Source organism: Collinsella sp. CLA-SR-H006, assembly GCF_040097075.1.
Taxonomy (GTDB): domain Bacteria; phylum Actinomycetota; class Coriobacteriia; order Coriobacteriales; family Coriobacteriaceae; genus Collinsella.
On the sequence record NZ_JBBNPD010000016.1, the window covers coordinates 1 to 55,517 of the forward strand.

Annotated in this window: 46 protein-coding genes; 26 read left to right on the forward strand and 20 right to left on the reverse strand. The window is 60.5% G+C overall.

Going from position 1 to position 55,517, the window contains the following annotated elements; genetic code table 11:
- Window positions 1-272 precede the first annotated feature (272 nt).
- Complete coding sequence (gene pdxT, locus AAA069_RS08795; protein WP_349128137.1) at window positions 273-860, reverse strand: pyridoxal 5'-phosphate synthase glutaminase subunit PdxT; 588 nt, start codon at window positions 858-860, stop codon at window positions 273-275.
- A gap of 20 nt (window positions 861-880) precedes the next feature.
- Window positions 881-1,771, reverse strand: a complete 891-nt coding sequence (gene pdxS / locus AAA069_RS08800; protein ID WP_022094325.1) for a pyridoxal 5'-phosphate synthase lyase subunit PdxS — start codon at window positions 1,769-1,771, stop codon at window positions 881-883.
- A gap of 145 nt (window positions 1,772-1,916) precedes the next feature.
- On the opposite strand from pdxS, the gene AAA069_RS08805 reads away from it, so the two are divergent.
- Both AAA069_RS08805 and AAA069_RS08810 read left to right on the forward strand, forming a co-directional pair.
- Window positions 1,917-3,353 (forward strand): PLP-dependent aminotransferase family protein, encoded by a 1,437-nt coding sequence (locus AAA069_RS08805; protein WP_349128138.1) that lies wholly within the window; start codon window positions 1,917-1,919, stop codon window positions 3,351-3,353.
- A 542-nt stretch (window positions 3,354-3,895) separates the two neighbouring features.
- Complete coding sequence (locus AAA069_RS08810) at window positions 3,896-4,777, forward strand: hypothetical protein (RefSeq protein ID WP_349128139.1); 882 nt, start codon at window positions 3,896-3,898, stop codon at window positions 4,775-4,777.
- A gap of 242 nt (window positions 4,778-5,019) precedes the next feature.
- Here AAA069_RS08810 and AAA069_RS08815 read toward each other — a convergent pair whose 3' ends face one another.
- On the reverse strand, window positions 5,020-5,583 hold the full coding sequence (locus AAA069_RS08815) for a ferritin family protein (protein WP_070097113.1): 564 nt from the start codon (window positions 5,581-5,583) through the stop codon (window positions 5,020-5,022).
- 253 nt (window positions 5,584-5,836) lie between these two features.
- Here AAA069_RS08815 and AAA069_RS08820 point away from each other — a divergent pair, with 253 nt between their 5' ends.
- The 6 genes from AAA069_RS08820 (at window position 5,837) to AAA069_RS08845 (ending at window position 11,603) form a co-directional block, all read left to right on the forward strand.
- A complete protein-coding gene (locus AAA069_RS08820) occupies window positions 5,837-7,057 on the forward strand; it encodes an iron-containing alcohol dehydrogenase (protein WP_349128140.1) in 1,221 nt (406 codons plus the stop codon).
- Window positions 7,058-7,065: 8 nt separating this feature from the next.
- Window positions 7,066-8,445, forward strand: a complete 1,380-nt coding sequence (locus AAA069_RS08825; RefSeq protein WP_349128141.1) for an aldehyde dehydrogenase — start codon at window positions 7,066-7,068, stop codon at window positions 8,443-8,445.
- A gap of 123 nt (window positions 8,446-8,568) precedes the next feature.
- On the forward strand, window positions 8,569-8,895 hold the full coding sequence (locus AAA069_RS08830) for an HIRAN domain-containing protein (RefSeq protein WP_349128142.1): 327 nt from the start codon (window positions 8,569-8,571) through the stop codon (window positions 8,893-8,895).
- A gap of 18 nt (window positions 8,896-8,913) precedes the next feature.
- Window positions 8,914-9,093, forward strand: coding sequence for a hypothetical protein (locus AAA069_RS08835; RefSeq protein ID WP_117769819.1), 180 nt, complete (start codon window positions 8,914-8,916; stop codon window positions 9,091-9,093).
- Window positions 9,094-9,159: 66 nt separating this feature from the next.
- Entirely contained in the window at window positions 9,160-9,705 is a 546-nt protein-coding gene (locus AAA069_RS08840) for a metallophosphoesterase (RefSeq protein WP_349128143.1), read from the forward strand.
- 140 nt (window positions 9,706-9,845) lie between these two features.
- Window positions 9,846-11,603, forward strand: coding sequence for a DUF2130 domain-containing protein (locus AAA069_RS08845; RefSeq protein WP_349128144.1), 1,758 nt, complete (start codon window positions 9,846-9,848; stop codon window positions 11,601-11,603).
- 74 nt (window positions 11,604-11,677) lie between these two features.
- On the opposite strand, the gene AAA069_RS08850 is transcribed toward AAA069_RS08845, so the two are convergent.
- The 3 genes from AAA069_RS08850 to AAA069_RS08860 form a co-directional block, all read right to left on the reverse strand.
- Window positions 11,678-14,359: a DUF3516 domain-containing protein gene (locus AAA069_RS08850; protein ID WP_349128145.1), complete on the reverse strand. Its 2,682-nt coding sequence runs from the start codon at window positions 14,357-14,359 to the stop codon at window positions 11,678-11,680.
- A 309-nt stretch (window positions 14,360-14,668) separates the two neighbouring features.
- Window positions 14,669-15,508, reverse strand: a complete 840-nt coding sequence (locus AAA069_RS08855) for a methyltransferase (RefSeq protein WP_349128146.1) — start codon at window positions 15,506-15,508, stop codon at window positions 14,669-14,671.
- Between the two features lie 117 nt (window positions 15,509-15,625).
- On the reverse strand, window positions 15,626-16,498 hold the full coding sequence (locus AAA069_RS08860; protein WP_022094355.1) for a hypothetical protein: 873 nt from the start codon (window positions 16,496-16,498) through the stop codon (window positions 15,626-15,628).
- 267 nt (window positions 16,499-16,765) lie between these two features.
- Here AAA069_RS08860 and AAA069_RS08865 point away from each other — a divergent pair, with 267 nt between their 5' ends.
- The 4 genes from AAA069_RS08865 to AAA069_RS08880 all read left to right on the forward strand — a co-directional run bounded on the left by AAA069_RS08865 (window position 16,766) and on the right by AAA069_RS08880 (window position 21,268).
- Complete coding sequence (locus AAA069_RS08865) at window positions 16,766-17,488, forward strand: helix-turn-helix transcriptional regulator (protein WP_349128147.1); 723 nt, start codon at window positions 16,766-16,768, stop codon at window positions 17,486-17,488.
- Window positions 17,488-18,387 (forward strand): DUF4097 family beta strand repeat-containing protein, encoded by a 900-nt coding sequence (locus tag AAA069_RS08870; protein WP_349128148.1) that lies wholly within the window; start codon window positions 17,488-17,490, stop codon window positions 18,385-18,387. Before AAA069_RS08865 ends, AAA069_RS08870 begins: the two co-directional genes overlap by 1 nt.
- A gap of 97 nt (window positions 18,388-18,484) precedes the next feature.
- Entirely contained in the window at window positions 18,485-20,389 is a 1,905-nt protein-coding gene (locus tag AAA069_RS08875) for a tRNA uridine(34) 5-carboxymethylaminomethyl modification radical SAM/GNAT enzyme Elp3 (protein ID WP_349128149.1), read from the forward strand.
- On the forward strand, window positions 20,390-21,268 hold the full coding sequence (locus tag AAA069_RS08880) for a fused MFS/spermidine synthase (protein ID WP_346963586.1): 879 nt from the start codon (window positions 20,390-20,392) through the stop codon (window positions 21,266-21,268).
- Window positions 21,269-21,295: 27 nt separating this feature from the next.
- Here AAA069_RS08880 and AAA069_RS08885 read toward each other — a convergent pair whose 3' ends face one another.
- The 9 genes from AAA069_RS08885 to AAA069_RS08925 form a co-directional block, all read right to left on the reverse strand.
- Window positions 21,296-23,740, reverse strand: a complete 2,445-nt coding sequence (locus tag AAA069_RS08885; protein ID WP_349128150.1) for a DEAD/DEAH box helicase — start codon at window positions 23,738-23,740, stop codon at window positions 21,296-21,298.
- A 116-nt stretch (window positions 23,741-23,856) separates the two neighbouring features.
- Entirely contained in the window at window positions 23,857-25,161 is a 1,305-nt protein-coding gene (locus tag AAA069_RS08890; protein WP_349128151.1) for an ATP-binding protein, read from the reverse strand.
- Complete coding sequence (locus AAA069_RS08895) at window positions 25,154-26,914, reverse strand: TerB N-terminal domain-containing protein (RefSeq protein ID WP_349128152.1); 1,761 nt, start codon at window positions 26,912-26,914, stop codon at window positions 25,154-25,156. Before AAA069_RS08895 ends, AAA069_RS08890 begins: the two co-directional genes overlap by 8 nt.
- Window positions 26,915-27,002: 88 nt before the next feature.
- Window positions 27,003-27,719 (reverse strand): DUF554 domain-containing protein, encoded by a 717-nt coding sequence (locus tag AAA069_RS08900; protein WP_349128153.1) that lies wholly within the window; start codon window positions 27,717-27,719, stop codon window positions 27,003-27,005.
- Window positions 27,720-27,837: 118 nt separating this feature from the next.
- Window positions 27,838-29,268: a hypothetical protein gene (locus tag AAA069_RS08905; RefSeq protein ID WP_349128154.1), complete on the reverse strand. Its 1,431-nt coding sequence runs from the start codon at window positions 29,266-29,268 to the stop codon at window positions 27,838-27,840.
- 18 nt (window positions 29,269-29,286) lie between these two features.
- Window positions 29,287-29,502 carry a hypothetical protein gene (locus tag AAA069_RS08910; protein WP_349128155.1) on the reverse strand — a complete coding sequence of 72 codons (216 nt, stop codon included), beginning with the start codon at window positions 29,500-29,502 and terminating at the stop codon, window positions 29,287-29,289.
- 49 nt (window positions 29,503-29,551) lie between these two features.
- On the reverse strand, window positions 29,552-30,151 hold the full coding sequence (locus AAA069_RS08915; protein ID WP_349128156.1) for a hypothetical protein: 600 nt from the start codon (window positions 30,149-30,151) through the stop codon (window positions 29,552-29,554).
- 90 nt (window positions 30,152-30,241) lie between these two features.
- Window positions 30,242-30,751: a hypothetical protein gene (locus AAA069_RS08920; protein ID WP_349128157.1), complete on the reverse strand. Its 510-nt coding sequence runs from the start codon at window positions 30,749-30,751 to the stop codon at window positions 30,242-30,244.
- Window positions 30,748-31,044: a hypothetical protein gene (locus tag AAA069_RS08925; protein WP_035137058.1), complete on the reverse strand. Its 297-nt coding sequence runs from the start codon at window positions 31,042-31,044 to the stop codon at window positions 30,748-30,750. Before AAA069_RS08925 ends, AAA069_RS08920 begins: the two co-directional genes overlap by 4 nt.
- A gap of 345 nt (window positions 31,045-31,389) precedes the next feature.
- Here AAA069_RS08925 and AAA069_RS08930 point away from each other — a divergent pair, with 345 nt between their 5' ends.
- Genes AAA069_RS08930 through AAA069_RS08940 form a run of 3 tightly spaced genes read left to right on the forward strand, consistent with a single transcriptional unit; the run spans window position 31,390 to window position 35,015 of the window.
- Window positions 31,390-32,991: an FAD-binding oxidoreductase gene (locus AAA069_RS08930; RefSeq protein WP_349128158.1), complete on the forward strand. Its 1,602-nt coding sequence runs from the start codon at window positions 31,390-31,392 to the stop codon at window positions 32,989-32,991.
- A gap of 2 nt (window positions 32,992-32,993) precedes the next feature.
- Window positions 32,994-33,809, forward strand: a complete 816-nt coding sequence (locus AAA069_RS08935) for an electron transfer flavoprotein subunit beta/FixA family protein (protein ID WP_117769804.1) — start codon at window positions 32,994-32,996, stop codon at window positions 33,807-33,809.
- Window positions 33,810-35,015 (forward strand): electron transfer flavoprotein subunit alpha, encoded by a 1,206-nt coding sequence (locus AAA069_RS08940; RefSeq protein ID WP_117769803.1) that lies wholly within the window; start codon window positions 33,810-33,812, stop codon window positions 35,013-35,015.
- Here AAA069_RS08940 and AAA069_RS08945 read toward each other — a convergent pair.
- Complete coding sequence (locus tag AAA069_RS08945) at window positions 35,012-35,824, reverse strand: HD domain-containing protein (protein WP_349128159.1); 813 nt, start codon at window positions 35,822-35,824, stop codon at window positions 35,012-35,014. The two genes, AAA069_RS08940 and AAA069_RS08945, sit on opposite strands and share 4 nt — an antisense overlap.
- A 162-nt stretch (window positions 35,825-35,986) precedes the next feature.
- Between AAA069_RS08945 and AAA069_RS08950 the strand changes: the two genes are divergently transcribed.
- The 4 genes from AAA069_RS08950 to AAA069_RS08965 all read left to right on the forward strand — a co-directional run bounded on the left by AAA069_RS08950 (window position 35,987) and on the right by AAA069_RS08965 (window position 39,460).
- On the forward strand, window positions 35,987-36,643 hold the full coding sequence (locus AAA069_RS08950; RefSeq protein ID WP_267473397.1) for an AzlC family ABC transporter permease: 657 nt from the start codon (window positions 35,987-35,989) through the stop codon (window positions 36,641-36,643).
- Window positions 36,633-36,956 (forward strand): AzlD domain-containing protein, encoded by a 324-nt coding sequence (locus tag AAA069_RS08955; RefSeq protein WP_006234452.1) that lies wholly within the window; start codon window positions 36,633-36,635, stop codon window positions 36,954-36,956. The genes AAA069_RS08950 and AAA069_RS08955 overlap by 11 nt, the downstream gene beginning before the upstream one ends.
- A gap of 149 nt (window positions 36,957-37,105) precedes the next feature.
- Window positions 37,106-38,128 carry a 2-keto-3-deoxygluconate permease gene (locus AAA069_RS08960; protein ID WP_195521014.1) on the forward strand — a complete coding sequence of 341 codons (1,023 nt, stop codon included), beginning with the start codon at window positions 37,106-37,108 and terminating at the stop codon, window positions 38,126-38,128.
- A 189-nt stretch (window positions 38,129-38,317) separates the two neighbouring features.
- On the forward strand, window positions 38,318-39,460 hold the full coding sequence (locus tag AAA069_RS08965; RefSeq protein WP_349128160.1) for a diguanylate cyclase: 1,143 nt from the start codon (window positions 38,318-38,320) through the stop codon (window positions 39,458-39,460).
- Window positions 39,461-39,569: 109 nt separating this feature from the next.
- Here AAA069_RS08965 and AAA069_RS08970 read toward each other — a convergent pair whose 3' ends face one another.
- Both AAA069_RS08970 and AAA069_RS08975 read right to left on the reverse strand, forming a co-directional pair.
- The gene (locus AAA069_RS08970; RefSeq protein WP_196032224.1) at window positions 39,570-40,505 is read right to left on the reverse strand and encodes a DMT family transporter; all 936 of its coding nucleotides are present in this window, start codon (window positions 40,503-40,505) and stop codon (window positions 39,570-39,572) included.
- A gap of 101 nt (window positions 40,506-40,606) precedes the next feature.
- Complete coding sequence (locus tag AAA069_RS08975; RefSeq protein WP_349128161.1) at window positions 40,607-44,353, reverse strand: phosphoribosylformylglycinamidine synthase; 3,747 nt, start codon at window positions 44,351-44,353, stop codon at window positions 40,607-40,609.
- 184 nt (window positions 44,354-44,537) lie between these two features.
- Here AAA069_RS08975 and AAA069_RS08980 point away from each other — a divergent pair, with 184 nt between their 5' ends.
- Window positions 44,538-46,100 (forward strand): cation:proton antiporter, encoded by a 1,563-nt coding sequence (locus tag AAA069_RS08980; protein WP_349128162.1) that lies wholly within the window; start codon window positions 44,538-44,540, stop codon window positions 46,098-46,100.
- Window positions 46,101-46,445: 345 nt separating this feature from the next.
- Here AAA069_RS08980 and AAA069_RS08985 read toward each other — a convergent pair whose 3' ends face one another.
- Window positions 46,446-47,195: an SDR family NAD(P)-dependent oxidoreductase gene (locus AAA069_RS08985; RefSeq protein ID WP_138340724.1), complete on the reverse strand. Its 750-nt coding sequence runs from the start codon at window positions 47,193-47,195 to the stop codon at window positions 46,446-46,448.
- A 214-nt stretch (window positions 47,196-47,409) separates the two neighbouring features.
- The gene (locus tag AAA069_RS08990) at window positions 47,410-48,753 is read right to left on the reverse strand and encodes a homoserine dehydrogenase (protein WP_117655181.1); all 1,344 of its coding nucleotides are present in this window, start codon (window positions 48,751-48,753) and stop codon (window positions 47,410-47,412) included.
- 252 nt (window positions 48,754-49,005) lie between these two features.
- On the opposite strand from AAA069_RS08990, the gene AAA069_RS08995 reads away from it, so the two are divergent.
- From AAA069_RS08995 to AAA069_RS09020, 6 genes are all read left to right on the forward strand, one after another.
- The gene (locus AAA069_RS08995; RefSeq protein WP_349128163.1) at window positions 49,006-50,172 is read left to right on the forward strand and encodes an ABC transporter substrate-binding protein; all 1,167 of its coding nucleotides are present in this window, start codon (window positions 49,006-49,008) and stop codon (window positions 50,170-50,172) included.
- 270 nt (window positions 50,173-50,442) lie between these two features.
- Window positions 50,443-51,630, forward strand: a complete 1,188-nt coding sequence (locus AAA069_RS09000) for an ABC transporter substrate-binding protein (RefSeq protein WP_271737575.1) — start codon at window positions 50,443-50,445, stop codon at window positions 51,628-51,630.
- 139 nt (window positions 51,631-51,769) lie between these two features.
- Window positions 51,770-52,651: a branched-chain amino acid ABC transporter permease gene (locus tag AAA069_RS09005; protein ID WP_022095035.1), complete on the forward strand. Its 882-nt coding sequence runs from the start codon at window positions 51,770-51,772 to the stop codon at window positions 52,649-52,651.
- A gap of 9 nt (window positions 52,652-52,660) precedes the next feature.
- Entirely contained in the window at window positions 52,661-53,740 is a 1,080-nt protein-coding gene (locus AAA069_RS09010) for a branched-chain amino acid ABC transporter permease (protein ID WP_271737690.1), read from the forward strand.
- On the forward strand, window positions 53,730-54,590 hold the full coding sequence (locus AAA069_RS09015; RefSeq protein WP_089573307.1) for an ABC transporter ATP-binding protein: 861 nt from the start codon (window positions 53,730-53,732) through the stop codon (window positions 54,588-54,590). Before AAA069_RS09010 ends, AAA069_RS09015 begins: the two co-directional genes overlap by 11 nt.
- 12 nt (window positions 54,591-54,602) lie before the next feature.
- The gene (locus AAA069_RS09020) at window positions 54,603-55,304 is read left to right on the forward strand and encodes an ABC transporter ATP-binding protein (protein ID WP_334199544.1); all 702 of its coding nucleotides are present in this window, start codon (window positions 54,603-54,605) and stop codon (window positions 55,302-55,304) included.
- The last annotated feature ends 213 nt before the right edge of the window (window positions 55,305-55,517 follow it).

Here is a 55,517-nt window from a genome sequence, read left to right on the forward strand (position 1 = left end):
TCGCAGCCCCGACCCGCGGCCACGAGCGGGGGCTCCTATCTTTTTAGTGCCCTCGGATTGGGTCATAGTGTCTGTCGGTGCCAAAACATCGACATTGCCATGATCCAGACCTGCTAAAAGATAGTCGTTGGGGACGTTCTTGTTTGACTGGTCATTTAAGAACGTCCCCAACGACTACGTAGCATGAGAGTGGATAATCTCCCGGTATGAGCCCATATTCATGCTCAAGGTGGGAGATTATCCACTCTCGTTTCGTTTGTTGATTTCGATGCCTACATTTGTAGGAACAGTTCGTGGAGGCGGGTGTCTTCGTCGAGTTCGGGGTGGAAGGCTACGCCGAGCTGGTTGCCCTGACGGGCGGCGACGATACGGCCGTCGACTTTCGCTAAGGCCTTGGCGTCGCCGTGGACCTCGACGATGCGGGGTGCACGGATAAATGTTAATGGCACTTCACCGTCGATGCCGGACACCTGGCCCTTGGTGCGAAAACTGCCGAGCTGCCTGCCGTAGGCATTGCGCTCGACGAGCACATCCATGGTTGCCAGGCGCGGCGTCCCCTTATCGTCGTGGGCGGCAAGGTCGCGCGCCAGCAGAATCAAGCCGGCGCAGGTGCCCAGGACGGGCATGCCTTCAGCGATACGGGCACGAAGCTCCTCGAGCATGCCGAGCTCGGCAAGCAGCTTCCCTTGAACGGTGGACTCGCCGCCGGGAAGTACCAGACGGTCAAAGTCCTGCTTCAAATCAGCCGCCTGTCTCAGCTCAATACAACGTGCGCCAAGCTCGGATAGTCTTGCCTCGTGCTCGGCAAAAGCACCTTGGACCGCCAGCACGGCGACCGTCTGGTCTGCGTAATCGCTCATGTGCGATCCTTTCTGCTGGACTAGCGCCCGCGCTCCTCCATGATGATCTCGATCTCGTCGGCGTTGATGCCCACCATGGCCTCGCCCAGGTCCTCCGAAAGCTCAGCGATGAGCTTGGCATCGGTGAAGTTTGCCACGGCCTTGACGATGGCGGCGGCGCGCTTGGCGGGGTCGCCGCTCTTAAAGATGCCCGAGCCGACAAAGACGCCCTCGGCACCCAGCTGCATCATCAGCGCGGCGTCGGCGGGGGTCGCTACGCCGCCGGCGGCAAAGTTCACGACGGGAAGCTTACCCGTGGCATGGACCTCGCGCACCAGCTCGACCGGAACCTGCAGTTGCTTGGCTGCCTCAAAGAGCTCGTCATCGCGAAGGGCAACAACGTCGCGGATCTGCTTTTGGATCTTGCGCATGTGGCGTACAGCCTGGACGACGTCGCCCGTGCCCGGCTCGCCCTTGGTGCGAATCATCGTGGCGCCCTCGGCAACACGGCGCAGCGCCTCGCCCAGATCGCGAGCGCCGCAGACAAACGGCACGTCAAACTGGGTCTTGTCGATATGATAGACGTCGTCGGCAGGGGAGAGAACCTCGGACTCGTCGATGTAATCGATCTCGATGGCCTGCAGGACCTGCGCCTCGACAATGTGGCCGATGCGGCACTTGGCCATAACAGGGATGGAGACGGCCTCCTGGATGCCCTTGATCATCTTGGGGTCGCTCATGCGCGAGACGCCGCCCGCGGCACGGATATCGGCCGGAATGCGCTCGAGTGCCATGACGGCGCAGGCGCCTGCCTCCTCGGCGATGCGCGCCTGCTCGGGTGTGGTGACGTCCATGATGACGCCGCCCTTGAGCATCTGCGCGAGTTCGCGATTGAGTTTGACGCGATCGGCCTTGCTGGTCTGTTCTGCCATGGTTGCTCCCTTGGTTGGCATGTGCATTGCTTGACGGAACATCCTATCGGGGAGCTGGGTATGGCAAAATACTCAGTTTTCGAGATAATAATAAGGCCAGCTTAATACCAGATTGAACAGCTCGATAAGGTCAGGTGATAAACTCATGCTTGACTACAATTTGGAAAAACGCGGCGAAGCATCACTCTATGAGTATGTTTACCAGCAAATTCGAGATGATATTGTTGCTGGCCGTATTGCGGCGGGAGAGCATCTGCCGTCTAAGCGTGCCTTTGCCAGTCATCTGGGAATCAGTGTCATTACTATCGAGAATGCATATAGCCAGCTACTTGCCGAGGGCTATATTTGCTCAAAGCCGCGGCGTGGCTACTACGCTTGCAAGCTTCCGGATGCACCGGTTTTGCCTTTGGCTTCGGAGGGCATCGACCGAGATGCCGTCTCTGTGGACCCCAGCGCGCATGATGTCCGCGGGCGGGTCGAGCAATTCGACGCACTTTCTCCTTCCGCTTTGGAGGCGGCGCGGCTTTGGCAAAGCGCGCTACGGGCGACGCTAGCATCAGAGGACGAACGCGAAATCTTTTCGACCGCACCGGCACAGGGCACCGCTCGGCTACGACGCGCAATTGCTCATCATCTGCGTGGGACAAGGGGTATGAATGTCGATCCCAATAACATTGTTATCGGCGCGGGCGCCCAGCTGCTCGATACCATGTTGGTTCAGTTGCTTGGCGCTGACAAGGTGTATGCCGTTGAGGACCCGGGCTATTTACGTCTGACGCGCATCTATCAGGCTATGGGCTGCAAAGTTCGACATATCCCGTTGGATGATGAGGGCGTGGACTTGAGCGCTCTGCAGAAAACCGGGACCGATGTACTTCATCTGATGCCGTCCCATCAGTATCCGACCGGCCTTGTGACGAGCATTGCGCGGCGCTATGCGCTTCTGAGCTGGGCCGCCGAGCGACCAGGTCGGTATCTCATCGAAGATGACTTTGATTGTGAGTTTCGCCTTGCCGGGAAGCCGATTCCCGCGCTCGCGTCGATCGATGCCGCCCAGTCGGTTATCTACACCAACACGTTTTCGAAGAGCCTTTCATCGGCGTTGCGTTTGGCGTACATGGTGTTGCCCGATGAGTTAATGGAGCGGTTTAGGCGCAACCTTGGTTTCTACGCCTCGTCGGTGAGCTCTGTTGATCAGGTCGCTTTGGCGCGTTTGCTGGAATCGGGTGATTACGAGCGACATGTGAACCGCGTGCGCGTTCGTGCTCGCGAGGCGCGTGATGGCCTGATGGCGCTTGTGCGGAAGGTATTTCCGGCAGGAGAGGTCTCGATCGAGCATGCAGACGCGGGCCTTTACTGTATCGTGGTTGCGGAGCGTGGAGCGGGCGGAAGCTCTTTTGTGCGGGCCCTCACGTGCTCGAGTATCCCTTTTGTCGATATCAGTGACTGTTTTTGGTGTGCCGATGGCGCATCTGTCCCTGAAAACTCAACTCAAATTCTTGTTCAGTATGACGATCTGAGTCCAAAAGTACTAACAACCTTGGAATTGCAGCTAATGGGGGGCACTCTGCAACCTAAGTGAGTAGACTTTTAGCACTTTGGCGACCAGGCCGTTATGAAACAAGCTATCTACCTGTGGTTTTGAGAAGCAGGATGACTGGCCTGCTCGGGATGTTCAAAGAAGTCTACTCACTTGCCGCGCAAAGCTTCTACATGAGAAAAAAATGGGGTTTTCAACAGGGTTTCGTCCAGCTCTCGGCAAGCTTTTGGCCAGTTGGGGAGGGCTGTTGAAAACTTGGCAGTCCGTTCGGCGCCATTTTTGGTGCGTTCGCGCCAATGCGTGACTGACTGGGTTGAAATTCGTGTTCTCCCGTGCCTATGAAGGATCTACTTTGTGACATATCGGCTTTTAGGTACTGGCGTTTGCCTCCTCAAGTCCGCGCTTTGTGTCCGCCGCTTCCACGACCGGAAGAAGACCGGCAGCGATATGATCTCGCCCGCAACCCGACGGCTGCGGTCGCGCTCGGTTTTCCGTTGTATACATTGGTTCGGACGAGAAACAAACGGACTTGTCCTGCCAGCATTAGGCAGCGGCTGTTTCTTGGTGAGCTCCCCAGGGAATCCGTGCTGGAAACGGAGCATGGGTTTTTGATTACGTCTCCTCTACTGACGACATTCATCATGTCGCGGCATCTGACGGATCTTCAGCTTCTTTTGGTATTGGCGGAGATGTGTGGCTTGTTTGCGGTGTGTGCCCTGCCGGCGGCACTTGAGGCGGAGCTTTCGCGTGCAATTGATTCGGGCGCGATTTCGACAACGTTCGGTTGGGTGCGCTGCCCGTCCGAGGACGGCACCGCCTCAAATTTATGGCGTCGAGACGCTTTGGTTTTGGGCGGAGACCTTGACCGTTTTTGTTCAGATGTTTGCGGGATGCGTTGCGGCAATAGATTTATGGCGGTATCGCAACTCGTTCCATTGGGTGCCGCGTCGCCTTTTGAGGTCGAGGCGTATTTGTTGCTTGGACTGCCGCGAGCCCTGGGAGGCGAAGGTTTTTGCGGCATAGAGCTTAATGTTGAAGTGATGCTAAACACAAGTGCTCGAGCGATTGTGGGAAAGTCCCGTGTATATATCGACCTACTTCTTTCTTCACCGGACGGTAGGCGACAGGTGGCCATTGAATGTCAGGGAAAGGCCTCGCACGGACGCGCAGGGGATGGCTTGCGTGACGCTGACCGCATGACGGCCCTTCAGGCCATGGGCTACGATGTGCTTCTCCTGACACACAGACAGATATCGGATGAGGATAGATTTCGCGCGATCGTTAAGGCCATATGCAGGATGCTCGATGCTGAATATCGTGATAAAAGCTCGGATGAGCAAAGGGCTGAGATATTACTCCGGTCTGAACTATTCATTGACTGGACAAAATTGGGAGTAATCGACGGAAAGATGCCCGTTAGACACAAAATGGCTCGATCGTGGACGGCTGCGAATCTAAGTGAGTAGACTTTTGGCACTTTGGCGACTAGGTCGTTTTGCAACAAGGCATTTACCTGCGGCTTTATAAAGTGATATGGATGGTCTGCTCGGCAAGTTCCAAAAAGTCTACTCACTTAGTTTTTGACGAGAAGCCGATGCCGAAGACGGTCCTATTTCAGGGCGTTAACAAGTTCGTGAGGCACGAAAAAGGCCCGGACCAATACGGTCCGGGCCTCATCGAGCTAGAGGTTATGTCTCAAGCGGTTGGCTTAGCCAAAGTAGCGCTTAAGCAGGCCGGCAAAAGCTTTGCCGTGGCGGGCCTCGTCACGAGCCATCTCGTGCACGGTGTCGTGGATGGCATCGAGGCCAGCGGCCTTGGCGCGCTTAGCAAGATCGGTCTTGCCGGCGGTGGCGCCGTTCTCAGCCTCAACGCGCATCTCGAGGTTCTTCTTGGTGGAGTCGGTCACGACCTCGCCCAGGAGCTCAGCGAACTTGGCGGCATGCTCGGCCTCCTCGTGGGCAGCCTTCTCCCAGTACAGGCCGATCTCGGGATAGCCCTCGCGATGAGCGACGCGAGCCATGGCCAGGTACATACCGACCTCGGAGCACTCGCCCTCAAAGTTGGCGCGCAGGTCGGCAACGATGTCCTCGGAGACGCCCTCCATCTTGGCGACGCCCACGACGTGCTCGGCAGCCCACTCGAGCTGACCCTCCTCCTGCTTCAGGAAGCGAGAACCGGGAACGCCGCACTGGGGGCACTTGAAGTCCTCGGGCAGCTGGTCGCCGTCGAACTCTTCCACATAACCGCAAACGGGGCAAACAAACTTCATGATTCGATCCTTTCGATCGATGGCGATTGCGCGCTCGTCCGGTCCCGTAAGGGCCCTCTCCGGACGTGCGTCTTGACGAGTTCTATTATCCATAAATGCAACCAAATGTGAAGCCTATTAGGAATGATTTTTAATAAAACAATTTTGAGATATGAAGATGTTGATTGATTAACGATTGGCAGGCCGTCTTTGACCGCCGCTGAGTACAATCGGGCGAGCAAATGTTGACCTATCAACAAATGAAGGAGTTTCCTTTATGCATCTAGCCCGTCGTGCCTGGTGCCGAACATATCAGACGGTTTTTCGCATTGCATTGCCGATCCTGCCCTATACCGAGCCGCGCATTTTAGAGCATGCCGAGGATGTGCCCGCGGTGCTTCAAAAGCGCTCGATCCAGAAGGTCCTTATCGTGACGGATCCCGGCATTGCCCGTCTGGGGCTCACGGCACCGCTCGAGACGGCGCTCGCATGCAGGGGGATTGGCGTTACGGTCTATGCCGAAACGCGTGCAAACCCCACGGTTTCAAACGTGGAAGAAGCGGCGTCCCTGTATCGAGAGAGCGCCTGCCAGGCCATTATCGGCTTTGGCGGTGGCTCGGCCATGGACTGTGCCAAGGGCGTGGGCGCACGCATTGCGCAGCCAAACAAGCCCATCAACAAGATGCGCGGCCTGCTGCGGATTCATCGTCGCCTGCCGCTGCTCATCGCCGTTCCCACTACCGCCGGTACGGGAAGCGAAGTCACGCTTGCGGCGGTAATTACCGATGACGGGACGCACTACAAATACCCCATTAACGACTTTGTGCTCATCCCGCGTTTTGCAGTCCACGACCCCGAGTTTACGTGCGGCTTGCCCGCTTCCATTACGGGGCAGACGGGCATGGACGCCCTGACGCATGCCGTTGAGGCCTTTATCGGGCGAAGCACCACGCCCTATACGCGCAAGATGGCGCGACAGGCGGTGCAGCTTATCCACGACAATTTGCTCGAGGCCTATGAGCATGGTGACGACATGCGCGCTCGTCGCAATATGCTTTCGGCGGCGTATAAGGCGGGCGTTGCGTTTACCCGCTCCTATGTCGGATATGTGCATGCCATCGCGCACAGTCTGGGCGGCCGATACGGAATTCCGCACGGTTTGGCCAACGCGATCATCCTGCCGCACATGCTTCGCGCTTATGGTGACGCCGCCGCCCCCAAGCTTGCCGATCTTGCTCGCATGGCGGGCATTGCGCCGGCTACCGCGCAGGATAGTCTTGCGGCCGAGGCCTTTATCGATTGGGTCGACCGCATGAACGAGATCCTGGGAATCCCCAAATATGTCTCGGGCATTCGCCGCTCCGACATTCCCGAGATGGCGGCGCATGCCGATGCCGAGGCCAATCCGCTGTACCCCGTTCCGCTTTTGATGGACCGCTTGGAGCTCGAGCATATGTATGAAGTCGTTGCAGGTGGTATGTTTGAGGGCGAGAACTAGGAGGGCACATGAACACCGAGGAAATTGCGCGCATCGTCGGCGATCAGCGCGCCTACTTTAAGACGCGCGCCACGTTTGATGTCGATGCTCGACGTCGCGCGCTCGTGAGTTTATGCGATGCGGTGCGGGCCCACGAGGCTGATATCGCCCATGCGCTCAAGACCGATTTGGGGAAGTCGCATGACGAGGCCTATATGTGCGAGATCGGCACGTCGCTTTCCGAGATTCGACATCAGATCGCTCACGTGGCTCGGTGGAGTCGTCCGCGCCTGCGTCCGTGCGATCTCGCTAACGCCGTGAGCGCGTGCAAAACGCAAGCCGTGCCCTATGGCGTCACGCTCATCATGGCTCCGTGGAACTACCCGTTTTTGCTAACACTCGAGCCGCTCGCCGGCGCCCTTGCCGCGGGCAATACCGTGGTCATCAAGCCGAGTGCCTATGCTCCGGCATCGAGCGCGGTGCTCAAGCAAATCTGTGAAGAGGCATTTGATCCGCGCCTGGTGACGGTTGTCGAGGGCGGGCGCGCCGAGAACGAAGCGTTGCTCGATGAGTGCTGGGACAAGATCTTCTTTACCGGTAGCGTTCAGGTCGGCAAGCTCGTCATGGAGCGCGCAAGTAAAAACCTCACGCCCGTGACGCTTGAGCTGGGCGGCAAGAGCCCCTGCATCGTGGATGCGACGGCAAACTTGAAGGTCGCGGCACGGCGTATCGCCTTTGGCAAATGGCTCAACGTGGGGCAGACCTGCGTGGCGCCCGACTACCTACTGGTCGATGCGCGCGTGCACGACGAGCTGCTGGACCTTATCAAGGAGGAGGCCCGCCGTATGTTTGGCGAGCATCCGCTCGATAACGAGGATTACGGGCATATCGTCAACGCCAAGCATTTTGCGCGCGTGTGCGGGCTGATCGATTCCGATAAGGTCGTGCTTGGAGGTGCCGCGCGCGAGACATCGCTTAAGATCGAGCCGACGATTTTGGACGGCGTGACCCCCGATGACGCCGTGATGCAGGAGGAGATCTTCGGCCCCATCTTACCGGTGCTGACGTTTGAGAGCCTAGACGAGGCCGAGACGTATATTACAGATCGTCCGACGCCGCTGGCTCTGTATATCTTTAGCCAGGATCGCGCAGTTCAGCAGCGCTTTGTGCGTTACGTGCCCTTTGGCGGCGGCTGTGTCAACGACACGATCATGCACTTGGCTACGAGCCATATGGGCTTTGGCGGCATGGGCGCGAGCGGTATGGGGCAGTACCATGGACGCGAGAGCTTCGATACGTTTAGCCACAAGAAGAGCATCGTGAACAAGGCAACGTGGTTGGACGTGCCATTCCGCTATGCTCCTTACGCAAGCTGGAAGCACAAGTTCGTGCGCATGTTTGTGCATTAGAATCAGATGGTGTAGCGACAAACGGTCGAAAAGGCGCGGGTGGGGCGAATCTGTGTCCGCACGGGCCCGTAAGCTTCTCAGTAAGGTCAACCGCCGGTTTATCCGGCCGTTAGAGGAGCTGCTATGTACGAGCCTTCGCGTGTTCTTCTGTCGTTTCATATCGCAGGATTTCAATATGCCGACGGCGCTTTGGTCCTAGGCGATCTTAAAGCGGGCGATAAACTGACACTGTGTGCCGAGCGCGATAATCCCCATGATCCCGAGGCAGTTGCGATCTACTATGGCAAGACCAAACTTGGCTACGTTCCGGGAAACGAGGTCGGTCCACTGTCCTTGATGATGCATTACGGCCACGAGGACGTGTTTGAGGCCCGCGTGCAACAGGTTGCCCCCGAGCGCAGCCCGTGGCACCAGGTGCGCGTTGGCCTCTATGTGGTGGATGCCCGCTAATCGGTAAGGGAGGCTGCCATGCTTGACGACGATGACCTGTTCGATTTGACGGATGATCCGTTTGAGTGGGATATGCTACTCGATGACGATGAGCTGGAGCAGGATCGCAAAAAGCAAAAGGATAAGAACGCCCAGGGCAAAGGTTCGAATAAAAAGGACGAGTGCCGCCGCGGACTGTTCGGCGGGCTCTTTGGCTAACCGCCGCATCGCTGTGTCTGTATACTTAGCACGAGTTGGATGCATTGCGAAATGAGGGCATAGACGATGATGTGGTTTACCGCCGACCTGCACCTGGGCGATACGAATATCTTGCACGACATGGATCGACCGTTTGATTCGGTCGAGGAGATGAACCGCAAGGTCATCGATGCCATCAATGAGTGCGTGGCTGCGGACGACCGCCTCTATATCCTGGGAGACTTTACGTATCGCTTGCCCATGGCGGAGGCGGTGCGCCTGCGCGAGCGTATCGAATGCAAGAATGCGACGCTCATCCGCGGTAACCATGACGGCGACTGGGAAGATCCCGACGCCCCGCAAATTTGGGAAGACGTGCGCGATTACCTGGAGATTGCTCCCGGCTATGCCAAGGGTCATCGTCTGGTGATGAGCCACTACCCCATGCTCAGCTGGAACGGCAAGGCACGTGGCGCCATTATGCTGCATGGGCATATCCACAGCAGGGGTGACCGCACCAACGTGCGCAATCGCGACCGCGAACGTCCTATCTTTCGCTACGATGTCGGCCTCGACGCCAACGAGTACAAGCCCGTAAGCCGCGACCAGATTCTTAGCTTCTTTGGGCTATAGGGCGCCAGAACCACCACAATAGGGATAGGCACCTTTGCGGTGGTTCCGGCGCCGTTGCCATTATGGCGGCGGCGCCTTTTTTGTCCGTGCAGCGCGGTAGAGTGTAGGCGGTTGAAATTTGCGTTCATCGAGGAGCTGCTATGAATGAGATCAAGTGCCCGCATTGTGGCGAAGTCTTTAAGGTCGATGCGTCTGGCTATGCGGATATTGTCAAGCAAGTGCGCGATGCCGAGTTTTCGCGCGACCTGGATGAGCGTGTGAAGGCAGTCCAGCGCGAGGGCGAGCAGGCGCTGGAGCTTGAGCGCTCGCGTTTGACGGCTGCCTTGCAAAAGGCAGAGTCTCAGCGCAACGCTCAGCTTATCGAGCAGAAGAACGCTGCAGCTCAACAGCTGGCACAAGAGGTTGCCAAGCGCGATGCTGAGCTTGCCGAGCTGCGCGCCAAGCTCGAGGGCGCTGCCGCAGAGCGCGAGAGTGCAAGCCAGCGCGCGGCGGTTGAGGCCCGTGCCGACGCTCAAAAGGAAAACGCCGAGCTTCAGCGAGAAATCGACAATTTGCGTGCGCAGCTGGAGCGCAAAGATGACGAAGCTAAGCTCGTCGAGTCGGCGGCGCGCAACGCTGCTCAAAACGATTTAGCTGCACGTGATGCTCAGATTGCCGAGCTGCAGGCCAGGCTTGCCGCGGCGGACAAGGCCCAGGAGATGGCGCTTGCCGCCGCTGCGGCTGAGTCGCAGCGCGAGCTCGATGCCGCTCGCAGCGAGGCCGAGCGCGCGCTTACTGACTATCGCGCGAAGGTGCAAGAGAAGTTTTCCGCCGCAAAGGCTCAGTCCGAGCAAGAGGCTGAGGGTCTGCGCGCCCAGCTGCGCGAGCAGGAGCTGATGGCAAAAATGAACCTGTCGGAGGCGGTCGCCGCGGCGGAGCGAGAGCGCGATGAGGCGCGTGCCAAACTGACGAGCGAGCTGGCGGTGCGCGATTCTCGCGAGGAACAGGCCAAGGCGGCACACGAGCTCGAGCTTGCGCAGGCCAAGCGCGCGAGCGATGACCTGATTCGCTACAAGGACGAAGAGATCGAGCGCCTTAAGGACATGAAGGTCCGCCTGTCCACCAAGATGGTGGGCGAGTCGCTCGAGCAGCACTGCGAGACCGAGTTTAACCGCCTGCGCATGACGGCGTTTCCCAACGCGTACTTCGAGAAGGACAACGATGCGTCCGAGGGCACCAAGGGCGACTTCATTTTCCGTGAGTGCGACGCGAGCGGCAACGAGGTCATTTCGATTATGTTCGAGATGAAAAACGAGAACGACGAGACTGCGACCAAGCATAAAAACGAGGACTTCTTTAAGAAACTCGATCACGATCGTCGCCAGAAAGGCTGTGAGTACGCGGTGCTCTGCACGTTGCTCGAACCCGAGAGCGAGCTTTACAACGCCGGCATCGTGGACGTGAGCTATCGCTACGAGAAGATGTACGTGATTCGCCCACAGTTCTTTATTCCCATGATCACGCTTCTTCGCAACGCCGCCATGGGTTCGCTGCGCTATAAGCAGGAGCTGGCGGAGTACAAGCAGCAGAACATCGACGTCACGAACTTCGAGGCCAAGATGGAGAAGTTCAAGGACGGCTTCTCGCGCAACTACAACTTGGCGAGCAAGCAGTTCGAGTCGGCGATCAAGGAGATTGATGCTGCCATTAAGCAGCTCGAGAAGACCAAGGATGATCTGCGTCGCAGTACCGAGAATCTGCGTCTGGCCCACAACAAGGCCGACGATCTTACCATTCGCAAGCTCACGTGGGGCAACAAGACCATGAAAGCAGCGTTTGACGAGGCGCGCGGGGCTGCGACAGGGGCAAACGATGAGCCCGCCGAGGCGGATTCGTATGAGGTCGAGGATGCCGAGTAGGGGATAGCGTATAGTGCAAAAACGGGGCCGCTGGCGATATTGCCAACGGCCCCGCTTCGTTCCAGTATGTACGGCTAGTCCTCGAGCAGGTCCTCGATAAAGCCGACGCGGTAGTTTTTGAAGATGACCTCGCCGCCGTCTTGCGTGGCGTCCAGATCGACATCGCCCATGATGCCAAAATCGTGGTCGCCATCTTCGTCGGCAAAGATCTGGTGCACGTGCCACACGTGATCGGTCTTCTCGTCGGATTCATCGATGGAAAACATCGCGGCACTGCGGGCATCTCCGTCGGTGAGGATTTCCTCGTGTTGCTCGTGATAGGCGTCGAGCGCCCTTTGCCAGCGGACCTCGCTCATACCCCAGTCCTCATCGAGCTCGCCCAAGTCGCGAACGTGCTCGCGGGCGGCAAGGGTCACGCGGCGGAAGAGTGCGTTGCGCACCAACAGCGTGCAGCCGCGACGGTCCGCAACGACCTCGTCGATGCCCTGCGGCGGTGCGGCGTCGAGTGCAGCGGGGTTGCCGGCGTTCTCCCACTCGTCCACCAGGCTCGAGTCGACCGAGCGCACCACAAAGCCGAGCCACGAAATGATGTCACGCAAGCGCTCATCGCGCTTCTCAATGGGAACGGTGCGATCGAGAGAACGGTAGGCCTCGGCTAGGTAACGCAGCAGAATGCCCTCGGAGCGGGCGATGCCAAGCTTTTGGATATAGCCCTTAAAATCGCTCGCGCTCTCCAGCATATCGCGCAGGACACTCTTGGGAGAGAGCTGGTAGTCGTTTGCCCAGGGTACTTCCTGGCAGTACTTGTCGAAGGCGGCATCGAGCAGGTCCTCGAGCGGCTTTTCGTAGGTGACATCCTGGATGCGCTCCAGGCGTTCCTCATATTCGACGCCGTCAGCCTTCATTTCGGCCATCGCGCGGTCGCGCGCGGCGCGCTCCTGTGCGCGCAATACCTGCTTGGGGTCCTCGAGCGTAGCCTCGACCATCGAGATGAGGTCCATGGTATAGGTCTCACTCTCGGGGTCGAGCAGCTCCAGCGCGGCAAGCAAAAACGGCGAGAGTGGCTGGTCGAGCGCAAAGTCCTCGGGCAGATCGACCGTCAGTGCATAGTCGATGTCTGGTGCGGCGCCAGTCGGGGCGTCGGGTGCGGGCGGCACCTCGGTGCGAACGACGACGCCGGAATCGATGAGCGTGGCGAAGATCTCGTCGGCGCGAACCTCGAGCTTGGCCTTTTCCTCGGGGGTCTGCAGGCTTGTCTCGATGAGGTCGTGTACGCGGGCACGGGCGTCGCCGCCCTGCTCGACCACGCTAATCACCATGGAGTGCGTGATGCGCAGGCGCGGCTTGAGCGTTTCGGGCTGCGTCTCGATCAGGCGCTCAAAGGTCTGCTTGTTCCAGGTGACAAAGCCCTCGGGGGCTTTCTTCTTTTTAATCTTGCGGAGCTTCTTGGGGTCGTCGCCCGCCTTGGCCATGAGCTTGGCGTTCTCGATCTCGTGCTCCGGGGCCTCGGCGATGACCATGCCCTCGGTATCGAAGCCCGAGCGGCCGGCGCGACCGGCAATCTGATGGAACTCGCGGGCGCGCAGACGACGCATCTTGTAACCGTCGAACTTGGTGAGCGCGGTGAGGACCACGGTGTGGATGGGCACGTTGATGCCGACGCCGAGTGTATCGGTGCCGCAAATGACGGGCAGTAGGCCCTGCTGTGCCAGGCGCTCGACCAGTAGGCGATAGCGCGGCAGCATACCGGCGTGGTGCACGCCGACGCCGCAGCCAAGCAAGCGCTTGAGGATCTTGCCGAAGGCCGTCGAGAAGCTCGTGCCTTTGGCGGCTTCCTTAATAGCCTCGCGCTGCTCCTTGCTGGCAATGCCAAAGTTGGCGAGGGATTGCGCCGTCGCAAGGGCGGCGTCCTGGCTAAAGTGCACGATATAGAGCGGGGCCTCTCCACGGCGCATGGCGAGCTCGACCGTGCCCTCGAGGGAGGTCGTCACATAGTCGTAGCTCAGCGGAACAGGACGCGGGGCATCGACGACCAAGTCGCAAGCAGCGCCGGTGTGTTCCTCGAGTGAGGCGGCGATGGCAGTGACATCGCCGAGCGTGGCGCTCATGAGCATAAATTGCGTGTGGGGCAGGGTGAGCAGCGGCACCTGCCAGGCCCAACCGCGGTCGGGGTCGGCAAAGTAGTGGAACTCGTCCATGGCCACGCAGCCCACGTCGGCATCTTCGCCCTCGCGCAGTGCGTCGTTGGCAAGGATCTCTGCCGTGCAGCAGATGACGGGTGCCTTGGTGTTGATATGCGTGTCGCCGGTGATCATGCCTACGTTATCGCGGCCGAGCACCCGCACAAGGTCGAAAAACTTCTCGCTGACCAGAGCCTTGATGGGAGCCGTGTAGTAGCAGCGCTTGCCCTGCGCCATGCCCATAAAGAGCATGCCCAGCGCGACAAGCGACTTGCCCGATCCGGTCGGTGTTCCCAAAATGACATGGTCACCGGCGGCTAGATCCATGAGGGCCTCTTCCTGGTGGTCCCACAGCTCAATACCGCGATTGCTCGTCCATTCAAAGAAGCGTTCGAAGGCCTGGTCGGGCGTGAGCCACGGTTCGGGCTCGCTGCCGTCCTCGGGCTCCCACCAGGTGGGGGAGAGCGCACCGAGTGAGCCGAATTCGGCTTCGGTCCCCGTGCCGCCCGAGAACGAGCTGGCGGCGCCGGCGCCGGAAACGGTGCTGGCGGAAGTATCTGTCGTGGTCTGTGCCATGTGGTTGCTTTCTCTCGCGTTTGTCCGCCAACTATTATGGCGTAGCGGCGGCGCGGGGTGCCAGCGCGCGAGAAAATGCAGGAAATGGGCGTTCTGTCCAGCTGTTTGGTGCAGTTGCCAGCTAAGTGAGTAGACTTTTTGCGATATCGCGAGCACATGGCTTTTGCGCAAGGGATCTACCTGCGGTTTTAGTTTTCGTTATGCGGGTTGTGCTTGGCTATTGCAAAAAAGTCTACTCACTTAGGTATGAAGGCCGTTCGCTGGCGCCTATTTGTGCTTGTTTGCCGACGCCGCGACCATCAGAAGCCCCTAGGACTCTTGCGGCAGGCGCTTCTTGCCTTTGCGGGCGCGGTTTCTAAAGTTCTCGACGGCTTCTTCCATGCCCAGAGGTATATAGGTGAGCTCATCGAGGTTTTCGGGCAGGTAGCAGGCAAGGCTTTGCTCCTGCGCGCGGCCCGCCGCGAGCTGCTCTTCGATGGGTTCCGCGCCGGGCGTAGCGCAAATGCCATAGACGGCGGCGCCCATCTCGCGCGTGCGGCATTCATATTCGGTCTCGGGATGCTCGGGATGGTCGCGGCGGACGTCGTCACTTACCCAAAGCGTATCGTAGCCGGCTGCGGCAAACTGTCCCAGGGCGTAATCGCGCAACGGTTTGCTGTCGGTTCGCAGCGTTACGGTGGCGCCGGCTGCAAAGAGCGGGCGATAGAGCATCAGATGGTCGACATGGACGAGGCGCTTTTTGGCGTACTTGGCCTTGGGCTGCGGCGTGGGAAAGTTGATGGTGATGGCATCGAGCTCGCCTGTGGCAAATAGCTGCGGCAGCGATGCGGCGCCTCGAGGCAGAACGAGTGCGTTGGTCAGTTCATGCTCGCAGATTTTCTGTGCGGCATAGGCGATGCAGATGGGCTCTTGGTCCATGCCGATAAAGAGCGTGTTTGGCTCGTGGGCCGCGCGCTCTACAAGATACGTTCCCTTGCCGCAGCCAAGATCCAGGTGAAGGTGTTCGAATGGCTTGCTGCCAACTGGCGCACAGACTTCACGCCAATCTCCGGCATAGGCCTCGGGGTTCGTCTCAATCGCATCGGCGTAGCGCTCCAAGCGCTCCTCGAGCACAAAGTTCTTAGGCGTGCGAACGTGGACGGCTCCCATGAGGCTCCTTGGTCATAAATATGGAACGCATAGCTGCGCGTTCCGTCAATGGGTTGAAAAGGGTGGGCATAGTTTGCCCGAAAGAAGCGGCACGGCTCGGCGGCGAGTCGTCGATGCCTACAGGCGCTTGAGGATCACATAACGGTTGAGCTCGCCGCTGCGACCGTCGGCATGGAAACGCTCAAGCTCGCGCACGGGGACCTCGCCGCTTTTGTAGAACGTACGGACGCCGCGCACCAGGTCGGTGATCTGTTGATCGTCAAAGTGATGGCAATAGCGGTAGGCGTGGCGGTCGTTTTGCCAGCCAATGAGGTGGTCGCCGGCTTCAAACTGCGCGGAATCGTAACCCTCAAACGGCGGGGTGAGCTCGGCGCGGGCTTCGGCTCGAACGGCCTTGCGCGCCATGCGCTCGTCGTTCATAAACTCCCAAAAGCTGATGGCGATGATGCCGCCCGGGCGCGTTTGCCGCACCAGGGCGTCGAGCACGCGTACGCGGTACTCGCACGACGGCACGTGGTGCATAAAGCCAAAGCAGACCGAGATATCGGCGAGCGGGGCGTCGAAAAGCACGTCGGGTGTTTCGGCGGGGTTGAGCTTCATGAGGGCGTCGAGCACGTCGAGTTCCTGGAAGTGCAGGTTGGGAATGCGCAGCGCGTGGCCATGTGCATCGATGGCCAGGTCTTGACACGAGTCGACGCCATAGAACTCAAACGGGCAGCTGGCATCTGCCGAGGGGTTTGCGCCGTCGACGCCCTTGGCGGCAAGTGCGCCGCCGGCGGCAAAGTTTTCGAATCGCATATTGCCGCAGGCGAGATCGAAGACGCGGACGGGATGCTCGATCGTGGCGACGTCGAGCTGTTCGAGCGCGATGTCCATGGTGCGCACCCAGCCGGGCCACGGGGCCTGGCGCGTATCGGAAAAGGAGGCGGAGTGCTCGCGATAGAACGTGTTGTTGAGCTGGATGAGCGATGAGGCGAAATCGCGGTTCACGGCGCGGAACTCCCTCCGTTGGCGGTGCGGAATAAACAGTATGACCATACTACCGTTAACGCCGCAACGGGGACAACCGAGCTGCGGCTCATTGCTTTGTTTGGACACATTTCCGCAGCTCATATGTGCCCGCAACCGCCAGTTGTCAAAAATCTCACTAGAATAGGTGGCATGCTTTTGGCGGTGGCGGATAGATTTTTAACTGTGCAAGGCGCCTTAAGAACAAAAACGGTCCGGCGGCACGGCTGGCATCACATAGGAGGAACCATGAATGTAGAAACTGCGCAGCGGCTCGCCGACCTTCGCCGCAGCAAGGGCTTTAGCCAAGAAGGGCTGGCGCGAAAGCTGGGGCTGTCGCGCCAGGCGGTTAGTAAATGGGAGCGTGCGGAGAGCTCGCCCGATACCGAGAACCTGATCTCGCTCGCCAAGCTCTATGGCGTGAGCCTGGACGAGCTGCTCAATCCGAGCGACGAGATCGAGGACGATATCGAGTTTGAGAACGAGGACCGCGCCCGCCAGCGCGAGGCCGAGGCGGCAGAGCGCGCGCGTACCCATGAGGCGGCGGCGCGCGCTACCGAGGCGGCAACGCAGGCGAGTGATGCTGCGGCCAAGGCAGCGCAAGCGGCAAGCTGGAGTGCGCAGGCCGCCAATGCCGCTACGGCACAGGCGACGAGTGGCACCGCGGTAGGCTCGACTCCGGTGAAGGGCCCGTTCCAGTCGTTCCCGTATTGGGCTGTGTGCTGGCTACTGTTCTTTTTGCTGATGTTCCTGTTTGGCGCCGGCCCCTTTGCCGCACTGATCTTCTTTACGATTCCCATCTATCACTGGGTGGCGCGTGCGCTCGATGGTGATTGGGCACGCGGGGATATTCAGGTTGGTCCGGCGCCGGCGGCGGTCAGGGCCCAGGGGAAGGATACTTCTGCGGAACCTGATGCTGACGTGGCTACCGCGGCCACCGCTGAGCCATGTGCCAAAGAAGGTGACGAATGATGAAGCTTTCGCATGAATCCAAGCTGCGCCTGGGCGTCGGCATCGGAGCGTTTGTACTGATTATCGGGCTTGTTTTTGGCGTTTCGCGGACTTTGATTCATTTTGATGGCCCGTGGGATCTCGACGATGTTATACCCGGCTTGTCCGGTATGGACGATGTGGTTGATGACGACGATTTTATGAACGATGGCGGTAACTATTCCGCTCGGCCTCAGCAGCTTTCGTGTACGACCTTTGATGCCGATGAGTTTCGCTACCTCGATTTCGATATCGATGCGGCTACGGTGGACGTCAAGGTTATTGATGGTAACAAGGCTCGCGTTATCGAGCGGGGACGCGTTGCCAATGGTATGGATGCCTCCAAGGCCGCGACGCAGAACATCGCATCCGTCGAGGACTCGACGCTCAAGGTTTCCCAGTTTGGAAGTGATGACGGTAAGGCAATCGATCGCTCAGTTACGGTCGAGCTGCCGCGCCGTGTTGCCGAACATCTGAAGGGAGTCAACGCGCACGTGGGCTCGGGTGATCTGCAGATTGCCGGTGTCACCTGTGATGGTTTCGACCTTTTCCTGGGTGCGGGAGATGTAGAGTTTGCGGGCAGCGTGACTGATGCGCTCAGTGCTGAGGTCGGTTCGGGCGATGTGACGTTCGAGCTCTACCAGGCCCCCGCGAAGTCGATGGACGTAAGCGTGGACTCGGGCGATGTGGAGATGACGGTTCCGAACTCTACGGGCTTTAAGGCGAGCCTCACCGTGGGCAGCGGTGACTTCGAGAGCGATTTCCTTCCGCTTGGCTACGATGGCGAGACCATATTGAATCTTGAATTCGACAACGGCGATAAGTCTGCTACGTATCGTTTCGAGGTCGGTTCGGGCGACATGTCGTTTGATCCGGAGTGACATGCGGTTTTCGGAGATCGGTACATATAGGCATGCTCTTTGATGAAGGCGCCGAAGCCGAGATCGGCTCCGGCGCCTTTGCCTTTACAATGGGGACATGGAACAGATTATCTTGAACATACTCGAGGCCCTGCGTCGCGGCGAGACCGTGGACGACAAAGCGCTCGTCAAACTGATACATGCCGAGGCGCGCCGTGAGGGTGCCGACAAACGCGATTTGGCCAAGCGCCGTCTGCTGCCGTTCTACCAGCGGGTTAAACGTGAGGAGCCGGTTCGGTGGGCTGCGTGGAATGTCGATTCCGATCTGGAGCGTCAACTGCTGCAGGTCCTGCGTATGAAGCCGCGCCGAACGGCCTCGGGCGTGGCGACCATTACCGTCATTACCAAGCCCTGGCCATGCTCGGGCGATTGCCTGTTTTGCCCCAACGATCTGCGCATGCCCAAGAGCTATCTGCACGCCGAGCCGGCATGCGCCCGTGCGGAGCAAAATTGCTTTGACCCGTATCTGCAGGTGAGCGCTCGCCTGACCGCGCTTTCGCAGATGGGGCATGCGACCGATAAGATCGAGCTCATTGTGCTTGGCGGTACCTGGAGCGACTATCCGGAAGGCTATCAGACATGGTTTATGTCGGAGCTTTTCCGTGCACTCAATGACGATGCCGTCGCCGGCGTGGCGGCCAACCCCATGTTGGCACGTCCGGGCATCAGCCGTGCCGAGGCGGGGCGTCTGCTCGATGACGCTCCCGCCGATGCCCTGCCGCCTGTGGTAGCGGAGCGCCGTGAGCGCTATCGGGCCGCCGGCATTGCGACAGACGAGGTCGAGCTTGCTGCCGGCGTTGCCGACGAGCAGGGGCGTGTGGATGCTGCCGTGGGCGGCTATAACCGTGCGGTGCGTCGTCTGTACGGTCCCGGTACGCCGTGGGGCGAGGTCACTGAGTGGCAGACGGCAACGATGGAGGAGCTTGAGCGTCAGCAGCGCATCAACGAGACGGCGAAGCATCGCGTGGTGGGGCTCGTTATCGAGACGCGCCCCGATGCCGTAACGCCGCAGGCGCTTACGCTCATCCGCCGCCTGGGCTGCACCAAGATCCAGATGGGTATTCAGAGTCTCGACCAACATTTGCTCGATATCAACGAGCGTCGTATTTCGGTGGCTCAGATCGAGCGGGCGTTTTCGCTTGCGCGTCTGTTTGGCTTTAAGATCCACGCGCATTTTATGCTCAACTTGCTGGGCGCCACGCCCGAGGGGGACAAGCGCGACTACGAGCGCTTTATGACCGAGGGGGCCTTTATGCCCGACGAGGTCAAGGTCTACCCGTGCGCGCTCATCGAGGGCTCGCGTCTGGTGGGCCGCTATGAGCGCGGCGAGTGGCGCCCCTATACCGAGGAAGAACTGCTCGATGTGCTGGCCGACGACATCGTGGTGACGCCGGCGTTCTGCCGCATCAGCCGCATGATCCGCGACTTTAGCTCCGACGACATCATGGTGGGCAACAAGAAGCCCAACCTGCGTCAGCTCGTTGAGAACCGCCTGGCTGCTCGGGGTGACGGTGCGACGGTGCGCGAGATTCGCTATCGCGAGATCAGTACCGCGGGTGCCGACCTGGATGAACTGTCTCTTGATGAGGTCGCTTACGAGACGCCGGTGACGCGTGAACGCTTTTTGCAGTGGGTGACGCCCGAAGGCAAGATCGCCGGCTTTTTGCGTCTGTCGCTGCCCGTTCGCGCTTTTGTTGCCGCACATGCGGACGAGTTGCCGACGATGCCGGACGAGGCGATGATTCGCGAGGTACACGTGTATGGCATGGCGGCGCGCGTGGGGGATCAAGGCCAGGCAGCCCAGCACCATGGATTGGGACGGTCGCTGGTGGAGCGTGCGTGCCATATTGCTCGGGACGCGGGCTATGCGCGCATCAACGTGATCAGCGCGATTGGTACGCGCGAGTACTATCGCCATCTTGGATTTTATGACTATGGCCTTTATCTGCAAAAGGAGCTCTAGATGAACAAGCCGAGTGTTTCTGCCGGCGTCGTTGCCGGCGTTGCTCTGGGGGCCGCGGCGCTTGGTGCGGCCGCCGTCGCTGTTCGTGCTGCCTGTCTGCAGGTTGCGCGAACCCGCAATGGGTTGGCGCGTGTGAAGCGCGTGCACGACGAGGGCGGCGACGAAGTCCGCGTATTGGTACAAGGCGGCGTCTACCAAAGTGCAAGCTACGTTGGCGAGCGTTGGGCGGAGCCCGTCTTTACGTACTATCGTTCGTTTGACGACGTGTTTGAGGCCGAGGATGCGATGCGCGACGCTTACGGTCACGGTATCGACCGCATGCTTATGCTGGGCGGCGGCGGGTTTGCCTATCCCAAGTTCGCGCTGATGTCGCACGAGGACTTGTGCATGGACGTTATCGAGTATGACGGAGAGATTACGCGCCTAGCGCGCCGCTGGTTCTACCTGGACGAGCTGGAGCGTGCGGTGGGCGACCGCTTGCGGGTGATTACCGCTGAGGCTCGCTCGTATTTGGGTGTGACGAGCGTGGGCCATCGTCGCTACGACGTGGTCGTGAGCGATTGCTTTGGCGGTGTCGAGCCCGTACGCGAGCTGGCGACGGTTGAGGCGTTGCGTTTGGTGCGAGGCAGCCTGAACCCCGGGGGTATCTACGTTGCCAATATCGTGAGCGCAAACGAGGGGAGCGACGTAACGTTCCTGCGCGATTGCGCCGCCACGGCGCTCGAGGTGTTCGCCCACGCCTGGGTGGTCCCATGTGGCGATGCAGAGTTCGGCGGCGAGGAGAATTATCTGCTCATCGCCAGCGACGGCGACTACGCCTTTGCCGAAGCTGTGCCCTTCGACACCGACTTCCTCGGCACCGTCCTTCACGACAAGTAAGTCTCCCCGTCCCAAAAAGGACTGGTCTTAGGCGTGGTCGCGCCAGCTGAGGACGCGCTGCTTCATGCCCTCGATGTCGAGCACGCCTTCGGCGAAGCCTTTGCGCACGAGCTCTTCGGGAACAAACTCGTCGTAGCGGTCAAAATAAGGCACCTCGCCGGGATAGACGAGCTCGATGGGATCGAAGTCCTTCTCGGCCTCGGCGGCGAGCACCTCAAAGAACGTCTCCTCATCGGCCTTCATCTTAAACTGCATAAAGTACGGGCGTGATGGGTCGAGTCCGCGAAGGCCCAGCTCAGCGGCACATTTAATCTTGAGCATGCGCTCGAGCGCCAAAAAGGCGTAGCTGCCCAGCCAGGGGAAGAGCACCCAGGTATCGCCGCCCAGGTTGATGAGCGGCTTAGTTCCCGCGCCCGAAAGCTTGGCCGTATGACGAGCCTGCGCTAAGCGGGCCCGTGCGTTACCCATGAGGTACGGATATGTCGCGTGCTCGTTGAGCGCCTTGCGCATGCGCTCGAGTACGTGTGTATTGATGTCGCCGGGGCAGTCGCCAAAGTAGGCCGGCACCCGGCCCTTGACCTGCGTGGCAAAGACAGTGTGGCGCTTCCAGTCCACTTCCTCGACAATCCAGCAGTGTCCGGCGATGGCGATGCGCTCACCGGGCGGGGGCGGATTAACAATCGTGCCCAGCTCGGCCGATTCGCTCCGGACGGTAAACTCCTCGTTTTCCTGGAACACGGCGTAGAACTTAAAGTTGTTGATGACGCGCTCGCCCGCGAGACCCACGATGAGCCCGCCACCTTCGGTGACCTGGATATGGTCGATCTTAATGAGGTGACGTAGCAGCACACGGTAATCGTCTGCCGAGATACGGTGGAAATAGCTGAGCGTGAGCACGCGCTGGGCAAGTTCGGCCGGCGTGAGCTCGCCGGTGCTGGCGAGGGTCGACATAGTCTGGTGATAGAGCAGGCTGTAGGGGAGTCGATCGAGCTCGGGCGGCTCGACCCACTTTTCCTCGCGATAGAGTTGTACGAGCGCGATACCCTGCAGGAGCTTCCAGGGAATGGTTTCGGGCATCATCGTGCGCGGCTCGGGTTCTTCCTCGCGCATGACAAACCACATCTCGGGCGGAAGGTCGCGGCGTCCCGTGCGCCCCATGCGCTGCAAAAAGGAGCTGACGGTAAACGGCGCGTCAATCTGGAAGGCGCGCTCCAGGCGGCCGATATCGATACCGAGCTCCAGCGTAGAGGTGGTGACGGTTGTCTGCGCCTGCTCCTCGTCGCGCATGAGCTCCTCGGCCGTCTCGCGCAGCGATGCCGAAAGGTTGCCGTGATGGATTAGAAAGCGGTCGGGCTCGTGTCGACTTTCGCAGTAGCTGCGCAGCATGGAGCACACGGCCTCTGCCTCCTCGCGCGAGTTGGCAAAGACCAGGCACTTGCGGCCGCGCGTATGCTCAAAGATATAGCCCATACCGGGGTCGGCGTTGTCGGGCGCCGTGTCGGTGGGGTTGAGAAGCGCCTGCTCGGTCGCTCGTGGGATGTCGACTTCGCCCTCGGGGGCCGAGGAAGTGCGACGGTCCTTGGGTGCGGCCTTGCCCCGTGCCCGCTCACGACGTTGACGGCGCTCCTCTTGTGTGAGCTGCCCGCTGTGACGCATGTCTTGGGCGCCGGCGGGCAGTGCCGTGGGCGCCACCGCCTCGATGCGCTCGCATGCGAGCACTTCGGCTTCCTGCGGACCTGTGCCTACGAATCCCCGCTGCTGTGCCTGGGGACCCGAGTTGTAGAAGTGCTCCATGGAGATACGCCACACGCGACGCGGTTCCTCAAAACGGGGGATAACGCAGTCGCGTCCCGTTCCCTGCGAGAGAAAGGCACCCGTGCGCTCGGGGTCGCCGATGGTGGCCGAAAGGCCAATGCGGCGGGGCTGCACGCCTGCCATGCGCGAGAGGCGCTCGATAAGACAGAGCGTCTGCCCGCCGCGGTCGCCGCGCATGAGCGAATGAACCTCGTCGATGACGACGTAGCGCAGGTCGCAAAACATGCGGGGGATCGCCATGTGCTTATGGATCAGGAGCGCCTCGAGCGATTCGGGCGTAATCTGAAGGATACCGCTCGGCTTTTTGATGAGCTTAGCCTTGTGTGACTGCGAGACATCGCCATGCCAGTGCCAGACGGGGATATCGGCTTCTTCGCACAGGTCGTTGAGGCGGACGAATTGGTCGTTGATGAGCGCCTTGAGGGGGCCAATGTAGAGGGCGCCCACGCTTGCGGGCGGGTTCTCCCAAAACTCGGTCAGGATGGGAAAAAAGGCTGCCTCGGTTTTGCCGGAAGCCGTGGATGCCGTCAGGAGCACATTGTCCTGCGAGTTAAAGATGGCATCTGCCGCCGCAACCTGGATAGAGCGCAGGCTCTCCCAATCGTGGGAGTAGATGAAGTCTTGGATAAACGGGGCGTAGCGGTCAAAGGCGTTCACGGGGCCTCCTTTCAAAAACGAATCTCTCAACGCGGTGGGCAGTGGCTTGCTGCATTACTGCCTCGACGTTTGCCCAGATAAAACCTGCCAAAATAAACCTGTCCCTTTTTGGCAGGTTAGATGGTGAATTCGGCGAAGTTACGGTCGCCGTCTGCGGTGCCGGTGTCGCCTGTTGCGGCTGCCGGCGCCAGCGCGTCGCCACCAACGCTTTGCAGCAGCTCCGCCACATTTGCATCGGGGTTCTGACACAGGATATCGAGCAGTTCGATAAAGTCACGAATGACTTCACGCGGCGTCAGATGCGTGTCGGCTCCCACACGACCGAACTCGATCTTGAGGAAGTCCACCAAGTCGTTCTCGGTAAGCGTGGGCGTCCAGCCAAAGTAGCCGGCGTGAATTTGCATGAGTTTTTCGATCAGCACCAGCAACTCCTCATAGGTGAGTGGCTGCAGGCGGATGATGGGCGCGAGCATGTCCTTAAGGTCCTCGCGCGCAAAGCGGCCCTGAGCGAGTCGGCTGCGCAGGGCCTCGTAGGAGAACACGCCTCGGCGGCGGTCTTCGATAGAGGTTGGAGTGCCGCCCATGATCATGCCCAGGTACTGCGCCTTGCCCTGGAGCGTGTCGTTGTACATAGTCAGGATCTTCTCGTAGTTGTATTGGCGCGTGATCGCGTTGGGAATCTTGTACAGATTCACGAGTTCGTCGATGAGCACCAGCATGCCCTTGTATCCGCTGCAGACCAAAAAGCGTGCAATGAGCTTAACGTAGTCGTACCAGTCGTCATCGCTGATGATGGTCGAGGAGTCCAGCTCAGCGCGTGCCTCGCTCTTGGTGCGGTACTCGCCGCGAATCCATTTGGTCACGCGACTCATAGCTTCTTCGTCGCCCTCCGAGACAGCCATGCGATAGCGGCGGAGCATGCGGGCGAAGTCGAAGCCGTGGACCATTTCCTCGAGCGGCGCCAGTTGGGCATTGACGGCAGACTCGTCGGCATCGGCACACGAGGCGACCCAGCGATCGAGGATTAGGTTGAGTGCACCGCCCTCGGGGCGCGTCTTGGTCGATATATTGCGGATGAGCTCGCGGTAGGTGGCAAGGCCCTGTCCCTGACCGCCCTGCAGACGGCGCTCGGGCGACAGGTCGGCATCAGCGACGACGAATCCCTCGCCCATGGCGTGCGTGCGGATGGTCTGGAGCAAAAAGCTCTTGCCGGCGCCGTAGCGACCGACTAAAAAACGGAAGCTTGCGCCGCCATCGGCGATGAGACTCAGATCGGTAAGCAGGGCGCGGATCTCGACCTCGCGCCCTACGGTGATGTAAGGAAGGCCGATGCGCGGGACCACGCCGCCCTTGAGCGAGTTAAGGATAACGGCGGCGACGCGTTTGGGTACACGGGGCGCTGCGGATGCGGTATCACTCATGGTCTAGGTATCCTCTCACGTCTGCTTTGTAGTCCTCGATAATCTGTGGCCCTGCCGCGCTAAATTCAATTACGGTGTCACCCACCAGGTCAAAGAGCGCCTCGTTGATGCTATCGACGAGCATGTCCTCGCTCTGTCCCGAGTGCGCCACTGCCGATGTCGCTTGCGCTGCGTTTTGCTCGAGCAGTGCGCGAAGGAAGGCATCTGCGGCGGGCGCGAGTTCGTTTGTGGCTTCAGCGGGCGCAGCAGCTGCGAACGCGGGCGTCGGCGCGAGAAGCGGTGCCACGACACCAAACTGTTCGGTGGATATGGTCGGCTCGTCGGTCAAGTCCTGCCGAATGGGTGTCACGACCGCCTCGACAATCGCGTCGGTTACGGGCTCGGCTTCCGGTTGCCCTGAGTCCGCTGCCTCGGCTTCTGCGGACGCGCCGTCCTCGCGTTCCTCGTCGATCAAAAGCGCTTCGCGCGTTTGCGCAGCGGCGCTCCGAATGTGCCCCAGCTGACTCAGATCGATATCGATCTTGACGGGCTGGTGTACGGCGTCCCACGAAAGCCATGCCACAATCTCGTCATCGATAATTTTGGCCAGATATTTGGGGACCTTTTCTTCCTTAAGGGGATGGGCGGGGTCCAGCGCCAGGCGCAGGCGTTGGTCGCAGGCGCGCATCATTTCACCGAGCTTGCTGCTCTTTTGCCTACTACCGTGGATGCGCATGCATTCCCAAAAGCCGTTTTGGCAACGGTAGATATGGATAGGATCCAGGCGATATTCGCAGTCCTCGTGGCGCTCGGGCGCAAAGAATACGGCCGAGGCAAACATGGTGTAGGGCATGGCCGTCTCCTCCCCAAATAAACTCGCCACGATGCCGGTCTTTCGGTGCGTGTCATAGTAGCGCGCCATACGGACATACACGGCGCATGCCACGTGGCGCAGGTCGCGATGGTGGGAACGGTCGAGCCGTGAGTTATTCAGGTTGTACGTGGAGAGGGCGTTTATAGCGGTCATGAGTCGCTCCTCGCCTGCCTCGTCGGGCGGAAGGGGGAGCGTGGGCTCGGAGGTTTTGCGACGCTTAGAGGTCTGGCCGGACGGTGCCTGTGCTGGTACAAGGTCTCGAGCCGCGCGCCGCAGCTCGATAAGGGCGTTATCGAACATGACGGTTTTAGAGTCGCGAAGCAGCTTGGGGTCGAGCCCGTGGAACACGGCGTAATCTTGCAGCCACACGCGTGCAAACCGGTCGATGCCGGGCTCGAAGGCACGGTAGGCATCCCAAAAGGCCTTGATCTTGCTAAAGCCATCGAGCGGGTCATCAACGCCGATGCCGCAGATCAGCTCATAGAGATACAGGAAGGCAAAGGACGTAGACGTTTCCTCGACGGTTCCGCGGCGCACTTGGGCACGCCAGGTAAAGTAGCCGCGCAGCTGCCGGTCGCTCATGGCGTTGTAGGTGGGAAAGTACGACTTAAAGGTGCCGTTGTAGGGACAGTCGTCCTCAAAGTCGGCCATCAGCAGGCCCTGGCGGTAAAAAAGCTCGGCTTCCGAAAGCCAGCGGCCCGCACCGCCCTTGGGGTCATCCTGCCAGCGCGATATCTCGCGCATTTTGCGGTACTGGTCGGGGAGGAAATTCTGCATCTGTCGGCCGGTTTTGAGAATCGGCTCGTCTGCGTAGATTTCGTTTGAGAAACGGGCGGACTGATGGGTCCGAGCCTCGGCCATAATGCGCTCGATGAGCATTTTGATGTCCTGGTCGGCCACCGCTTCTCCTCTCCTAACGCAGCTTCGGTGACCTCATATCATAGCACAGCATCAAACAGGTGTTCGAGATACTGCTGCGTAGATAGATTTAGAACAGGAGGGCGTAGATGACGGCGATGACGACGGAGGGAAGCATATTGGCCGTACGGAAGGTCTGAGGACGGATGAGGTTGACGCCGACGCAGAAGATGAGCATGGAGCCTACGAGCGAAAGGCTGTTGAGGGCCGCTGTGGTCATGATGGGGGAGAGCGCGCCGGCAAACAACGTGATCGTCCCCTGGAACACGGCGACGGGCAGGGCCGAGAAGATGCAGCCGCGGCCAAGCGAGGCCGTCATGGTGCAGACGATGATGCAGTCCAGTGCGCCCTTGAGGGCAAGCGTTGACCAGTCGCCGAGCAGGCCGTCCTGGATCGATCCCACAATGGCCATGGCGCCAATGCACACGGTGAGTGAAGTCGAGACAAAAGCGTTGGTGAACTCGTTATCGCCCTCACTGCCAGTCTTGCGCTTGAGCCATTCGCCAAGGTTCTCGATGGCGGCTTCCAAGTTGACGGCCTCGCCGATGAGCGAACCGACCGCAAATGAGACGATGAGCATGGTGGTACCGGTGGTCGCCAGCGCCTTCCCATCGATAAGGAGCATCTTTTGCATGGTGCCGCCAAGGCCGATAAACAGGACGCACTGCCCCGATGCTTTTATGAGCGTGTCTTGGATGCGCGGTGTAATGAAGCGGCCGCCCGCTAATCCCAAAAGACCGCCCGCAATCAAAAGCACAACGTTGATGATTGTTCCCAAGCCCGGCATGAGCCCTCCCGTATTGATGCCAACGTGGCAATCGTAGCAGAGTGGAATGCGAGGTACATCGCGACTCATCTAATACGTTATATAAGTGGCATTAGCAGCGACGCGCAGCATTTAAGCCTCAGGTGGTTGTCGGGACATAGGGATAGTATTCAAAGCGCAGTGTCATAAGCCGCTGTGGGGATTCAATAGCCGCGGCAATGATATTGGCATCGCGGGCACGATCAAACCCTTCGAGTTCGATCTGATACGAGACGTCTTGCATAATGTCCAGACGTCGCCAGGCTAGGAGTGTGTCACCATCGAATTCTAAGGTCTTGCCTCCGTCTGGAGCAACGGCGTATAAACGCAGCTTGGCGGTGGTTGCAGGGTCGACAACCGTGACCTTTTTAATTTCGTTTCGAGTATTCTTGGCGCCCAACAAGGTGAGCAGTGTTGGGGCCACGACCTCGCCCGATGGCAAAAAGACGACTTCGATGGATTCAGGAAATGCGATGATGGCTGACTTGCGGACGGGCTGATTGGCGGCGGCAACTTCGATGTTCGCAGCGTCGATGACCTCTGTGTGGTCGAGCGCGGCAAGCACGCAGCAGTTACCTTCATCGATCTCTTGAGGATCAGCAAGCCCCAGACTGTCCGCGAGCTCGGGATCGTTTGGATCGGCAGCGGGCTCATTCGGCGCTTCGAAAGAAGCTGGGACGCTGTTTGTCGGCGACGGCGTGTCGCCCGCACCTGCTTCTTTATCCGCGCTCTCTTCTTGTATGGTTACGTTGATGGGTTCGTCGTTTGGGGGGAGCGTCTTGGCGTCAAGCGCGGAGGGGAGAATTCCGATGGCTCCGGATCCGTTCCACTCCATTTCGAGAAGCGCCGGGTCGGCAAGAATGCGTTGCCTGCTTTGCGCGTGGGCATCGATTTCAATAGGGCCTGCCTCTATCCCTCGTGTAAGGCTGAGTGATCCGGCTGGCTTCTCGAAATGAGCGTCTGTGTCTTTGGTACTGACGGCGTAGAACAGCAGGGACGCTTCTCCCGCCGCGACGGCATCGGTGCCGGCTTTGGTCAGCCGCAACGATACCGTGAATGAGAGGGTGGGCTGCGCATCGTCTGCATTCGCGGCGGCGCAGCCCAGACATATACCGCCTCCTTTCTCGAAAAACGTACCGTCGAAGGCGACCTTCGCTCCGTTCGCCGAGTCATCGACCGAAGCGGTGTCGATGCGCAGCTCTAAATTGCATGGATCGCCATCTGCATCGAGCACAACCGAGCGCCACGTGCAGACGGCGCACCCCGCTTGGGAGCCGTTTGCCTTGTTCGAACGATTGATATCCACGACTATCGAGCCGTCCGTATTACGACGAAGGCATCCCGAGGTCGAGATTGCGGCCTGTGCGATCGAAAAACGCTTGCACGCAATGGCGCTCGACGGATTTGGTGCGGAGCTTAGGGCTGCTGGTAAGGAGTCTGCCATGACGGGAGTCGCCCAAGCGGCGACAGGCGTTCCGGTTGCGAGCGCGCCGCAGAGTGCGACGACGGGCAAAAGGTTCTTCGATGTCATGGGGTCTCCTTAGCTAATTTAGTGCGGCCTGTCCGTGTTTTGTTTCTGGCTGCGTTTGATGTGCAGACTGAGGCCGGCGGTTCCCGCGCCTGCTGCTGTGGCGCCTGCTGCCAAGAGCCATCGTCTGTCGCCTGTCTGCGCCAACGGTTCCTCGCGGTCGCCGCGGTCGAGCTCCGAGAGGTCGACCGTCACTTGCGTGGCGGCCTGCGCCTGTTCTTGCTGGGCAAAGGCCATGGCTGGCCCAAACGCTAGGATGCTGACGGCGGCGGCCAGGGCGACGGCCTTATGCCGTGTGCACACCGGGCTCGACCGTCCAGGTGATCGTCGCAACCTGATCGCCTTCGCCGGTTACGCGGAAGATGTCGCGCGTGACGCGGGCGACGTTTCCGCTTGTCTTGAGCTTGATTTTGTCCGTGCCGCCGGCAATGCCCTGGTAGCCCATGTCGAAGGCTGCATTCTTGGAAAGATCGAGGCCCGTCCCCTGCATTGCGGCGCTGGCGTTCTGGAGCGCGCCGTCGGGGCCGACCTTAAAGTCGATGGAGTTCTGCGCGGTTCCGGCCTTGGCGTCGGCGGCAATGGTCCAGGTGTTCATGGCGTCGATCTTCATGTTGGTGACATGGATGCCGTAGGCCGAATGATTGTCGATGGTGGTCGCGTCTTCTGAGGGGCCCTGAAGCGTGCCGTCGGCCTTGGCGACGAAGGGAATAACCGTCGGAACTTTGAACTCAACGTTGTCGATCTCGGTCCTGACCATTACTTTCGTGGTTCCAACGCGCCCGGCCGCCATAGCTGGCGTCGGGGCGGCGCCCATTGCGAGCGCGAGCGCGAGCCCTGCGCCCACGACGAGCGCTCTGGCTCCGTTCATGTTCCTGGTGATGTCCATGGTCGTTCCTTTCTATTCGCCGCGGGCCGTCCCCGCGATGATTGGACGAATGCTGGTGAATTGCGTGCGGTGCCGCGTCGGCCGGAAAAACTAGTTCTTGGCTTGCTCAACCCGTACCTTGACACGTGTCGGATTGCCGTGGCTGTCGAGGGTCTTGGCATCGAGTGCCTGGATCTCGATGTACGCCTCGCCTTCTTTGATGTCGCCGGCGGGGCACGTCTCGATTGTCTTGCCGGTCTCGACCACATCGGATTCGTATATGGTCTCGTCGTTTTGGATGACGCGGAATCGCTGGGGAAATTTATTGTCTTGGACGTTTTGCACGTTGACGCGCAGCTTGCCGTCCTCCTGCAGCTGAGCGACCGGCGCGACCGAAATCGTCATCATGTTGTCGCGGACGATGGCGTCGAGCTCATCTTGGATTTCCTGGCGCGTTTTGCCCTCGGCCGTCGTAACCGAAGCGCCCGCCTCGGGTACGGGCTGCGACTGCCAAACGTATAGTCCTACGGCGACAAGGGCACAGACGATGGCCAAGCAGGCAACGATGAGCTTCTTGCGACGACCCAGGCCTGCAAAGTGGGGTGGCTTCTTCGCGCTCATGCGGCATCCTTGGCGGTATAGACGCGCGCAAAGGTGGACGGGTCCGCTCCAAAGAGCATGTGAAGCATCAGACGGCGCGAGTAGACGAGCTCGTCGAAGTCGGGAGGGAGCTCGATGTCGTGGATATGCGCGATGTGGTGGGCGAGCGCCGAGAACGACTCGGGGTCGCAGATCACATCGGTGGTAACGTGGTAGACCGTCGTATCGGGGAATGCCTCTTCGTCGAAAGGCAGGAGATGGGGATCGTCGTCGACTTCGATGGCGATGCCGTACTGGGGCCAGTAATATGCCATGGGAACCTCCCTGCTTCTGGGCCAAAACTTCTATCGGTTTTGGCTGTCGACGCCGACCTTATCAGCCGCTACTTGACCAATTTCTGACCAAATGCTTGACGGATTGGCGTCTCCGCAGGTAAAAGGCGGCAAAAAATACTCCAACTTTTTTCGAGCGACAATCGCGCGGTCGGCGACGGCGGGGCCATATGTGTCAAAAGCATCGTCTGCCGAGGAAATCAAGCCGCTCGCCGAATTGCACGAACGTAAAAAACGCCAATTATGGAGACGGTCTCGAACACGTCGACGAAACGATGCGGTAACATCTCCCTGCAAACACTGTAGTTAGCTAAAGGGGGAGTTCGCGTGTCTGCAACCATCAAACCCTTCACCGACGAGTTCGAAGAGTATGGCCGCGATGAATCTCGCGCATCGGGCGAGGCCTCGAGCATCTCGTTTCCGACAACGGAAAACGAGGTCCGTGCCATTTTGGAAAAGCTCCATGCCGAGCGTGTTCCGGTAACGTTTCAGGGCGCCCGAACCGGCCTTGCCGCCGGCGCCGTGCCCCACGGCGGGCATATCCTCAATACTTCCCGTATGAATCGCTATTTGGGCCTTCGCCGCGATGAACAAGGCCAATTTCTGCTGCGCGTGGAGCCGGGCGTTGTGCTCTCGGAGCTGCGCAAGCAGCTGAGCAAGAAGGTGCTGCCGACCGCTGGTTGGGACCAGGCATCGCTTGAGGCCTACGAGGAGTTCCAAGAGGCTCCCGAGCAGTTTTTTCCCACCGATCCCACCGAGGCGTCTGCCTGTCTGGGCGGCATGGCGGCATGTAACGCCTCCGGTGCCCGCAGCTACGCCTACGGCCCCATGCGCCCACATATCACGGGACTCCACGTCGTGCTGGCTGATGGCGATTTGCTTGAGCTTCGGCGCGGCGAGGCTTTTGCCCAGGGCCGCCACCTGTCGCTCGTGACGGCAGCGGGCCGTACACTCGAGCTCGATCTTCCCGGCTATACCATGCCCAAGACAAAAAATGCTTCGGGCTATTTCGTTGCTGACGATATGGATGCCATCGATCTGTTTATCGGTGCGTGTGGCACAATCGGCGTCATCACCGAACTCGAGATTGCCCTGCAGGTGGCACCCGCGGTCGTTTGGGGCGTGAGCTGCTTCTTCGACAGCGAAGACAAGGCCGTGTCCTTCACCGATTCTGTGCGTCCCGTCCTGTCCCATGCGGCTGCCATCGAGTACTTCGATGCTGGCGCCCTGGATATTCTACGTCGCCAGCGCGAGCAGTCGACGGCGTTTGCCTCGCTGCCTGCGCTCGACAAAGACGCCAAGGTCTGTGTCTACGTGGAGCTCGACTGCGACGACGAAGCCCAGGCGACTGAGGAGCTGTATCACTTGGGGTGGGTACTGGAGCTTGCGGGCGGCAGTGACGATGCGACATGGGTCGCGCGCACCGAGGTCGATCGCGAGTGTCAGCGATTCTTCCGCCATGCGGTGCCCGAGAGCGTCAACATGCTCATCGACGAGCGCCGCCGCATGGATCCCACCATCACCAAACTGGGTTCGGACATGTCGGTGCCCAACGCGCACTTGGCCGATGTTATCGCCCTCTATCGCCGCACGCTGGCGGAAAGTGGGCTTGAATCTGCCGCCTGGGGGCATATCGGTAACAACCATCTGCATGTGAACATTCTGCCGCGCGATGCACAGGATTATCGCCGCGGCGCAGAACTCTTTGCCCAGTGGGCTTCCGAGGTCACGGCCATGGGCGGTGCCGTCTCCGCAGAACACGGCGTCGGCAAGATCAAGGCGGGCTTCTTGGAGACGATGTACGGTCACGAGGCCATGGTCGAGTCGGCGCGGCTCAAGCTCCAGCTCGATCCTGCCGGGCAGCTGGGTCGCGGTAACCTGTTTTCGGAGAAGCTCTTGGATGAGCTCGTCCAGAAGGGGGGCGCGTGAAGATGAGCGATTTCCATATGGTGGTGTGCGTCAAGGCCGTGCCGGGCAGCACCGAGGTCAAGATGGACCCCAAGACCAATACCATCGTGCGCGATGGCAAGCAGGCGGTCATTAATCCCTTTGATGCGAGCGCTTTGGAATGCGCGCTGGCGCTGAAGGACGACTTTATCGGCTTTGGCATGGATGTGCGCGTGACGGTGGTGTCGATGGGCATCCCCGCGACCGAGTCGCTGCTGCGCGACTGCATCGCTCGAGGCGCCGACGATGCGCTGCTGCTGACCGATCGCGCCTTTGCAGGTGCCGATACCCTGGCAACCACCTATGCCCTCAAGTGCGGCATCGAGGCGCTCGACGAGGACTTCGACCTGCTCATCTGCGGCAAGATGGCGGTGGATGGCGATACGGCCCAGATTGGCCCCGAGCTTGCCGGTGCCTTTGATATTCCCTGCGTGACCGACGTGAGCTGCGTGCAGAGCGCGGGCTTTACGACCTGTGGCTCGCTGGCGCTCGTTCACGGATGCGATGCCGGCGAGGAGACGGTGTACCTTGAGATGCCGTGCGCGATGACGACTGCCAAGGAGATTGGCCAGTTGCGTATGCCGAGTATTGCCGGTATTCGCGCGGCGGAGGAGGCGGACGTGCGCGTGGTCAGTGCCGCCGACGTGAACGCCGACCCCGCGCGTTGCGGTCTTGCCGGGTCGCCGACACAGGTCGTGCGCTCGTTTGTGCCCGACCGTGACCAAACGTGCGAGGCCGTTGAGGGGACGGCGTCCGAGCAGGCGGCAAAGCTTGCCAAGATTATCGAGGGGATGGCATAGATGAGCGGACTGATTATCGATAGCGAAGCCTGTATCGGCTGCGGTCGCTGCGTTCGCGCCTGTGCCTCGGGCGGCATCGTAGTGGAAGGCGAGCGACCCAGCCGATGCGCCCGCGTAACCGACGGCTGCATCCTATGCGGTGGGTGCGTCGACGCCTGCCCTGTCAACGCTATCTCGATCGAGCGTGACGAGGCCGCTGGTGCGGTGGACCTCGATGCATATCGAGACATTTGGGTATTCGCGCAGACCGACGAGCACGATACGGTGACTCCCGTTGCCTATGAGCTTATGGGCAAGGGCCGCGAGCTTGCCGATGCTCGCGACTGCCGTCTGGTGGCACTGATCGGTATGGGTCCCGAGGGTTCTCTCGGCGACCTGGAGCATCTGGTTTGCGCGGGCGCCGACGAAGTCCTGGCCTGTCGCGACGAGCGCCTGCGCCAAAACGATGCGGAGGTCTACGCCCGCTTGATCTGCGATTTGGTAGCCGAACGCAAACCCGAGGCCATCCTATACGGTGCGACCGCTTTTGGCCGCGAACTGGCACCCGGCGTTGCCGTGCGCTTGCAGACGGGCCTTACGGCTGACTGCACCGTACTTTCGATGGATACGGAGACGGGGCTGCTGCAACAGACGCGTCCGGCGTTTGGCGGCAACCTGATGGCCACCATCGTCTGCCCCAATCATCGTCCCCAGATGGCAACGGTTCGTCCCGGCATCTTTAAGGCGCCCGACTTTGACTACGACCGCTCCGGCACGATCACCCAGATATCGCTTGCGGATGATGCTAAGGCTCGTGTCGAGATCTCGATTCCCGCCGAGGAGTGGAGGCAGCAGGCCTCGATCGCCGATGCCGAGCGCTTGGTCGTGGTGGGCCGCGGCATTGGCTCCAAGAAGAATCTGCCCCTGATGCGAAGGCTCGCCGAGGCTCTGGGAGCCGAGCTTGGTTGCACGCGACCTGTCGTGGAGGCCGGCTGGTTGGAGTGTCGCCATCAGATTGGCCAGACCGGCGTATCGGTTTCGCCCAAGCTTCTCGTGAGTATCGGTGTTTCGGGCGCCATCCAGCATCTTGCCGGCATCGGTGGGGCAGAGTGCATTATCGCCATCAACGAGGACCCGGATGCCCCCATCTTTGGTGCTGCCCAGTACAAGGTTGTCGGCGATGCCGTCGAGGTCGTCGAGGAACTGCTGGCCCAGCTTGAGCGCTAGGCGCGCGCCAGCCAGTCGCGCATCTCGTCCTTAAGGCGGCTCCAAGTCGCCTGCGTGGCGGGGTCGGTAAAGGGCCGCGTAATGCCAAAGGGCGCGTCGAGCAGGCGGTAGATATCGCCCTGCTCGCGCGCCAGCGTGCGGCTCGCTGGATAGACGAGCTCAAACATAAAGCAGATGAGTCCCACCAGGTAGTCCGCCGGCTCGTTGCGCTCGTCGCGCGCGACGCACCGATGCTCGTCAAAGGCGGCAAGCGTCGGTACCGAGAAGCGACTGGCTAGAAACGCGTCCTCATCCACCTTGAGGATGGTATCGACGGTGCTGTCGGCGATGGTGCGCATAATGTCGATCTTGTCGCCATCGCGCACGATATCGCAGAAGCACCGTGTACGCTCGTCGAGTTGTGCCGGCAGGCGAAAGCCGCTGTGATAGGCGATGCTCGCTCGGATGAGCTCGTCATGCGCACCGGTTTCGATAAAGTCACGGATGTTTGTCGTGGCGGGTGCATCGGCGGGATTCTCGCCAAAGAGGACCTCGATGCCCAGCGCCGCATGGCTCATGCTCTCGGCGTCCTTAAAGGTGTCCCAGCGTCGCAGCTGCTCAAAGCGGCCCATATCGTGTAGCAGGCCGCAAAGCCATGCCAGGTCAATATCTTCTGACGACCAGCCCTGCTCGCGCGCTACGGCATCGCATGCCTCGGCCACGTGGTACGTATGCTCGATTTTGAGCGCGATGCGTGGGTTGGTGGCGTCGTAGGCATCGGTGTAGCTTTTGAAGGCCGCGCGCGCCCGGTCTCGATCGATAGCTGTCATAATGACTTCCTAAAAAGTTGTGTCTTTCGATCCGGTGGCAATTGTAGGTGAACTCGGTTGCTGTCGGATGATGATTCTGCCGTATCGCTACATGCGGCTCGGAGACCTTGTCAGGATGAGAAGCGTATGGTGTTCAAAATCGTTAGAACCGTCTGGCCGGTGATGCTTACCTATGTTGCAATAGGCGCGCCGTGCGGAATGATCATGGGGCAGACGGGAATGGAGCCCTGGATGGTCTTTGCCCTGAGCAGCACGTTTGTGACGGGCAGCGGCCAGTTTATGATCTGCAATCTTTGGCTGGCGGACGTGCCGGCACCTTCGATTATCGCGAGCGTTGCCGCCATCTCCTCGCGTTTTGCGCTTTACTCGGCATCGATCGCGCCGCATCTGACGGGTGCCTCGAAGCGTCAGACGCTGGCTGTTGCCGCGACACTTACCGAGGAGGCATATGGCATCTCGCTTGCCAAGTTGGTTGAAGGGGAGGATTGGGGCCCGCGCGAGTCCTTTGTGCTCAACGTGATCCTCATCGCAACATGGGGCGTTTCGTGTACGATGGGCACCATCGTCGGCGCCGTTGTCGATGTTCCCACCGCCATTGCAGCCTTTGTCTGCACCTCGCTCTTTATCTGCCTGCTCTTTTCGCAGCGGCTGTCGCGCGGCAACGTTGTCGCGGCGGTTTCGGGCGCGGTGTCCGTCGCCGTATGCAAGTTCTTGGGCCTCACGAATATTGCCGTGCCGGCAAGCGTCGTGGCCGGCATTGCCATTGCGTTGGCGTGCGATGCTGTATTTGACGGAAGAGGTGCCCGCGATGCCCGTTAACGAGTTCTTGGTTCTGTGGCTGTCGTCGTGGGCTGCTATCGCGTTCTTTCGCATCGCGCCGGCGTTCGCCTTGCGCGGGCGGACCCTGTCGCCCCGCATTACCGAGGCCCTGGGCTATATCCCGCCCGCTGCCTTTGCCGCGCTGGTCGCCAACGACTTGGTGAGCCCCGGCGCGTTCGACGCGGGACTCTGGCCTGCCTTGGTTCCCTGGATTGCGGCCGTCGGCGTCGTGGTCGTGGCGGTCAAGACAAAATCGATGCTGTGGTGCTGCGTCTCGGGCATCGTACTCTATATTGTCTTGAGCCTTATATAGGGGTGGCGTCGCGGGCGCCGAATCTCGTTCCATCCCAACTTGTCGAATTTTTCACCGAGCTGGTCTATTCTTCTGGTACCATGGTCAAACTTTACTGTAGCAAAGCATGACGTGGGCTTTTGTTCCGCGTCAGCGGAAATGGGGGTTTCATGGCACAGGAAGCGACTGCCAACGAGCAAAAGAAATTCAAGGTTCCGCGCATCCCGGGCGACATCATGATCTATCCGATGATCGTCGGTCTTTTGCTCAACACCTTCTGCCCGCAGGTTTTTGAGATCGGCGGCTTCTTTACGGCTGCCTGCCGCGGTGGCTCCAATACCATCGTCGCCGCGATCCTGCTGTTCGTGGGCGCCGGCATCAGCTTTAAGTCCACGCCGGGCGCCATCAAGACCGGTATCGTCGTGCTGATTCCCAAGCTGGTCGTCGCAGCGGCTCTCGGCCTAGGCGTGGCATATTTCTTTAACGACAACTTCCTGGGTCTGAGCTCCGTGTCTATCATCGGCGGCATTACGTTTTGCAACATGGCGCTCTATACGGGCATCATGGGCGAGTTCGGCGATGAGTCCGAGCAGGGCGCCGTCGGTATCCTGTTCTTTACGGCCGGCCCCGCCGTCACGATGATCATCCTTGGTGTTTCGGGTCTTGCCAACATCCCTGTCGGTACTATCATCGGCTCCATTTTGCCGCTCGTTATCGGCATGGTTCTGGGCAACTTGTTCCCGTTTATCAAGAACCTGCTGGTTCCCGGCGCCAATCCCGCGATCGCTGTAATTGGTTTTCAGCTCGGTGCGTCCATGAGCCTTTCGAGCTTCATCGCCGGTGGTATTTCCGGCATCTTGCTGGGCCTTGTCACGCTGTTTGTCGTCGGTCCCATCACCTTTGCGTTCGAGCGCCTGTGCGGTGGTAACGGCAAGGCTGCCGTGGCTTGTTCCACCATCGCCGGCACGGCTATGACCACGCCGGTTGCTCTCGCCGAGGTCGCGCCGCGCTACGCCGAGCTTGCGCCCACCGCGTACGCCCAGATCGCCACTGCCGTTATCATCACGGCAATCATGGCTCCGATTCTGACCGGCTGGGTCGACAAGAAGTTCTGCCAGGGCAAGGAGGACCTGTCGCCTGCCGGTGTCGAGGCCATCGAGGAGGCCGTCGCGACCGACATCGATGGCGAGTAACGGCCGTTACCGATAATTGATTCCGGCGTGCAATTCGCGCCGTCCGAGCGCCCGAACAGAAACTGTTTTGCAGTGATGTTCGGGCGCTTTGCTATGATTCCCTTTACCCCTGCGGAGTAAAGGGGTGTTTATTGCCCTGATTCGAATTGGGCGATTCTGACCATTCGGATATTGAAGGGATGGCGTCTAGTGGTTAAGGCACTCAAGATTGAGATATTCCTGCTATGCATGATTGTTCTTATCGGGCTTGCCGCGCGAAGTCGTCGCTCCTTGTTCTCGAGCACCCTGCAGCTATTGTTTAGCATGCTTGGCTACACCTCTGCCGCGTACATATTATTCGATATGATCTGGACGTTTTCGGATGGTGCGGACGGCACGTTGGGTATTGCTGCCAACTGGATTTCCAACGCGGTTTCGTTTTCGCTCTTTGCCATCGCGTGTCTCATTTGGTTTATCTATTCCGAGACGATGCAGGGCTCTCGCCTTGTGACCTCGCGCTATAGGGTGGTGCTTGTAACGTTGCCTACGGCTCTGGTGGTCGTGTTGGCTTTTACCAGTTACTGGACGCACGCCTTGTTCTATATCGATTCGCAGGGCGTGTATCGTCGCGGCTTTGCCTATATGATCCAGCCCATTGTCAGCTACTGTTACGTTATACATACGTCCCTGCATGCGTTTGTGCAATCTCGCAGGGTCGAGAGCCTGCAGACGAAGGCTATCTATCGAACCTTGGCATTTTTCGCCATTCCGGCCCTGGTGGGCGGTACCTTTCAGATCGTATACTCGGTGCCTGGCCTTTGTGTCGGCATAATGATTAGCATGTTGCTGCTCTATATCATCTGCCAGGAGCAACTGATCTCGACTGACCCGTTGACTGGACTCAACAACCGCAACCGTTTTGAGACCTATATGCTGTCGCTCTTTTCAAATGTGGATCAGGCCGAAGATGTATATCTGCTTATGATGGACGCTGACGGCTTTAAGCAGATTAACGATCGCTATGGACATGTGGAGGGCGACCATGCTCTTCAGGTTATATCCGCTGCGCTCAAAGAGGTCTGCTCGGCGTCTGGTGGCTTTATCGCACGCTACGGTGGCGATGAGTTCGTGGTGCTCCAAAAGGCAGTGGCGGAACGGGATATCATGCATCTGTGCGCGACAATCAACGACGAGCTCGCGCATGCCGAGGTGCCGTATGCATTGCGGATGTCCATCGGTTGCGCGCGGGTCGGCGATAGTGTTGATACCTGGCAAGACTTACTTCGCGCTGCCGATGCGGAGCTCTATCGCGTCAAGGCCGAGAAAAAGAAAGCCGGCGTACAAATACGCTAGAAAAGGGGCATACGACCGCATTGATGGTCGTGCGCTCCTATTGCGTTGGCGGGATTAGTAGCGGCTGTCGAAGATACGCCTCGTCTTTTTCTTGGAACGAGGCAGTTCGCTAGGCCTTTTTGGGCTTGTTTACGATGATGATGCCGCCGCAAACCAACAGCAGGGCAACGATGACGGTAATGGGGCTCGTGCCAGCGCCCTCGCCGAGCAGCAGCGCGCTCAGCAGCACACCAAAGACGGGGTTCATAAACCCAAAGACCGAGACGCGGCTGACGGGGTTGACGGCAAGCAGGCGCGACCACAGCGAGTAGGCGACCGCGGAGATAAGCGCCATGTAGATGATGAGCGCGATGGCGGGGGCAATCGCCGTGGGGGAGAGCGCGCCACCCATCAAAAAGCCGATGGCGGTGAGGACCAGGCCGCCGACTAAGAACTGCCACCCGGCAAGCAAGACGCCGTCGTGCTCACGCGAGAAGATACCGATCAGGCAGGTCGAAAGGGCACCCGCGACGGTGGAGGCTAGGATAAAACCCTCGCCGTCGAGCGTAAAGCCAAAGGTGCCGTCCGCGCCCGAAAGGTTGACGAGCGCGACGCCGGCAAAGCCCAGTACGCAGCCGAGCACTTTGGCCGCATTGAGCTTCTCGGTGTGAAATGCCAGGGCGGCAAAGAGGATTGCGAGGAAGTTGGCGCTGGCCTCGATGATGGAGCTCGACATGGCGCTGGCGCGCGAGAGGCCCAGGTAGAAAAAGAAGTACTGCCCGATAGTCTGGAAGAGCGACAAGATGCAGATGGGCTTGATATCGCGCGCTTGCGGAACGAGCGGTCGGCGCTGGGCCACGCTCATGCCAACAATGACCAGCATGCCGGCAAGGGTGAAGCGCAGGCCCGCGAAGAGCAGCTGCGAGGCGCTGTCGTGCGCGGGAATACCAAAGAGGCCGTAGCCGATCTTGATGCAGGGGAAGGCGGAGCCCCAGAGCGCGCAGCAAACGAGACAGCCCAGGATGAGTCCGGGCAGGGTGGCGAGATACGGCTTGCGGCTTTCCATGATGTCCTTCTCCTATACGCGCAAAGCAAAAAAGAACCCGCCACCGGGGGTGCCGGTGGCGGGTGTTGTTACCCGAGGGGATTGTACCCGATGGAAACGTATTAAGCGAAGTAGGCTACGCCGCTCTCAAAGATCGGCATGAATTTGTCGCCGGGGACATGCTCGGGCACGTTGCGGTACAGGTTGTCGCCGCGACGCTCGGCATGGCCCATCTTGCCCAGGACGCGGCCGTCGGGGCTCGTGATGCCCTCGATGGCGAGTGCGGATCCGTTGGGGTTGACGGAAAGATCCATGCTGGGCTTGCCGTCCTCGCCCACGTACTGCGTGGCGACCTGGCCGTTGGCGATCAGCTGGGCGAGCACTTCGTCATTGGCGACAAAGCGGCCCTCGCCGTGGCTGATGGCGACGGTGTAGGGGTCGTCCAGGCTGCACTGCGACAGCCACGGGGACAAGTTGGACGAGATGCGGGTGCGCACCAGACGGCTCTGGTGGCGACCGATGGTGTTGAACGTCAACGTGGGCGCATCGGGCGTGGCGTCGACGATGTCGCCGTAGGGCACCAGGCCGAGCTTGATCAGGGCCTGGAAGCCGTTGCAGATGCCCAGCATTAGGCCATCGCGGGCCTTGAGCAGGTCGCGGACTGCCTCGGTGACCTCGGGAGCGCGGAAGAACGCCGTGATGAACTTGGCGGAGCCGTCGGGCTCGTCGCCGCCCGAGAAGCCGCCGGGGATCATGACGATCTGGCTTGCGCGGATGCGGCGGGCAAGCTCGTGGGTGCTCTCGGCGACGGCCTCGGGCGTGAGGTTGTTGATCACGAAGGTGTCGGCCTCGGCGCCGGCGGCGCGGAAGGCACGGGCACTATCGTACTCGCAGTTGTTGCCGGGGAACACGGGGATAACCACGCGCGGGCGGGCGATCTTGGCGCCGCCGTACACGTGGATGTCCTTGGCGCGGAAGTCGATGGTCTCGACCTCGGGGGTCTCGTCGGCGCTGCGGTAGGCAAAGACGCCCTCGATGCCGCTCTCCCAGGCCTCCTGGAGCTCGGAGAGCTCGATGACTTCGGAGCCGGTGTCGATGACATAGCCCTCGACGGTGGTGCCCAGGGGCTCGACGACAACGCCGTCGGCGACCTCGGGCAGCTCGGCATCCTCGGCGAGCTCGACGATAAAGCTGCCGTAAAGCGGGGTGAAGAGGCTCTCCACGTCTACATCCTCGGCAAGCTCGATACCGATCTGGTTACCGACGCACATCTTAAAGAGGCTCTCGGCGCCGCAGCCGTAGCCGGGCGTGGAGATGGCCAGGGCGTTGCCGTTGGCGGTGAGCGCCTCGACGGCGTCAAACGCGGCGAGCAGCTGCTGGGCGTCGGGACGGTAGTCCTCGCCATAGGTAGCGGGGGCGATGCGGACGACGCGGTGCGTGAGGCCCTTGAACTCGGGCGAGACGGCGCGGGCGACCTTGCCCACGGCGACGGCGAAGCTGATCAGAGTCGGCGGAACGTTGAGCTCGCCGGCCTCGTCCTCAAACGAGCCGCTCATGGAGTCCTTGCCGCCGATGGCGCCGGCACCCAGGTCGACCTGGGCCATAAGGGCGCCCAGGACGGCTGCCGTGGGCTTGCCCCAACGCTCGGCCTCGGTGCGCAGACGCTCGAAGTACTCCTGGAAGGAGAGATAGGCGCGCTTGTGCTCAAAGCCGGCAGCCACGAGCTTGGCGATGGACTCGACCACGGACAGGTAGGCGCCCGCAAACTGGTCGGCTTCCATCAGATAGGGGTTAAAGCCCCATGCCATGGCGCTCGCCGTGGTGGTCTTGCCGTCCACGGGGAACTTGGCGACCATGGCCGAGCTCGGGGTGAGCTGCGTCTTGCCGCCAAAGGGCATGAGCACGGTTGCGGCACCGATGGTGGAGTCGAAGCGCTCGGAAAGGCCCTTGTTGGAAGCGACGTTGAGGTCGGTGACGAGCGAGGTCATGCGCTCGGCAAGCGTGGTGCCGGCCCAGCTGGGCTGCCACACGCTACGGGCGCACACGTGGGCGACCTGGTGCTTGGGTGCGCCGTTGGAGTTGAGGAACTCGCGGGACAGGTCGACGATGGCGACGCCGTTCCAGGCCATGCGCATGCGCGGCTCGGCGGTAACCTCGGCGATAACGGTCGCCTCGAGGTTCTCCTCGGCGGCGTAGCCCATGAACTCCTCGACGTCACCGTCGGCGACGGCACAGGCCATGCGCTCCTGGGACTCAGAGATAGCGAGCTCGGTGCCGTCCAGACCGTCGTACTTCTTGGTCACGGTATCAAGGTCGACATACAGGCCGTCGGCAAGCTCGCCCACGGCGACCGAGACGCCGCCGGCGCCAAAGTCGTTGCAGCGCTTGATCAGACGGCAGGCGTCGCCGCGGCGGAACAGGCGCTGCAGCTTGCGCTCGACAGGGGCGTTGCCCTTCTGGACCTCGGCACCCGAGGTCTCGATGGACTCGGTGTTCTGGGTCTTGGAGGAGCCGGTGGCGCCACCGATGCCATCGCGGCCGGTGCGGCCGCCCAGCAGGATGATCTTGTCGGTGGGGGCGGGGCACTCGCGACGAACGTGGTTTGCCGGGGTAGCGCCCACGACGGCGCCAACCTCCATGCGCTTGGCCACGTAACCGGGGTGATAGAGTTCGTTGACCTGACCGGTGGCAAGGCCGATCTGGTTGCCGTAGCTGGAGTAGCCGGCGGCGGCAGTGGTCACGAGCTTGCGCTGCGGCAGCTTGCCCTCGAGCGTCTCGGAAACCGGGACGGTGGGGTCACCGGCGCCGGTGACACGCATGGCCTGGTACACGTAGCTGCGGCCCGAGAGCGGGTCGCGGATGGCGCCGCCCACGCAGGTGGCGGCACCGCCGAAGGGCTCGATCTCGGTCGGGTGGTTGTGGGTCTCGTTCTTAAACAGGAACAGCCAGTCCTGGTCCTCGCCGTCGACATCGACCTTCACCTTGACGGTGCAGGCGTTGATCTCCTCGGACTCGTCGACATCGGTCATGACGCCGGTCTTCTTGAGGTACTTGGCGCCGATGGTGCCCATGTCCATGAGGCAGACGGGCTTGGCGTCGCGACCGAGCTCATGGCGCATCTCCATGTAGCGGTCGAAGGCCTGCTGCACCACGGCGTCGTCGATCGTCACGTCATCCAGGACGGTGCCGAAGGTGGTGTGACGGCAGTGGTCGGACCAATAGGTGTCGATCACGCGGATCTCGGTGATGGTGGGGTCGCGATCCTCATCGCGGAAGTACTGCTGGCAGAAGGCGATGTCCGCCTCGTCCATGGCAAGGCCGCGATCGGCGATAAAGGCGGCAAGGCCGACCTCGTCGAGCTCGCGGAAACCGTCGAGCACCTCGACGGGCTGGGGCTCGGGGGTCTCCATGTACAGCGTCTCGGGCAGGTCGAGCGAGGCGATGCGCGCCTCGACGGGGTTCACCACGTAGTGCTTGATGGCATCGATGGCGGCCTCGTCCAGAGCGCCCGAGATCATATAGACCTTGGCGGAGCGCACGGCGGGGCGCTCGCCCTGGCTGATGAGCTGCACGCACTCGCTGGCGGAGTCGGCGCGCTGGTCAAACTGGCCAGGCAGGAATTCGACGGCAAAGACGGCGCCATCGCTTGCGGGGAGCTCGTCGTAGGTCACATCGACCTGGGGCTCGCTAAAGACGGTCGGCACGCAGGAGCGGAAAAGCTCCTCGTCGATGCCCTCGACGTCGTAGCGGTTGATGATCCTCAGGGCCTCGATGCCCTTGATGCCGAGAATTTCGGTCAGCTCGCCCTTGAGCTGCTGAGCCTCGACGTCGAACCCGGGTTTCTTCTCCACGTAGATACGAGAGACCATTGGTTCCTGCCTTCCTGATCGGTTGGGCGTACGGTACGGTATGCGGCAGCGGTCGGTTTGCGGGGCAAGCCTCGCGGTCGCCTTGAGCCACATGTTTGTAAACCTCACTATGATACGACAGCTCGCGGCGCGTTGAGGACGGCGAGGGTGCTACAGTGAAGCGCAAACAAGAGAAAGGCATCACATGGCATTCGTTTCACTCGCCATCATCGCGCTCGTGGCCTTTGCAAGCCCCTTCATCGCCTCGGCGATCCCCGGGAAACCCGTTCCCGAGACGGTCTTTTTGCTCGTGTTTGGCGCGGTGCTGGGACCCCATATGCTCGACATTATCCATGTAGATGCCGAGGTCTCGCTCGTGTCCGAGCTCGGCCTGGCCTTTTTGTTCCTGCTTGCCGGCTTTGAGATCGACCCCAAGAGCATCACGGGTGTGGAGGGGCGCTACGGCTTGGCGACGTGGGTCGTCACGTTTGGTATCGCCTGGCTTGCCGTGCGCTTTACCCCGTGGTTCTCGGTCAGTCATTTCGACGGTATCGCCGTGACGCTTGCCCTTACTTCCACGGCGCTCGGTACGCTTGTGCCCATCATGCGCGAGCGCTCGCTCACCGGCACGCGTGTGGGCGACTCGATTCTCGCGTATGGCACTTGGGGCGAGCTCGGTCCCGTGCTCGCCATGTCGGTGCTGCTGTCTGCCCGCACCGGCATCCAAACGCTTGTAATCCTTGGCTTGTTTGCGGTGGTCTGCGTGTTGCTGGCCGTGGTCCCGAGCCGCTCCAAGCGCGTCGGCAGCCGCTTCTTTGCGTTTGTCGAGGAACGCGCCGATACCACGTCGCAGACCTTCGTGCGCCTGACGGTGCTCATCCTGGTCACGCTCGTGGCGTTCTCGGCTGTCTTTGATCTCGACATCGTGTTGGGTTCTTTTGCCGCCGGCTTTGTCCTGCGCTATATCATCCCCGAGGGCAACCATACGCTCGAGACCAAGCTCGACGGCCTGGCCTACGGCTTTTTGATTCCGGTGTTCTTTACCGTATCGGGCGCAAAGATCGATCTGACGGCCGTGGCGTCGCGCCCGGGCTTGCTCGCGGGTTTTATCGTGGCGTTGCTGATTATTCGTGCCGTGCCCATTCTCATCTCTATGGGCATTTGTCCCGCGACGCGCGATGTGTCGGCGTATGGTCGCATTACCGTGGCCCTGTACTGCACCACGGCCCTGCCGATCATCGTTGCCGTGACGAGCGTTGCCGTCAACGCGGGCGCGCTGTCACAAGATATTGTGTCGGTCATGGTTGCCGCCGGTGCCATTACGGTGTTCTTGATGCCATTGCTCGCGCAGCTCTTTTACCGCGTGGTCGATGCCGCGCCGGTCGCCGCCGTGGCAGAGGTTGCCGAGCATCCATCCGATGCGTTCGACATCCTGCGTGCCCATCACGATTTGGCGAGCCTGCTCGCACGCGAGCACGAGCTGCTGACCTCGCATGGTCACGGTCGCGTATTCGAGGGCCTGCCTACGCTCGATACGATTGCCGAGCGTCTTTCCGCCGAGGCGGCGAGCGGCCACATCGATGCCCGCATCGTGGACGCTGCGCACCTGCTTGCCGATAAGACCTATGGAGACGAGGTCGACCCGTCCGAGCTGACTCCGCGCGAGCGTCGCCGCCTGGAGCGCGCCAAGCTCGCCGTGCGCGAATACCGCCGCCGCATGCTGGAGCTCTATGCAAGAGAAGAAGCCGAGGACGACGACGGCAAGTAGTCGATACTCTCTCGGGGAAGCCGCGTCCCGCTTTGAAGGCTCGGAACGGGATGTGGTTTCCGAAACGGGGGCCGTTGGGAAACTGTGTCCCGGAATGGGCGCTCAGAGTGGGATGCAGTTTCCGCGAGAGATCCGTTGCGGAAACGGTATCCCAGAATCGGCGTTCAAAACGGGGCGCTCTTTCCGAAACATGGCCCTGAGGGAAGCTGCGTCCCGGTCTGAGTCGGAATTCCGGGACACAGCTTCCCTTTCAAACAGAAGAAGGCGCGCTGCCTGCAGTTGATGCAGACGGCGCGCCTTCTTTGTTGGACTATGTTGAGGCTGGGAGCTGAGGCTTGTGGTCCCTTAAGAGCGGGCGGCTCCGTCGACGGGGAGCACGGCGCCCGTGACGTAGGAGGACATGTCGCTCGCCAGGAAAACAAAGGCGTTGGCGACATCCTCGGGCTCGCCCATGCGACCCAGCGGAATGGTGGCGACGATGGGCTTAATAACCTCTTCAGGCAGGTTGGCGACCATGTCGGTTTTGGTTACACCGGGTGCTACGGCATTGACGCGAATGCCCATGGGGGCGAGCTCGCGCGAGAGCGACTGGACCATGCCGTTGACGGCAAACTTGGACGTTGGATAGCCGACGCCAGAGGGCTGGCCGTACTTGGCAACCATCGAGCTCGTGGTGGTGATGGTGCCGCCGTGGCCGGCCTCGGTCATGATCTTGGCGGCAGCTTGGTGGCCATTAAAGACGGCGACGACGTTAAGGTCCATGACCTTTGCGAACTCCTCGGCCGTGTAGTCCAAGAGGGGTGAACGCTGGGAGATACCGGCATTGTTGACGACCGTGTCCAAGCCGCCCATGTCGGCTGCAGCCTGGGTAAAGGCCTCGGTCACGGCTTCGAGTGAGGTGAGGTCGCAGGAGCGGCCCCAGACCTTGGCGTCGGGATAGGCGGCTGTCAGCTTCTCAACGGCCGCATCGGCGGTCTCCTGACGCGAGCCAAAGACGGTGACGGCGGCGCCTTCCTCGATAAAACGGCAGGCGATGGCATAGCCGATACCGCGCGTGCCTCCGGTGATGATTGCTTTCTTGCCCTCGAGCAACATGGTATTTCCTCTCATCGCGGGCGGACATTCGCAGCACAGCGTAGCCGTAACTGGAATCGGCCGTGTTTGCATATCGGTGAACGGTAGCCCGCGTTACCGATGAGCGGCTCGCGCAAATGTGCTCTGCCGTTGTGCTTAGGGCAGGAGACAAAAGGGCTCCCGTCCCGCATCGGACGGGAGCCCTCAAAGCGTGTATTGCTAGGCGAGCGTTGAGCTAGTTCGCCATGACGCCTTCGGTCCAAGCCTCAACGTCCTCGATGCGCAGGACGTTGGCGACCTCGGCTACGCAGTCGACGCTGGCAAGCTCGGCGGCGGCAGCCTGGACGTCCTTCTCGAGCGCGCGGTGCGTCAGGAAGATGACCGAGCAGGCATCGCTGACACCCGACTTGCCGTCCTCGACCTGGTTGATGAGCGAGATCGAGATGTTGTGCTTGGCAAAGATGTCGACCGTCTCGGACAGGGCGCCCACGCGGTCGGCGACCTTCAGGCGCACATAGTACTTGGTCTGGAGCTCGTCCATGGGCTTAAAGGCGAGGTTGTGACCATAGGGCTCAATCTCGGGCAGCGGAGCCACGCCGCGGCTGATCTGCTCGGAGAGCGACAGGATATCGCCCACGACGGCGCTCGCGGTGGGGAAGGAGCCTGCGCCGGCACCGTAGAACATGGTCTCGCCCACGGCGTCGCCTACCACGTAGACAGCGTTCATGGCGCCGTTGACCTTGGCAAGCATGTGGTCGGCGGGGATCAGTGTGGGATGCACGCGGACGTCGACGCCGGCGTCGGTGTTGCGGGCGATGCCGAGCAGCTTGATGGTGTAGCCGAGCTCGCGGGCCTGGGCGATGTCCTCAGCGCCGATGGTACGGATACCCTGCTGGTACACATCGTCGGTGGTAACGCGGGTGCCAAAGCCGATGGAAGCGAGGATCGCCGTCTTGCTGGCGGCATCGAAGCCGTCGACGTCGGCGGACGGGTCGGCCTCGGCATAGCCCTTGGCCTGTGCGTCGGCGAGCACGTCGGCATAATCGGCGCCCTCGGCGTCCATGCGCGACAGGATGTAGTTGGTGGTGCCGTTGAGAATGCCAGCGATGGTCAGGATCTTGTTGCCCACCAGGTCGTGCTCGAGCGTGCTGACAATGGGGATGCCGCCGCCGCAGCTGGCCTCGCACTTAATCTGCACGCCGCACGCGCGCGCCTTCTCGGCGAGCGTTTCGACATGACGGCCCAGCAGGGCCTTGTTGGCAGAGACGACGTGCTTGCCGTTCTCGAAGGCGGTGGTGAAGATTTCGGTCGCGGGGTGCTCGCCGCCGATGAGCTCGACGACGATATCGACGGCGGGGTCGGTGACGACGTCGTGCCAGTCGCTCGTAAAGGCCTCGCGCTCAATACCGGCGGCTTCGGCCTGCTCCCAGGCAAGCGCGCAGGCGCGGGTCAGCTTAAGGTCGATGCCGTAGGCGGCCAGGTACTCATCGTGGTGGCTCTTGATCAGACGGGCCACGCCGCCGCCGACGGTTCCCAGACCGATCAGGCCGACGTTCACGGTGCGCAGGGGTTCGCTCATAGATAGCTCCTTCGTGCATCTTATAGATGGATTAACCGATTACAGGTTGAGTGCATTCTAGCGTGAACCGAGAGCACGTGCTCGCCAGGCAACAGGAGTCGCACAAAACGGCACCCCCGAAACGCTGCGGAAACATTGGAAACATGCTCGCTACATACGGAACTCGGTAACAAACTGTCAACGTTTGCACCATAAGGTTTGCCCCGTACCGCAAGACGGCCGCACCGCGGCCAGCGAAAAAAGGGGGACACCATGTTCAACATCAACAGCACGCTCAGCCGTAGGAACTTTCTCGCCGGCGCCGCGGCGCTCGGCACCGCCGCCGCACTCGCTGGTTGCTCGTCGGGTGGCTCGGATGGCGGCTCCGCCGATGATGGCAAGACCTTCAAGATCGGTGTCATCGGCCCTCTGACCGGCGCCGCGGCAACCTATGGCGTTTCGGCCGAGAAGGGTGCCAAGCTCGCCGCCAAGGATTTCTCGACCAAGGACCTCAAACTCTCGCTTAAGTCCGAGGACGATGTCGCCGACGGTGAGAAGGCCATCAACGCCTTCAATACCCTGTGCGACTGGGGCATGCAGGCACTCGTCGGCCCCGTTACCACCGGTGCCGCCGTCGCCGTCTCGGGCGAGATCGCCGACGATATGCTCATGGTCACGCCTTCGGCCTCGTCGCTCGACGTCACCAAGGATAAGACCACGGTCTTTCAGGTTTGCTTCACCGATCCCACCATGGGCGCCAGCGCCGCGAAGTTCTTGGCCGAGAAGTGCGCGGATGCCAAGATCGCCCTGTTCTACAACTCCGGCGATACGTATAGCTCGGGCGTTGCCGACGCTTTTGCCGAGCAGGCCAAGGCGTCCAAGCTCGACATCGTCGATACCGAGACCTTCAAGGACGATTCCTCCACGAGCTTTACCAACCAGCTCACCAAGGCCAAGGAGGCCGGCGCCACGCTTATCTTTGCCCCGATCTATTACACGCCGGCGTCCGTCCTGCTCAAGAACGCCAAGGACATGGGCTACGACATGACCCTCATGGGCACCGACGGCATGGACGGCCTGCTCTCCGTCGAGGGCTTCGATACCTCTCTTGCCGAGGGCGTGCTGCTCATGACCCCGTTCTCTGCCGACGATGAGAAGAACGCCGACTTCGTCAAGGCATATAAGGAAGCCTACGACGAGACGCCCAACCAGTTTGCTGCCGATGCTTATGACTGCGTCCACGCGATTGTCGAGGCAATCGATAGGGCGGGCATCGATATTGCGGCCGATGGCGCCGACATCGCCGGCGATCTTGCCCGTGCCATGCGCAAGATCAAGATTGAGGGCCTGACGGGCGAGCTGACGTGGAATGACAAGGGCCAGGTCGAAAAGCCCGCTACGGCTTATGTGATCCAGGACGGCAAGTACATCGCCGCCTAAGTGCATATACATCGAGACCGGCGGGCCGTCTTATTCAGGGCAAGGACGCCTGTAACAGAACGGAAACATTACTTTCACACAATAAAGTGGCTAAACTGCATAAACCGACAGAAATACGCAGAATTATGGATAAATTGGCAAAACAAAAGAATAGTTGAAATAATCGCCACTTTTCTCAACTAAAGCGTCTACTATTTTGCGAACGCCGAACACGGCGAAGGATGGCCTGTCGGGTAACCGAAACCCGACGAGATTTGAGAGGAGAGCCGCATGTCGAGCCTCACCGGTAAGTCATTGAACCCTGTTATGAATCGCAGGAGCGTTATCGCGAGCGCAGCAGGTCTGGGGGCGATGTCCATTCTAGCTGGCTGCTCCTCCAACGGCGGCGACAGCGGTTCCGCGTCGGGCGACGCTTCGTTTAAGATCGGCACCATCGGCCCGCTGACCGGCGCCAACGCGTCCTACGGCAAGTCCGTTACACAGGCTGTCGAGCTTGGCTGCAAGGATTTCTCGACTAAGGAGCTGCCGCTTGCCAGCAAGGCCGAGGACGACCAGGCCGATGGCGAGAAGGCCGTCAACGCCTTCAACACCCTGCTCGACTGGGGCATGCAGGCCCTCGTCGGTCCGACCACCACGGGTGCGTCGGTCGCCGTTGCCGCAGAGTGCGGTAACGACCCCGAGACGTTCATGATCACCCCGTCCGCGTCTTCCGAGGACGTTACCAAGGGCAAGGATTGCGTCTTCCAGGTTTGCTTTACCGACCCCAACCAGGGTGTCAACGCTGCCAAGTTCCTGGCAGAGAAATATGCGGACGAGAAGTTCGTGCTGTTCTATAACTCCGGCGACGCCTATTCTTCGGGCATCGCAGATTCCTTTAAGGCCCAGGCCGCTAAGTCCAAGCTCGAGATTGTCGACGAGGAGACCTTTAAGGACGACTCCGCCACGAGCTTTACCAACCAGCTGACCAAGGCCAAGCAGGCAGGCGCCACCATGATCTTTGCGCCGATCTACTACACGCCGGCGTCCGTCCTGCTCAAGAACGCCAAGGACATGGGCTACGACGTCAAGATGATGGGCTGCGACGGCATGGACGGCATCCTGGGCGTTGAGGGCTTCGACACCTCTCTTGCCGAGGGTCTGCTGCTCATGACCCCGTTCTCCGCCGACGACGAGAAGAACGCCGACTTCGTCAACGCTTACAAAGATAAGTACGGCGATACCCCCGACCAGTTTGCCGCCGACGCCTACGACGGCGTGCATGCGGTGGTCGAGGCCCTCAAGGAGGCCGGCCTGGGCGTCGACGCCGACCCCACCGAGGTTGCCGAGAAGCTTCCCGAGGCTATGCGCAACATTACTGTTGACGGTCTGACTGGCAAGCTCTCCTGGAACGACAAGGGCCAGGTCCAGAAGGACCCGACGGCGTACGTCATCACCGACGGCAAGTACGTACAGGCCTAATAAGCCGCCTTACATAGAGCGGTTTTGATCCCAAGCAGGGGAGGTTTTGGCCTTCCCTGCTTGCTTGGTATCTAGGGACGATGTAACGTCCCTGTTTCATACATCAACTGGAAACCTATTCGAAAGGGGGATGTGGAACATGACGGTCTTTATCCAATACCTGGTCAACGGCCTGTCCATGGGCAGCGTCTACGCCATCATCGCGTTGGGCTACACCATGGTCTACGGTATCGCCAAGATGCTCAACTTCGCTCACGGCGACGTCATCATGGTCGGTGCCTATGTCTCGTTCTGCGCCACGTCGTATCTCGGCCTCCCGGGCTGGGCATCTGTAGTTCTCTCTTGTGTGGCCTGCACGGTTCTCGGTGTTCTCATTGAGGGTCTGGCCTATAAGCCGCTGCGCCAAGCAGGCCCGCTGGCCGTTCTGATCACGGCTATCGGCGTGTCTTACTTCCTGCAGAACGCCGCGCAGCTTCTGTGGGGCGCCACGCCCAAGAACTTCACTTCGCTCGTCACCTTCCAGGTGCCGGAGTTCTTGGCCAAGTTCAACGTAAGCGCCGTCTCGCTCGTCACCATCGTCGCCTGCCTGGTTATCATGGCCGGCCTGATGTTCTTTACAGGTAAGACCAAGATGGGCAAAGCCATGCGCGCCGTGTCCGAGGACAAGGCCGCCGCTCAGCTCATGGGCATCAACGTCAACCGCACCATCTCGATGACGTTTGCCATCGGCTCTGCCCTTGCCGCCATCGCCGGCGTGCTGCTGTGCTCCTACTCGCCGGTGCTGCAGCCCACGACGGGTGCCATGCCTGGCATCAAGGCCTTCGACGCTGCCGTTTTCGGCGGCATCGGCTCCATCCCCGGCGCCTTTGTCGGCGGTATTCTCATCGGCATCATCGAGGCGATGGCGCAGGCCTACATTTCCACGAGCCTTGCCAACTCCATCGTCTTTGGTGTTTTGATCATCGTCCTGCTCGTCAAGCCTGCCGGCCTCTTGGGCAAGTACGTCCCCGAGAAGGTGTAGGTGAGCGTTATGAAGTTTCTTAAAGACAAGCAGACGCGTCACGACTTTGTCACGTACGCCATGTGCCTTGTGGCGTTCGCCATCGTGTTCTTTATGCAGTCTAACCACATGATCCCGCGCATGATTGCCGGCCAGCTGGTTCCCATCACAGCCTATATCGTCATGGCCATTTCCCTCAACCTCGTCGTCGGTATCGCGGGCGACTTGTCGCTGGGCCACGCGGGCTTTATGAGCGTCGGTGCCTATACGGGCATCGTCACCGCCGTCGCGCTGGAGGGCGCCGTTCCGTCCGACCCGATGCGTCTGATCATCAGCATTGTGGTCGGCGCTATCGCCGCTGCCATCTTGGGCTTCTTGATCGGTATCCCGGTCCTGCGCCTGAGCGGCGATTACCTGGCTATCGTGACGCTGGCCTTTGGCGAGATCATCAAAGAGATCGTCACCTGCCTCATTGTGGGTGTCGACTCCCGCGGTCTGCACGTGATCTTTAACATCACGGGCAACTCTACAATCGACGACCTGCACCTGCTCGAGGACGGCACCGCCATCATCAAGGGCGCGCAGGGAGCATCGGGCGTGTCGACCTATTCGTCCTTCCTTGCCGGCGCCATCCTGGTTATGGTCGCACTCGTGATCGTGCTCAACCTGGTTCGCAGCCGTACCGGTCGTGCCATTATGGCCGTGCGCGACAACAAGATCGCTGCCGAGTCCGTGGGCATCTCCGTCACCGAGTACCGCATGATTGCCTTCGTGGTTTCCGCTGCCCTCGCCGGTGCTGCCGGAGCCCTGTTCGGCGGTAATTTCTCGCAGCTCTCCGCCACCAAGTTCGACTTCAACACGTCCATCCTCATCCTGGTGTTCGTGGTCCTGGGCGGTCTGGGCAATATGCGCGGCTCCGTCATCGCGGCGGCGTTGCTCACAGTGCTCCCCGAGCTGCTCCGTCAGTTCTCGGACTACCGCATGCTCATCTACGCCATCGTGCTGATCCTGGTCATGATCTTTACCAACAACCCGCAGCTCAAGGCGTTCTTCGCACGCATTAAGGATCGCTTTGCTCCCAAGAAGGAGGCGGCAGCCGATGCCCAGTAAGTTTGAGTTCAACAAGGGCAAGATGGTCCCGTATCCTTCTGGTGCCATCGTTCCCGACCGCGACCTGGGTCAGCGCCCGGCGCTCGAGTGCATCCACCTGGGCATTGAATTCGGCGGCCTTAAGGCAGTCGACGACTTTAGTTTAACCATCGGCAAGACTGAGATCGCCGGTCTCATCGGCCCCAACGGTGCCGGCAAGACCACGGTCTTCAACCTGCTCACCAAGGTGTACCAGCCCACGCACGGTACCATCCTGCTCGACGGCGAGGACACCTCGGGCAAGTCGGTCTATCAGGTCAACCGCATGGGTATTGCCCGTACCTTCCAGAACATCCGCCTGTTCAATACCATGACGGTGGAGGATAACGTTAAGGTCGGCCTGCACAACCAGGAGCGCTACTCCGGCTTTGAGGGCGTGCTGCGCCTGCCGACGTATTGGAAGCACGAGAAGGCCGCCCACGAGCGCGCCATGGAACTGCTGTCCATCTTTGATATGGAGCACCTGGCAAACGAGCAGGCCGGATCGCTGCCTTACGGCGCCCAGCGTCGTCTGGAGATCGTTCGCGCGCTTGCCACCAACCCCAAGCTACTGCTGCTCGACGAGCCTGCCGCCGGTATGAACCCGTCCGAGACCGCGGAGCTCATGGAGAACATCGTCAAGATTCGCGACACCTTTGGCATCGCCATCATGCTTATCGAGCACGATATGTCGCTCGTTATGAACATCTGCGAGGGCATCTGCGTGCTCAACTTTGGTAAGGTCATCGCCAAGGGCACGGCCGAGGAGATCCAGAACAACGACGCCGTTATCGAGGCGTATCTGGGCAAGCAGGATAAGGGGGAGAACTAAATGGCAGAGCCGATGCTTTCCGTCTACAACATCAACGTCTGGTACGGCGCTATCCACGCCATCAAGGACATCTCCTTTAACGTCAACGAGGGCGAGATCGTGGCTCTGATCGGTGCGAACGGTGCCGGTAAGTCCACGACGCTCAAGACCGTCTCGGGCCTGCTGCGCTCTAAGACCGGCTCCATCAAGTTTATGGGCGAGGATATCACCCATACGCCCGCCGACAAGCTGGTTGGTAAGGGTCTGGCTCAGGTTCCCGAGGGTCGTCGCGCTTTTTTGCAGATGACGGTCGAGGAGAACCTGGAAATGGGTGCCTATACGCAGCCCAAGTCCACGGTGGCTCCGGGCCTTGAGCGCGTTTACGAGCAGTTCCCGCGCCTGAAGGAACGCCGTCGCCAGGTCGCCGGTACCCTTTCGGGCGGCGAGCAGCAGATGCTCGTTATGGGCCGCGCTCTTATGAGTAACCCTAAGCTGCTCATGCTCGATGAGCCCTCTATGGGCTTGGCACCGATTCTGATTGAGCAGATCTTCCAGATCGTCGAGGATCTGCATAAGGCCGGAACCACGGTGCTCCTGGTCGAGCAAAACGCACAGATGGCGCTTTCCATCGCCACACGCGGCTACGTGCTCGAGACCGGCAAGATCACCATGGCCGGCACCGGCCAAGAGCTGCTGCACGACGATAACGTGCGTAAAGCCTACCTGGGCGGTTAGATAGTTACGGCGTTTTACCAAACGCCGTAATCAGCCGACGCTGCAAGCCCGCCAGGGCGGCAACCTGCCTTTCAACTTCGGCGGCATGACCAGAAGGTCAATGCCGCCTCGTTTCAAGGCACCTTGCTCGCCCTGACGGGCTTTCGCTCATATGACCCAATCCGCTGTCAAGAGCCACAATGGCCCCGCCGACCGCTTGCAATCGGTCGGCGG

What these genes read in the sequence shown, in the direction of transcription:
- AAA069_RS08940 (WP_117769803.1), top strand. Translation starts at nt 33,810, where the DNA reads ATGAGCGGACTGATTATCGATAGCGAAGCCTGTATCGGCTGCGGTCGC.
- AAA069_RS08990 (WP_117655181.1), bottom strand. Translation starts at nt 48,753, where the DNA reads ATGAGCGAACCCCTGCGCACCGTGAACGTCGGCCTGATCGGTCTGGGA.
- AAA069_RS08980 (WP_349128162.1), top strand. Translation starts at nt 44,538, where the DNA reads ATGGCATTCGTTTCACTCGCCATCATCGCGCTCGTGGCCTTTGCAAGC.
- AAA069_RS08830 (WP_349128142.1), top strand. Translation starts at nt 8,569, where the DNA reads ATGTACGAGCCTTCGCGTGTTCTTCTGTCGTTTCATATCGCAGGATTT.
- AAA069_RS08970 (WP_196032224.1), bottom strand. Translation starts at nt 40,505, where the DNA reads ATGGAAAGCCGCAAGCCGTATCTCGCCACCCTGCCCGGACTCATCCTG.
- AAA069_RS08880 (WP_346963586.1), top strand. Translation starts at nt 20,390, where the DNA reads ATGAACAAGCCGAGTGTTTCTGCCGGCGTCGTTGCCGGCGTTGCTCTG.
- AAA069_RS08975 (WP_349128161.1), bottom strand. Translation starts at nt 44,353, where the DNA reads ATGGTCTCTCGTATCTACGTGGAGAAGAAACCCGGGTTCGACGTCGAG.
- AAA069_RS08865 (WP_349128147.1), top strand. Translation starts at nt 16,766, where the DNA reads ATGAATGTAGAAACTGCGCAGCGGCTCGCCGACCTTCGCCGCAGCAAG.
- AAA069_RS08905 (WP_349128154.1), bottom strand. Translation starts at nt 29,268, where the DNA reads ATGACATCGAAGAACCTTTTGCCCGTCGTCGCACTCTGCGGCGCGCTC.
- AAA069_RS08955 (WP_006234452.1), top strand. Translation starts at nt 36,633, where the DNA reads ATGCCCGTTAACGAGTTCTTGGTTCTGTGGCTGTCGTCGTGGGCTGCT.
- AAA069_RS08805 (WP_349128138.1), top strand. Translation starts at nt 1,917, where the DNA reads ATGCTTGACTACAATTTGGAAAAACGCGGCGAAGCATCACTCTATGAG.
- pdxT (WP_349128137.1), bottom strand. Translation starts at nt 860, where the DNA reads ATGAGCGATTACGCAGACCAGACGGTCGCCGTGCTGGCGGTCCAAGGT.
- AAA069_RS08950 (WP_267473397.1), top strand. Translation starts at nt 35,987, where the DNA reads ATGCTTACCTATGTTGCAATAGGCGCGCCGTGCGGAATGATCATGGGG.
- AAA069_RS09005 (WP_022095035.1), top strand. Translation starts at nt 51,770, where the DNA reads ATGACGGTCTTTATCCAATACCTGGTCAACGGCCTGTCCATGGGCAGC.
- AAA069_RS08820 (WP_349128140.1), top strand. Translation starts at nt 5,837, where the DNA reads ATGCATCTAGCCCGTCGTGCCTGGTGCCGAACATATCAGACGGTTTTT.
- AAA069_RS08915 (WP_349128156.1), bottom strand. Translation starts at nt 30,151, where the DNA reads ATGGACATCACCAGGAACATGAACGGAGCCAGAGCGCTCGTCGTGGGC.
- AAA069_RS08910 (WP_349128155.1), bottom strand. Translation starts at nt 29,502, where the DNA reads ATGGCCTTTGCCCAGCAAGAACAGGCGCAGGCCGCCACGCAAGTGACG.
- AAA069_RS08960 (WP_195521014.1), top strand. Translation starts at nt 37,106, where the DNA reads ATGGCACAGGAAGCGACTGCCAACGAGCAAAAGAAATTCAAGGTTCCG.
- AAA069_RS09020 (WP_334199544.1), top strand. Translation starts at nt 54,603, where the DNA reads ATGCTTTCCGTCTACAACATCAACGTCTGGTACGGCGCTATCCACGCC.
- AAA069_RS08995 (WP_349128163.1), top strand. Translation starts at nt 49,006, where the DNA reads ATGTTCAACATCAACAGCACGCTCAGCCGTAGGAACTTTCTCGCCGGC.
- pdxS (WP_022094325.1), bottom strand. Translation starts at nt 1,771, where the DNA reads ATGGCAGAACAGACCAGCAAGGCCGATCGCGTCAAACTCAATCGCGAA.
- AAA069_RS08925 (WP_035137058.1), bottom strand. Translation starts at nt 31,044, where the DNA reads ATGGCATATTACTGGCCCCAGTACGGCATCGCCATCGAAGTCGACGAC.
- AAA069_RS08900 (WP_349128153.1), bottom strand. Translation starts at nt 27,719, where the DNA reads ATGCCGGGCTTGGGAACAATCATCAACGTTGTGCTTTTGATTGCGGGC.
- AAA069_RS08870 (WP_349128148.1), top strand. Translation starts at nt 17,488, where the DNA reads ATGAAGCTTTCGCATGAATCCAAGCTGCGCCTGGGCGTCGGCATCGGA.
- AAA069_RS08935 (WP_117769804.1), top strand. Translation starts at nt 32,994, where the DNA reads ATGAGCGATTTCCATATGGTGGTGTGCGTCAAGGCCGTGCCGGGCAGC.
- AAA069_RS08890 (WP_349128151.1), bottom strand. Translation starts at nt 25,161, where the DNA reads ATGAGTGATACCGCATCCGCAGCGCCCCGTGTACCCAAACGCGTCGCC.
- AAA069_RS08835 (WP_117769819.1), top strand. Translation starts at nt 8,914, where the DNA reads ATGCTTGACGACGATGACCTGTTCGATTTGACGGATGATCCGTTTGAG.
- AAA069_RS09015 (WP_089573307.1), top strand. Translation starts at nt 53,730, where the DNA reads ATGCCCAGTAAGTTTGAGTTCAACAAGGGCAAGATGGTCCCGTATCCT.
- AAA069_RS08850 (WP_349128145.1), bottom strand. Translation starts at nt 14,359, where the DNA reads ATGGCACAGACCACGACAGATACTTCCGCCAGCACCGTTTCCGGCGCC.
- AAA069_RS08920 (WP_349128157.1), bottom strand. Translation starts at nt 30,751, where the DNA reads ATGAGCGCGAAGAAGCCACCCCACTTTGCAGGCCTGGGTCGTCGCAAG.
- AAA069_RS08855 (WP_349128146.1), bottom strand. Translation starts at nt 15,508, where the DNA reads ATGGGAGCCGTCCACGTTCGCACGCCTAAGAACTTTGTGCTCGAGGAG.
- AAA069_RS08840 (WP_349128143.1), top strand. Translation starts at nt 9,160, where the DNA reads ATGATGTGGTTTACCGCCGACCTGCACCTGGGCGATACGAATATCTTG.
- AAA069_RS08945 (WP_349128159.1), bottom strand. Translation starts at nt 35,824, where the DNA reads ATGACAGCTATCGATCGAGACCGGGCGCGCGCGGCCTTCAAAAGCTAC.
- AAA069_RS08825 (WP_349128141.1), top strand. Translation starts at nt 7,066, where the DNA reads ATGAACACCGAGGAAATTGCGCGCATCGTCGGCGATCAGCGCGCCTAC.
- AAA069_RS08845 (WP_349128144.1), top strand. Translation starts at nt 9,846, where the DNA reads ATGAATGAGATCAAGTGCCCGCATTGTGGCGAAGTCTTTAAGGTCGAT.
- AAA069_RS09010 (WP_271737690.1), top strand. Translation starts at nt 52,661, where the DNA reads ATGAAGTTTCTTAAAGACAAGCAGACGCGTCACGACTTTGTCACGTAC.
- AAA069_RS08985 (WP_138340724.1), bottom strand. Translation starts at nt 47,195, where the DNA reads ATGTTGCTCGAGGGCAAGAAAGCAATCATCACCGGAGGCACGCGCGGT.
- AAA069_RS09000 (WP_271737575.1), top strand. Translation starts at nt 50,443, where the DNA reads ATGTCGAGCCTCACCGGTAAGTCATTGAACCCTGTTATGAATCGCAGG.
- AAA069_RS08875 (WP_349128149.1), top strand. Translation starts at nt 18,485, where the DNA reads ATGGAACAGATTATCTTGAACATACTCGAGGCCCTGCGTCGCGGCGAG.